The sequence below is a fragment of the Streptomyces sp. SD31 genome, assembly GCF_052068475.1.
In the GTDB taxonomy this organism is placed as follows: Bacteria; Actinomycetota; Actinomycetes; order Streptomycetales; family Streptomycetaceae; genus Streptomyces.
The window spans coordinates 169,461-224,693 of the sequence record NZ_JBQHCX010000017.1 but is presented as its reverse complement, the minus strand read 5'-3'; the positions used below and the strand labels follow the sequence as shown (position 1 = coordinate 224,693).

Below are 55,233 nucleotides of genomic sequence, written 5' to 3'. Positions count from 1 at the left end.
TGACGGCACGGAGGGGGCGTACAACGACACCGTCTTCGGTACGTACATGCACGGTCCGGTGCTGGCGCGGAATCCGCTGATCGCCGATCTGCTGCTGAAGCTGGCGCTCGATGTGAACGCGCTGCCGCCGACCGACGACCGCTGGTACGAGGCGCTGCGGGGCGAGCGCATCGCGGCCGCGCAGCAGCCGGCGTGACCTGCCGTCCAGCCCGCGGAGAGCAGCCCGTCTGACGGCCCGTCCGCACAGGTGAGCGGGGCCGTCCAGCAGGCGGACGCGTGCTTCGGCCCCGCCCCCTGATGCCGCTAGGGTGGCGGGGATTCGAGCCGGACAGCGTGGTCCGGTCCCGGCCCACGTGGAGAAGGTTTTTCGGGCTATGCGCATTGGTGTCCTCACGTCCGGCGGCGACTGCCCCGGCCTGAACGCCGTCATCCGGTCCGTCGTGCACCGCGCCGTCGTGGACCACGGCGACGAGGTCATCGGCTTCCGGGACGGCTGGAAGGGCCTCCTGGAGTGCGACTACCTCAAGCTCGACCTCGACGCGGTGGGTGGCATCCTCGCCCGCGGCGGCACGATCCTCGGTTCCTCCCGGGTCCAGCCCTCGCATCTGCGGGACGGTGTGGAGCGGGCCAAGGGCCATGTCCAGGAGCTCGGCCTCGACGCGATCATCCCGATCGGCGGCGAGGGCACGCTGAAGGCGGCCCGGCTGATGTCGGACAGCGGTCTGCCCGTGGTGGGTGTACCGAAGACCATCGACAACGACATCGCGGTCACGGACGTCACCTTCGGTTTCGACACGGCCGTCGGTGTGGCCACCGAGGCCCTGGACCGGCTCAAGACCACCGCCGAGTCCCACCAGCGGGTGCTGGTCGTAGAGGTCATGGGGCGGCACACCGGCTGGATCGCGCTGCACTCCGGCATGGCGGCCGGCGCGCACGCCATCGTCGTACCGGAACGCCCCTTCGACATCGAGGAGTTGGCGAAGCGGGTCGGCGAGCGGTTCGAGGCGGGCAAGCGCTTCGCGATCGTCGTGGCCGCCGAGGGGGCCAAGCCGCGGCCCGGCTCCATGGAGTTCGACGAGGGCGGCAAGGACATCTACGGGCATGAGCGGTTCGCCGGGATCGCCCGTCAGCTGTCGATCGAGCTGGAGGAACGGCTCGGCAAGGAGGCCCGTCCGGTGATCCTCGGGCATGTGCAGCGTGGCGGCACGCCCACCGCGTACGACCGGGTGCTGGCGACCCGGTTCGGGTGGCATGCGGTGGAGGCCGTGCACCGGGGCGAGTTCGGTCACATGACCGCGCTGCGGGGGACGGACATCGTGATGGTGCCGCTGGCGGAGGCCGTGGAGACGTTGAAGACGGTTCCCGTGGAGCGGTACGAAGAGGCCGAGTGCGTCCTCTAGATCACGCCGTACGGAACCGAGTCGTACAGGACTGAAGAGCCTGCCCCCGGCCGCAGCTGCGGCCGGGGGCAGTTCTAGTCTGTGTGCGGACAGACTTGCACAACCCCCACGAATCAGGAGCCGCCGGAATGGATCACAGCGGGCACGGCATGATGATGGATCTGCCGCCGTTCACGCTGGGGCGGGGTCTTCAGTGGTCGGCCGACCCGTTCTTCCTCGTCGCCTGCCTGGTGGGGCTCGCGCTGTATGCGTGGGGGGTCGTGCGGCTGCGGCGGCGTGGCGACTCGTGGTCCGTCGGGCGGACCGTCTCGTATGTCGCCGGGGTGCTGTCCGTGATGCTTGTCATGTGCACCGGGCTGAACGACTACGGCATGGTCATGTTCAGCGTGCACATGGTGCAGCACATGGTGATCAGCATGCTGTCGCCGATCCTGATCCTGCTCGGCGCCCCGATCACGCTCGCACTGCGGGCGCTGCCGCCGGCGGCGCGGGGGCGCAAGGGGCTGCGGGAATTGTTGCTGGCCCTTCTGCACAGCCGGTACATGCGGATCATCACGCATCCGGCGTTCACGATTCCGCTGTTCATCGCCAGCCTCTACGCGCTGTACTTCACCCCGCTCTTCGATTTCCTGATGGGCTCCAAGACGGGGCACATCGCGATGATGGTGCACTTCCTCGCCGTGGGTGTGGTGTTCTTCTGGCCGATCATCGGCGTGGACCCCGGCCCGCATCGGCCGGGGTATCTGATGCGGATGCTGGAGCTGTTCGCGGGGATGCCGTTCCACGCGTTCTTCGGTATCGCGTTGATGATGGCGTCGGAGCCGATGGTCGAGACGTTCAAGAACCCGCCCGCCTCGCTCGGCATCGAAGCGCTCTCCGACCAGAACGCGGCCGGTGGCATCGCCTGGGCGTTCAGTGAGATTCCGTCCGTGCTGGTGCTGATCGCGCTGCTGTTCCAGTGGTACGGCTCGGAGCAGCGGCAGGCCAAGCGCAAGGACCGGGCCGCCGACCGGGACGGCGACAAGGAACTCGAGGCGTACAACGCCTATTTGGCCTCATTGAACGCACGCGGAAACTGAGGAATCCGAAAGGCGTCGCCTTTCAGTAGCATGATGCGCGTCGGGGGAACCGCCGGGGGGAGCGGTAATGGCGCTTCGCGTTTTCGTGCACAGGGCCGGGAAATCGGCGATTCGGAAGATCACCGTCCTGTCAGTGTTCGTTCTGGTGCTCAGTCTGATGCTCAGTGGGTGCGATCGGGACGCACCGTTGGCAGCGGTGAGGGCGGTGGCCTCGGGCGTTCCGTCGCTCGCGCCGTTCTTCGACGAAAGCCAGGGGCTGGGGCGGGACCAGCAGGTCAGGGCCCGGACGGCGCACGGCGGTCTGCAGCAGGGCGACACTCCTGGTCTGTACGGGGGGTCGAAACAGCCGACGATCTGTGACGTCGTGCGGCTCAAGGAGTTCCTCACCGATCCCGCCAACGCGCGGAAGGCGCAGACGTGGGCAGCGGTGCTCTCGATCACCACGAACGAGATTCCGGATTATCTCGATCGCCTCACGCCCGTACTCCTGCGTCACGACACTCTCGTGAAGAACCACGACTACAAAAAGGGCCAAGCCGCCCCCTTCAACGCACTGCTTCAGACGGGAATCGCGATTCTCGTCGATGCCGAAGGGCTTCCCGCCGTGAAGTGTTCGTGCGGAAATCCGCTGCGGCCCTTCGAGGGTGACACGACCCGGATAAAGGTCGAATTCGACGACCGTAACGAGGAGTGGAAGGGGTACGAAAAGGCGTCCGTGGTGGCCGTGCGGCCGGCCGAGCGGGAAGTGGAGCGGCTCGCTCTCGTCGACGTCCATGAACCGGACCGGGGCATCAACCGTCCCGTCGGCACCACGGGCGAGGACGACACCGCCTTCGACACGCGCGAGCGGCGCTCGGTGCCCGACCTCGCCGGGAGGACCTTCGGGCAGGCCAGTCGGCAACTGGCCGGCAAGGGGCTCGCGGTCGCCTACGACGGCGGGGGGCTGCCGCCGGACGATGCCCGGGTCACGGCGTCGGATCCACCGGCCGGGACCGAGCTGCGGTTCGGGGAGTACGTGATGTTGAGCGTGGCCGGGGGCAGCGCTTCCGGTGGCTCGTCCGGTGGAGCGTCCACTCCCCCGGGCTCGGGGACGACGCCGCCGACGAAGGATCCGTCGACCTCGACGCCGGCCCCGTCCACGTCCTCGCCCTCCACGACCTCGCCGTCCACCTCGACGCCGCCGCCCTCGTCCGACCCTCCGCCCTCGTCCTCCCCTCCGCCCTCCTCGAACCCACCGCCCACCTCCACCCCGCCGCTGTCGACCAAGGACCCCGCGTCCAGCTCACCGCCCCCGCCCGAGACGCCCGTGACCAGCTCACCGCCCCAGACCACGATCTCGCCCCCGACCAGCGCCCCGGTCACCAGCAGCGCCCCGCCGCCCGAGACGAGCGTGCCCGCCACGAGCGATCCGGCGACCGGCGCCCCGTCCACCGGCGAGCCCGCTTCGCCCACGAACGCATAGCAACCGCACGCCACCACACAGCGCCCCGCAGATCGCAGAACCCGGGAGTCACCGGATGCCTTCAGGATCATCGACGTCGGGAGTGGGCCGGGTCATCGCCGGCCGTTATCTGCTGCTGAACCGGCTGGGCAGCGGCGGGATGGGCCATGTCTGGCTCGCCCACGACCAGAGACTCGCCTGCGAGGTCGCGCTCAAGGAGATCGTGTTCCGGGACCCGGCCGAGGCCGACGAGCGCGAGGCCCGGGTGGCCCGGGCCCGTGCCGAGGCCCGGCACGCGGCGGGGCTGCGCGGGCATCCGCATGTGGTGACCGTGCACGACGTGCTGGAGCACGAGGGGCTGCCGTGGATCGTCATGGAGTACGTGGCCGGCGCCGTCAACCTGCGCGACCTCATCGACCGGCACGGCCCGCTCGCGCCCGCGGAGTGCGCCCGCGTCGGGCTCGCCGTACTCGACGCGCTGACCGCGGGACATGAGCGGGGCGTGATGCACCGGGATGTGAAACCGGCGAACATCCTGCTGGCACCGGATCGCACCGGGGCGCCGTACGGCCGGGTGCTGCTCACCGACTACGGCATCTCCGTGCAGCCGGACACCGGGGAGACGCGGTACACGCTGGCGTCGGTGCTCGTGGGTACGTCGGGCTATCTGGCGCCGGAGCGGGTCACGGGCGGGGCGCCCACGCCGGCCGCCGATCTGTTCTCGCTGGGCTGCACGCTGTACTACGGCGCCGAGGGCCGGGCTCCCTTCGACCGCGAGTCGCATCTGGCGGAGATCACGGCAGTGGTCATGGAGGAGCCCCGGCCGGCGGCGCGGGCCGGCGCCCTGGGCCCCGTTCTCGTGGCGCTGCTGGAGAAGGATCCGGAACGGCGGATGTCCGCGGCTCAGGCCGAGGAGGCGCTGTCGCGGATCGTCACGCCGGAGGTCGACGCGTACGCGCGGACCCAGACCGACCTCGGTTCGCAGCCGCACTGGGGTGGCGCGACGCCGGGGCCCGCGTCGGATCGGCCCGGCGGCGGACAGGGTCTGCGTCCCCCCTCCGGGCACCCCGAGGGACCGCATGGCCCGGCCGCCGTGGCCGGGCAGCCCGGCGAGCCGCAGGGCCTCGGCTCCCTGACCCATCAGCCCGGCGAGCCGCAGGGCTTCGTCGCCAGGCCCGGTGCACGGCGTCGTACCCGCCCCCGCGTCCGCCACGCTGTCCTCGCCGGACTCCTCGGACTGGCGCTCGCGGGGGCCGGTGTCTGGTACGCCATGGCGCAGGAGTCCGGGACCGGCGGGGCGGAGCGGCCGTACGGCGCCGCCGTCGGGCTCGGCGATCCGCTGACCGGCGGTGACTGCGTGCTCGCCGACTGGCCCGGCACGGCCCCCTTTCAGGGCACGCCCCGGCTGAGTCTGGATCCCAGCTGCGGGGCGAAGGCACCGGACGGGCAGGTGATGGCGTTCGTGGCGGCCGCGTCCGCCGCCGAGGCGCGCGAGGAGGGGCCGGCGGCGTGCGAGGAGCGGACGGCGGAGATCCGCGGGCGGCTCGCGGACGTCCGCAGCTTCGCCGTCGTACCGACTCAGGCGGGGTTCGAGGCGGCCGGGCGGCGCACCGCCTGTCTGGTGCTGGGCGCGCACGGGCCGGTGTTCGGGCCGCTGGGCGAGCACCGGAAGGCGGGGTCGGCCTTCGCCGACACGGCGACCATGCAGCGGCGGGACTGTCTGGATGTCCGGTCCCACCGGGACGCCCGCCTCGTTTCCTGCGAGGGCCCGCACGACGAGCGGGTGCTCGGATTCACCCGACTGGGCGCCGACGTCACGCTGACCGAGGCGCGCACCGAGTCGGACACGGCGTGCGCCCGGGAGGTGCCGCCGCGCGAGTACGGCTTCGACCCTTCCATGTACACGGCGGGCTCCTGGACCAGCGAGGGGTCCTGGAAGAACGGCACTCATTTCGTCGTGTGCACCGTCCGGAGGCAGAACGGGGGCACCATGGAGGGGGACGAACCATGAGGAGGGTGTCGCGATGCCCGGTTCTAGCGGTTCCAGCGGTTCTACGGATGGTTCTACGAAAGCGATGGGGGTGCTCACCGTCGGCGGACTCGTCGTGGTGACGGCCTACACGGTGGCGCTCGGGAGCAATGGCTGGCTGTGGTTCGGGTGGGTGGTACTGGGGCTGATCACGCTGGGGATGGTCGCCAGCCGCAGCACCTGAGTCTCACTCCCGGGTGAGCCGTCCTGCGGAGTGCACGCCCGGCTGGTACTTCGGCAGCCGGGTGGTGATCTTCATGCCCGCTCCCAGGGCGGTCTCGATGACGAGGCCGTAGTCGTCGCCGTACACCTGCCGGAGCCGGTCGTCGACGTTGGACAGCCCGATGCCACCCGACGGGCTGACCTCGCCGGCGAGGATGCGGCGCAGCAGGGCGGGGTCCATTCCGGCGCCGTCGTCCTCGATCACGACGAGGGCTTCGGCGCCGGCGTCCTGCGCGGTGATCTGGATGCGGCACTTGTGGGCCTTGCCCTCCAGGCCGTGCTTGACGGCGTTCTCGACGAGCGGCTGGAGGCAGAGGAAGGGCAGGGCCACCGGCAGCACCTCCGGGGCGATCTGGAGGGTGACCGACAGGCGGTCGCCGAAGCGCGCCCGGACCAGCGCCAAGTAGTGGTCGATGGCGTGGAGTTCGTCGGCGAGGGTGGTGAAGTCGCCGTGCCTGCGGAAGGAGTAGCGGGTGAAGTCGGCGAACTCCAGGAGCAGTTCGCGGGCGCGCTCGGGGTCGGTGCGGACGAAGCTGGCGATCACCGCGAGCGAGTTGAAGATGAAGTGCGGGGAGATCTGCGCGCGCAGCGCCTTGATCTCGGCCTCGATCAGACGGGTGCGGGACTGGTCGAGGTCGGCCAGTTCCAGCTGGACGGAGACCCAGCGGGCCACCTCGCCGGCCGCCCGCACCAGCACCGCCGACTCACGGGGCGCGCAGGCGACGAGCGCGCCGTGGACCCGGTCGTCGACGGTGAGCGGGGCGACGACCGCCCAGCGCACCGGGCAGTCGGGGGTGTCGCAGGTGAGCGGAAAGGCCTCGCCGCGGCCCGACTCCAGGGGGCCGGCGAGGAGTTCCATGATCTGCGTACGGTGATGTCCGCCCGCCCCGTCCCAGACCAGCACGTCCTTCTGGTCGGTCAGGCACAGCGCGTCCGTGCCGAGCAGTGAGCGGAGCCTGCGGGCCGACTTGCGAGCGGTCTCCTCGGTGAGGCCGGCCCGCAGCGGGGGTGCGGCGAGGGAGGCGGTGTGCAGGGTCTCGAAGGTGGCGTGTTCGACGGGGGTGCCGAGGTCGCCGAGGTTCTCGGGGCGGGTGGTGCGCCGGCCGAGCCAGAAGCCGGCGGCGAGCAGCGGCAGGATCGCCACGCACAGGCCCGCGATGAATCCGCTCATGCCGCAACCGCCTCGCGTCGTCCGGCGATGAGATGCCTCATGCCTTCACCTCCGCCCGCAGCTCCTCCGGCAGATGGAACCGCGCCAGGATCGCCGCCGTACCGGCCGGCACCCGGCCCGGGGTGGCCAGGGACACCAGGATCATCGTGAGGAAGCCCAGCGGCACCGACCAGAGCGCGGGCCAGGCGAGCAGCGCGTGCAGCGCCCCGGAGCCGGGGAAGCCCGCCATCGTCGCCGCTACGGCGAGCAGCGCCGAGCCGCCGCCCACCAGCATCCCGGCCGCGGCGCCGGGCGGGGTGAGCCGCCGCCACCAGATGCCGAGGACGAGCAGCGGGCAGAAGGACGATGCGGAGACCGCGAAGGCCAGGCCCACCGCGTCGGCGACCGGCAGCCCGCCGACCAGGGCGCTCGCGGCGAGCGGGACGACCATGGCGAGGACCGTGCCGAGCCGGAAGTGCCGTACGCCCCGGGACGGGAGCACGTCCTGGGTGAGGACGCCCGCGACGGCCATGGTCAGGCCCGACGCCGTGGACAGGAACGCGGCGAAGGCGCCGCCCGCGACCAGTGCGCCGAGCAGGTCGCCGCCCAGGCCGCCGATCATGCGGTCGGGCAGGAGGAGGGCTGCGGCGTCCGCGTCGCCGGTGAGGGTGAGTTCGGGGGCGTAGAGGCGGCCGAGGGCGCCGTAGACCGGGGGCAGCAGGTAGAAGGCGCCGATCAGGCCGAGCACGGCGACGGTGGTGCGGCGGGCGGCGACGCCGTGCGGGCTGGTGTAGAAGCGGACGACGACGTGCGGCAGGCCCATGGTGCCGAGGAAGGTGGCGAGGATCAGGCCGTACGTGGCGTACAGCGGGCGTTCGCCGCGGCTCTCGGCCTGCGAGGGGGACAGGTCGCCGCTGGCCGAGCGGTCGGGTTCGGGGACCTCGGCGCCCTTGGCGAAGGTCAGGCGGGTGCCGCCCGCGATGTGGTGGGTGCCGGCGGGGAGCCGCAGCTGCTTCTCGTCGTGGCTGCGGCCGTCGATCGTGCCGCTCACGGTGACGGTCAGGGGTCGTTCGAGCTTGAGGTTGAGGGTGCCGTCGACGCGGACGACGCTCTGTTCGCGGAAGGTCGCCGGTTCGTCGAAGGCGTGGCGGGGGGCGCCGTCGCCCTGCCAGGCGAGGATCAGGAAGAGGGCGGGGACGAGCAGGGCCGTGAGTTTGAGCCAGTACTGAAAGGCTTGCACGAAGGTGATGCTGCGCATGCCGCCGGCGGCGACGATGGCGACCACGACGACGGCGACGATCACTCCGCCGAGCCAGTCGGGTGCGCCCGTCAGCACGGTCAACGTCAGTCCGGCGCCCTGGAGTTGGGGCAGCAGATACAGCCAGCCGGTGCCGACGACGAAGGCGCCCGCGAGCCGCCGTACCGCCGGGGAGGACAGGCGGGCCTCGGCGAAGTCGGGGAGGGTGTAGGCGCCCGAGCGGCGCAGCGGGGCCGCGACGAACAGCAGCAGGACCAGGTATCCGGCGGTGTAGCCGACCGGGTACCAGAGCATGTCCGGGCCCTGTACGAGGACCAGGCCCGCGATGCCGAGGAAGGAGGCGGCGGAGAGGTACTCGCCACTGATCGCGGCCGCGTTGAGGCGGGGGCCCACGGTGCGGGAGGCGACGTAGAAGTCGGAGGTGGTGCGGGAGATACGCAGGCCGAAGGCGCCGACGAGGACGGTCGCGAGGACGACGAGGGCGACGGCGGGGACGACGTAGCTGGAGTTCACGGCCCTGTTGGTTCCTTTGGCTCAGCGGTCTTCGACGAGCCGTATGAAGTCCCGCTCGTTGCGCTCGGCGCGGCGCACGAACCAGCGGGCCAGCAGGACCAGCGGTGCGTAGAGGCCGAAGCCGAGGACCGCCCATTCCAGGTGGCGGGAGGCCGGCATCGCGGCGAACAGCAGGGGCAGGGGGCCGACGAGCAGGCCGAGGACGGCGAACACGGCGAGGGCGGTGCGCAGCTGGGTGCGCATCAGGGAGCGGACGTAGGTGTGGCCGAGGGTGGTCTGCTCGTCGATCTCGGTGCGCGGGCGGTAGTAGCCGGAGACGCGGCGGGTCTGCCGGGGCGGGCCGGTGACGACGACACGACGGTCGGCGGGGTTGCTGGGCATCCTCACGGCCTCCTCATGAGCAGGTCCCGCAGCTCGCGCGCGTGCCGCCGGCTGACCTGGAGTTCCTCGGAGCCGACCATGACGCTGACGGTGCCGGCGTCCAGGCGGAGTTCGCCGATGTGGCGCAGGGCGACGAGATGACGGCGGTGGATGCGGACGAAGCCGCGGGAGCGCCAGCGCTCCTCCAGGGTCGACAGGGGGATGCGGACGAGGTGGCTGCCCTTGTCGGTGTGCAGTCGGGCGTAGTCGCCCTGGGCCTCGACGTGGGTGATGTCGTCGACGGAGACGAAGCGGGTCACACCGCCGAGCTCCACGGGTATGTGGTCGGGGTCGGGCTCGCTCACGGGTATGCGGGGGGCGGTGTCGCGGAGCTCGGCGGCGCGCAGTTCGACGGCGCGCCGGACCGCCTCCGCCAGGCGCTCCTTGCGGACGGGCTTGAGGACGTAGTCGACGGCCTTGAGGTCGAAGGCCTGCACGGCGAAGTCCTCGTGGGCGGTGACGAACACGACCAGCGGCGGCTTGGCGAACCCGGTCAGCAGCCGGGCCAGGTCCAGCCCGTCCAGGCCCGGCATGTTGATGTCGAGGAAGACGACGTCGATCGCCTCGGGCCCGCCCGGCCCCGACTCCAGGGCGCGGTTGATCCGGCGCAGCGCCTCGGTCGCGTCGCCCGCGCCCTCCGCGCTGCCGATGCGGGGGTCGGCGTTCAGGAGGTAGAGGAGTTCCTCCAGCGAGGGGCGTTCGTCGTCGACAGCGAGGGCGCGCAGCATGAACCCGGAGTGTAGGAGTAATTCGCACGCTTGGACATGTGCTCCCGGTGGACGTTCGCGCTGGGTATCGCGCCGCTTACAGTGCCCTCATGAACAGCGGCGCGGCATCCTTCGACGAACTCGATCGGAAGATCATCACCGCCCTCATGGCGAACGCCAGGACGAGCTTCGCCGAGATCGGCACGAGCGTCGGGCTGTCCGCGACGGCGGTGAAGCGGCGCGTGGACCGGCTGCGCGACACCGGCGTGATCACCGGGTTCACGGCGACGGTCAGGCCGTCGGCGCTCGGCTGGCGTACGGAGGCGTACGTCGAGGTGTACTGCGAGGGCGCGGCCCCGCCGCGGCGGCTCGCGGAGGTGGTCCGCAACCATCCGGAGATCACCGCGGCGATGACGGTGACGGGTGGCGCGGACGCGTTGCTGCATGTGCGGGCACGGGATGTGGGGCACTTCGAGGAGGTGCTGGAGCGGATCCGCGTCGAGCCGTTCATCCGGAAGACGATCAGCGTGATGGTGCTGTCCCATCTGCTCCCCGAGAGCCCCGAGGCGGGCGCGAGCCAGCCGGCACCCGAGCAGACGTCACGTTAAACATTTTCGGCGCGCAGCAAGCCTGCGTCTGCCGAAGAAACTACGCAGGATTCCTGCGTGGACACGCAATATTCCTTCCTTGTCGCTCACATCCGGCACTTCCTACCTTGGTGTCAACTCTCAGTCGACACTCGCAGGAAGCGGAGGAACCCCTCTGTGCCCGACTCCCGTGTGCCGCGCCGGCGGCGGTATCTCGTCTGCGAACCCAGACACTTCGCCGTGCAGTACGCGATCAACCCCTGGATGCGGCCCGACGCCCCCGTCGACGTCGATCTCGCCCAGGCTCAGTGGCAGGCGCTGATCAGCGCCTACCGCACCCACGGCCACACCGTCGACACGGTGGAGCCCGCCCCCGGCCTGCCGGACATGGTCTTCGCCGCGAACTCGGCGGTCGTCGTGGACGGCCGTGTCTTCGGCTCCCTCTTCCACGCGCCGGAGCGGCGCCCCGAGTCCACGCACTACGACACCTGGTTCAAGACGGCGGGCTACGACGTGTACCGCCCCGAGTCCGTGTGCGAGGGCGAGGGCGATCTGGTCTGGACGGGCCGGTATGTGCTGGCCGGCACCGGATTCCGTACCACCCGTGAGGCCCATCGCGAGGTGCAGGAGTTCTTCGGCCATCCGGTGATCAGCCTGACGCTGGTGGACCCGCGCTTCTACCACCTGGACACGGCGCTGTTCGTCCTCGACGACGACAACATCGCGTACTACCCGGAGGCGTTCTCGCCGGGCAGCCGTGAGGTGCTCGCTCGGCTGTACCCGAACGCGGTGCTCGCCACCCGCGATGACGCGATGGCGTTCGGTCTGAACTCCGTGTCCGACGGACGCAACGTCTTCATCGCGCCCCAGGCCGAGGCCCTCGCCTCAGCCCTCACCGACCGCGGCTACGTCCCCGTCCCCGTCGACCTGTCGGAGTTCCGCAAGGCCGGCGGCGGCATCAAGTGCTGCACACAGGAGATCCGCTGATGACCGCTCCCGTGACCACCCGCTCGTCCGCCGACCTGATCCGCGCCGAGGAGCCGGTCCTGGCGCACAACTACCACCCGCTGCCCGTGGTCGTCGCGCGCGCCGAGGGCACCTGGGTGGAGGACGTGGAGGGCCGCCGCTACCTCGACATGCTGGCGGGTTACTCGGCCCTGAACTTCGGCCACCGCCACCCGGCGCTGATCGAGGCGGCGCATCGCCAGCTCGACCGCCTGACCCTCACCTCGCGCGCCTTCCACAACGACAAGCTGGCCGAATTCGCCGAGCGGCTCGCGGAGTTGACCGGCCTGGACATGGTGCTGCCCATGAACACGGGCGCCGAGGCGGTCGAGTCCGGCATCAAGGTGGCCCGCAAGTGGGCGTACGAGGTGAAGGGCGTCCCGGCCGACCGGGCGACGATCGTGGTCGCCGCGGAGAACTTCCATGGCCGTACGACGACGATCGTGTCGTTCTCCACGGACGAGACGGCACGGCAGGGCTTCGGCCCCTTCACGCCGGGCTTCCGGATCGTGCCGTACAACGACCTGGCGGCGCTGGAGGCGGCGGTCGACGAGACGACGGCGGCGGTGCTGCTGGAGCCGATCCAGGGCGAGGCCGGTGTGCTCATCCCGGACGAGGGCTACCTGACCGGCGTACGCGAGCTGACCCGCCGCAAGGGCTGCCTCTTCATCGCGGACGAGATCCAGTCGGGCCTCGGCCGCACGGGCCGTACCCTCGCCGTCGAGCACGAGGCGGTCGTGCCGGACGTGCTCCTGCTGGGCAAGGCGCTGGGCGGCGGCATCGTGCCGGTGTCGGCGGTGGTGGCCCGCCGTGACGTACTCGGCGTGCTGCGCCCGGGCGAGCACGGCTCCACGTTCGGCGGCAACCCGCTGGCCGCCGCGGTCGGCACGGCGGTGGTCGAACTCCTCGAAACAGGCGAGTTCCAGCGCCGGGCCACCGAGCTCGGTGTGGTCCTGCGCGGCGGCCTGTCGGCCCTGCTCGGCAAGGGCGTCGTCGGCTTCCGCGCACGGGGCCTGTGGGCGGGCGTCGACATCGACCCGGCGGCCGGCACGGGCCGGGAGATCGGCGAACGGCTCCTGCGCGAGGGCGTCCTGGTCAAGGACACCCACGGCTCCACGATCCGCCTGGCCCCACCGCTGACGATCACGGCGGAGGAGCTGACGGGGGCGCTGGGGGCGCTGGAGAAGGTACTGGCGTAGACGCCCCGGTATACCGGCACGGCATGGCGGCCCGGCCCTGGACATGGGGGCCGGGCTGTTTGCCGGGGGGAGGAGGGCAGGCGCTTCGCACCGTGCCTTGTCGGCCTGCCGTCGGCGTCCGCGCCCTCCGCCCCTCATCGTCGTCCACCGTTCCGCCGCCTCCACTCCGCCGGCCGTCACCCGCAGTGCGCAGCCCCCGCGCCCCCTCCCATCCGCGCCCCCGTCTCCCGGCTCCACCCCGTGCTCTCCCCCATCCTCAATGCGCAACCTTCCGCACCCCACCCACCGCCACCGGCCCCGCTCCCGCCATCACATCCCCCCGCACACCGCCGCCCCTTCCTCAACTTCCTCAACTTCCTCAACGCCGTCAATCCCCCCACACATGGACCGCCCCTCCCCCCATTTCCTCGCCCCCGCCCTCCCCCTCCAGCCCCCCACTCCCGCACACGCCCGGCCCCCGCAAAGAGGCAGCGTTGACCGGAAGGGTGAAGATGGGGACAAGAGGTGGTAGACCGCTCTCAGCGACAGAGAGGTCGGCCGTGGGCACACACGAGGAGCGGGGCGTTGCCCGGCAGAGGTTCGACGTGGCGGACGCCGTGCCTGTGCTGCTTGACGCGCAGGGCCGGGTGACGGGGTGGACCAGGGACGCCCAGCGGCTGCTGGCGTACCCGGCCCCCGAGGCGGTGGGCAGGAGCGTCGCCGAGCTGCTGAGCGCCGAGGACGCGGACCGGGTGCCGGAGCTGATCGAGCGGTGCCGCGTGGAGGGCGGCTGGGCGGGGCTGCTGACGGCCCTGCGCAGGGACGGGCTGCCGGTCAGGCTGATGGTGCGGATCACCGCGGCCCTGGACAGCCAGGGGCCCTCGCGGTGGCTCGCGCTCCTGTCCGAGCTAGACGAGGCGCCCGGCTGGGACATGAGCCGGGCCGTGCTGGAGCAGATGGTCGCCCGCTCCCCCGTCGGCATAGCCATCGTCGACACGGACCTGCGGTACGTCTGGTCGAACAGCGCCCTCGCCCAGTACGGCGGCGGCCCGCCGACCCGTCGGCTCGGTCTGCGGCTCGCGGACATCCAGCCCGGCCTGGACGCCGAGTCCATCGAGGCACAGATGCGCCGCGTGCTGACGACCGGCGAACCGATCGTCGGCTACGAGCACGTGGGCCACGCCCGCTCCGCACCGCTGCGCGAGACCGCGCACATGATGTCGTTCACCCGGCTCGACGACGGCCAGGGCCACCCCATGGGCGTGTACTACACGGTCGAGGACATCACCGACCGGCACCGCGCCCGGCAGCGCCTGGCCCTGCTCGACCGGGCCGGCGAGCACATCGGCCGCTCCCTGGACATCACCCGCACCGCTCAGGAGCTGGCCGACGTGGCCGTACCGGGACTGGCCGACCTGGTCACCGTGGACCTGCTGGACTGGGTGCTGCGGGGCGGGGAGCCCAGCGCCGGGCCGCTGAGCGGCACGGGTCCGGTGCCGCTGCGCCGTGCGGGGCACCGTTCGGCCACCGCGCGGGTGCCGGAGGCCGTCGTCGACATCGGCGAGGTGGTCACCTATCCGGCGGACTCGCCTCCGATCCGCTGTCTGAGGACGGCCAGGTCCTGGCGCGAGGAGAGACTGGACCCCCTCGGCGAGGCATGGACCCAGCACGCGCGCGGCGGGCGGGCCGCCATCTTCCTGGAGCTGGGCCTGCACAGCGTGATGATCGTGCCGATCCGCGCGCGGGGCGTCACCCTGGGCGTCACGACCTTCTTCCGCCGCCACCGCCAGGAGTCCTTCGAGGAGGACGACCTGAACCTGGCGGAGGACCTCGTCTCCCGGGCGGCGGTCTGTGTGGACAACGCCCGGCGCTACACCCGCGAGCGCGACGCGGCGCTGGTCCTGCAGCGCAGCCTGCTGCCGCACCAGCTGCCCGAGCAGGACGCCCTGGAGGTGTCCGCCTGCTACCGGCCGGCCGACGAGCTCACCGGCCTCGGCGGCGACTGGTACGACGTCATCCCGCTGTCGGGCGCCCGCGTCGCCCTGGTGGTGGGCGAGGTGCCCGGGCACGGCATCGACGCCGCGGCGGCGATGGGCCGGCTGCGGACCGCAGTACGGACCCTCGCCCTGCTGGATCTGCCGCCGGAGGAGGTGCTGGCCCATCTCGACGACCTGGTCGCGCGGTCGGCTCGCGAGGAGGCCGTCCAGATGGGCGCGGAGGAGGCCGCCATCGCCCAGTCCGTGGGGTCCGGGTGCGTGTATGTGATCTACGACCCGGTCGATGGGCAGTGCACCATGGCGGCCGCGGGCCATCCGGCGCCGGCGGTCGTGCGGCCCGACGGGGGCGTCACCTTCGTCGATCTGCCGCAGGGAGCGCCGCTCGGGGTGGGCGGCCCCCCGTTCGAGTCGGTCGAGCTGGCCCTGCCGGCGAACAGCACGCTCGCCCTGCACACCGACGGACTGCTGGCGCGTGGGGACGACTGGGCCATCGACGCCGACCGGGACCGGCTGCGGGCGGCCCTGGAGCGGCGCACCGACTCGCTCGACCTGCGCTGCCGGACCGTGGTCGACGCGCTGGTCCCGGACCGCCCGCACGACGACGTGGCCCTGCTGATGGCCCGCACCCGCCTTCTCGGCACCGATCAGGTCGCCGACTGGGACCTGCCGACGGACCCCGCCGCCGTCGCCGACGCGCGCAAGACGGCCGCCCGGCAACTGTCGGAATGGGACCTGGAGGAGTTCGCCTTCACGACGGAACTGGTCGTCAGCGAGCTGGTCACCAACGCGATCCGGTACGCCACCGGCCCCATCCGGCTGCGCCTGATCAGGGAGCGCGCGCTGATCTGCGAGGTCTTCGACGGCGGCGCCACCGCCCCGCATCTGCGCCATCCGCGCACCACCGACGAGGGCGGGCGCGGGCTGCTGCTGGTCTCCCAGTTCACCCAGCGGTGGGGCACCCGCTTCGTCCCCGAGGGAAAGATCATCTGGGCCGAGCAGTCCCTGACGGATCCATCGCCCTGACCAGCCCCACGCGCATAGGTGCAGCAGATCGGAACATAAGTCGTACACCGTGGGAAACTGGTCTGATCCCGGTGGTGAGGCGGGAGCCATGAACGAAAAGGCGATCGACTACGAGGCCGTGTTCCAGGGCCTGCCCGGAATGGTGGCGCTGCTGACGCCGGAGCTGGTCTACGCCGACGCCAACGAGGACTTCCAGCGCCTGTCCGGGCGCACCCGCGCACAGCTGGTGGGCCGGTACATCTTCGACGTCTTCCCCGACAACCCCAACGACCCCGCCGCCACCGGCATGCGTGACGTCCAGGCGTCGATGCTGCGCGTGGTGGCCACCGGCGAGCGCGACACCATGGCCCTGCAGCGCTACGACGTCGAGGACCCCATGCGCCCCGGCCACTGGGAGGAGCGCTACTGGAGCCCGGTCAACGCGCCCGTCTTCGGCCCCGACGGGCGGGTGGCCCTCATCGTGCACCGGGTGGAGGAGGTCACCGAGCTCATCCACCTCCGCGGCAGGCAGGGTGGCGACACCCGGGCGCGGGTCCTGGAGGCCGAGCTGTACACACGCGCCCGCGAGCTGCAGGAACTCAACGAACGGCTGCGACAGGCCCACGCTCGCGAGCGCGAGGTGGCCCTCGCCCTGCAAGAGGCGATGCTGCCCGCCGGTCGGCAGGTGCGCGACCATCGGGCGGCCGTGCGCTACCGGCCCGCCGTCGGCGCGCTGAACGTGTGCGGCGACTGGTACGACGTGGTCGATCTGGTGGGCGGCAACCGTATCGGCGTATCCGTGGGCGACGTGGTCGGCCACGGCCTGGAGGCCGCCGGTGTCATGGGTCAGCTGCGCAGCGCGCTCAGCGCCACCTCCCGCGTCGCCGACGGCCCGGCGCAGGCGCTCGATGTGCTGGGGCGGTACGCCCATGTCGTCGACGGCGCCGAATCGGCCACCGCGGTCACCACGTTCGTCGACTTCGACGCCGACACGATCACCTACAGCAGCGCGGGCCATCCACCGCCGGTGCTGGTGCACGCCGACGGCCGCGTGGAGTTCCTCGACCTGGCCACCGACCCGCCGCTGGACGCCCGCCCCGATCCGACCCCGAGGCCACAGGCCGTCACCACGTTCACCAGCGGCGCCACGCTGGCGCTGTACACCGACGGCCTGATCGAACGCCGCCGCGAGGACATCGACAGGGGCCTGGCCCGCCTCGCCGACTCACTCGTTCGCCATCGCACGGCCGACGCCGAGACTCTCGCCGACGCCGTCCTGCGGGAGTTGCTGCCGCCGGGAGGCGCGACGGACGACACGGCGCTGATCATCGTGCGGCTGTGATGAACGAGCAGATGAGCGAGCAGACGCGCGAGCAGACGAGAAGGCTCCCCGCAAGTGGGAGCGCCCTGCCACCCGGTCACCGTGATCACGCCAAACCGCGCCGTCGGGTTGCCGCACCCCTGCCCGTGACACCAGGCTGGTCCGGCGGTCCTCCCCACCCGCAAGTGACGCCGTCGGCCGATCTCCTGACCTCCACTCAGGACATTCGGTGTCGGTCGGCATCCGCACGACCCGACCCGGTTCCGGCCTGTCACCCCTGCGCCTACACTGGCAGCCCCACGGCACGCCGGTTGACCTGCCAGAACTCGGCGGTAGGAACTGATCCGCCGGAGTGAGGAGCGACCCCTTTGTTCTACTACGTACTCAAATACGTGTTGTTGGGACCTCTGCTGAGACTGGTCTTCCGCCCCCGAATAGAGGGCCTCGAGCACGTGCCGACCACCGGCGCGGCCATCGTCGCCGGCAACCACCTGTCGTTCTCCGACCACTTCCTGATGCCGGCGATGCTCAAGCGCCGCATCACCTTCCTCGCGAAGAAGGAGTACTTCACGGGCCCCGGCATCAAGGGACGTCTGACCGCGGCCTTCTTCCGCAGCGCCGGGCAGATCCCGGTCGACCGCACCGGCAAGGAGGCGGGCCAGGCCGCGATCCGCGAGGGACTCGGCGTCCTGAGCAAGGACGAACTCCTCGGCATCTACCCGGAGGGCACCCGCTCGCACGACGGCCGCCTCTACAAGGGCAAGGTCGGCGTCGCCGTGATGGCCCTCAAGGCCGGGGTCCCGGTCATCCCCTGCGCGATGATCGGCACATTCGAGGCCCAGCCGCCGGGCAAGGTCATCCCGAACCTCCACCCGGTGACGATCCGCTTCGGCGAGCCCCTCGACTTCTCCCGGTACGCCGGAATGGAGAACGAGAAGGCGATCCTGCGTGCGGTGACCGACGAGATCATGTACGCGATCCTGTCGCTCTCCGAGCAGGAGTACGTCGACGAGTACGCGGCCGTCGCCAAGGCCGAGGAGGCCGCCGCCAAGGCGGAGACGGAGCGCAAGTTCCCCAGGCTGCCCATCAGTTGACGGGACTCTACTGTCGGCGGTCCGCTCGGGCATCCGACAGGCGGGCGGCACCGCGCCCGACACCGGGCGAAGTTCGGTTGCCGCCCGCCGAGGCCCCCCGCCGAGAGCCCGCGCCGACGACTGTCCGACGGGAGCGGCAGCCGCCCCGCCAGGCCTGGCGAAAGGCGCCGGGCGAGCGGGCAACGGCTCCAGCAGGACCGCCCGAAAGAGCCGAGTAACCCGACAGGCCCGGCGAGGATCCACCCGCCCGGGCAGAACCGACGGGAGGCGCACACGGTATCGACCAAGGCATGCCTGGGCCCGAGAGACCGGCACCCACCCGACCGTGCTCAGCCGAGAAACTCAACCACCCCATCAAGCACCCTGCACAGCCACAGCGCGCCCGCCGCAACGGCGCTCACCAACGCCGCGGGCCGACAGAAGACGTACTCGGAACCGGCGCAGGAACTCACGAAAGCGTGCCTCCGCCCGAGAGACCGACACCCACCCGACCGTGCTCAGCCGAGAGACTCAAGCACCCCGTCGAGCACCCTGCGCAGCCGTAGCGCGTCCGCCGCCACGGCGCTCACCAGCGCGGCGGGTCCGGCGAGCGGTAGGACGGCGGCGTTCTCCCCCAGGACCCGAGCCGTCACCGGAGACTCGGCGAACTCGGGTCGTACGACGACGAGTTGGCCGACGGCTCGATGGCCGCCGAGCCCGGCGGGCCCGTCCCAGCCACCCGGTGCGCCGGGACCGCAGGCAAGCTCCTGATCGAGTACGACCCGACCCGCGACGCTCACCCGGATCCGACTGCTGAGCCGCCCCGGCTCCTCCCCCACCCGCCCGAGCACCTGCTCCTCACGCAGTACGAGCCGCCCCGCCGCGCCGACCTCGACGCGCGTCGTGACGTACAGATCACTGCCCCGAGCGGAGATCAACTGCTCGGGCAGCCAGTGCAGTTCGCCTCCGTCGGCGACGGAGAGCCGTACGTCGTAACGGGCCTCGCCCTTGCTCTGTCCCGGCAGCGCGATGGTGGCGGCCGCCGATCCGACGCGCAGCCGGGCGCCGGCCTGAACGTCGGCCTCCACGGTGAAGTGGTCACCGCCGAGAGGCCCGCTCATCGCCCCGACGAGCATGACCCGCGCCTCGGCACCGCTCCCCCGGGTCCGCCGCAGCGCCAGTGGCCCGTCGCCCTCCAGCACGGGCAGTGAGGTGCCGCCCCGCCCGTCGTCCAGGGCGGCGATCCGCGCGACGGCTCGGACACCACCTGCCACGGTCACGCCGTCCACGCCGTGAGCCGCGTCCGTACCCAGTCGGCGACGTCGCGCACGCCGGGCTCGCTGCGCAGCGACTGGAAGACGACCGGCAGTTCGGCCCGCTGCGTCTTGGCGTCGGCCGCCATCCGCGCCAGGTCGGAGCCGACGTACGGCGCGAGGTCGGTCTTGTTGACGACGAGGAGATCGGCGGTGGTCACCCCCGGTCCGCCCTTGCGCGGAATGTCGTCCCCACCGGCGACGTCGATCACGAAGATCTGCGCATCGACGAGCCCCTTGGAGAAGGTCGCGGTGAGATTGTCCCCGCCGGACTCGACGAGGATGAGGTCGAGGGGGCCGACCTCGTCCTCCAGATCCTCGACGGCTTCGAGGTTCGCGGAGATGTCATCCCGGATCGCGGTGTGCGGACAGGCCCCGGTCTCCACGGCGGTGATCCGCTCGGGCGGCAACACGGCCTCCCGCAGCAGGAACTCGGCGTCCTCGCGCGTGTAGATGTCGTTCGTGACGACGGCGAGGGAGAGCTCGTCCCGCAGGGCACGGCAGAGCGCGGCAACGGTGGCCGTCTTACCGGACCCGACGGGCCCTCCGAGACCGATGCGCAGCGCACGCCGCGATCCGTCGGGACGGTGAGCGTCGGCACTGACGGCGGAGGGGCCGTCGTGGGAGTGGTCGAGATGCATGGTCGGCTCCTTTGATACGCAGGCCGGCTACTCCAGCCCGTCCGGCGTTTGAGGACAAGGCCCCTTGAGGGCCGAAGCGGGGTCTGGGGCGGCAGCCCCAGCGGGGTCCAGGGGCAGCGCCCCTGGCGGGGTCGAAGGGGCAGCGCCCCTGGGGATGGGAATGGGTAGGGGCGGCGGGGGCGAAAGAACCCCTAGGAGGCGAACAGCCGCACACCCCAAGCCGCATGCACCTCCGCCCCGATCTCCAGCAACGGAGCCGAAGCGGCGGGCAACTCGCCGACTCCCCCGTCGCCGACCAGTCGCCCCGCCTCGACCGCCCGATCCACCACCCGGTCCAACTCCGACGCCAACCGAGCCAGCACCGCCGTGGCGTCGAAGGGATCAAGACTCAGCAACCGCACCGTCGCGGACGCCGGCCCACTCACACTCTCGTACGCCGCACAGTAAGCCGCCTCGACGGCCCCCAACCCCGCCACCCGGGCCACGACCCCCAGCACGACCGGCTGATGGGCCCCCTTGGGAAACCGCCGCGCAAGGTCATCCAGCTCCGGGGACGGCCACGTCGCCCGAGCGGCCCGCATCAACTGCCGCCCCAGCTTCCGCGCGGCAACCCGCAACGCGGGCGACGGCGTACGGGCATCGGCGGCCTCGTCCAAGGCCACCGCATCGACCCCGAGCGCGGCCGCCGCGGCGAGCGAGGCCGCGACCAGCCCCGCCGTGTGCAACCGCCCCCGGCAGAAGTCCTCCAGGCTCGCGGCCCCGGTGATCCGCCCCGCCTTGACGGCCTCCTCCGCCCCGCCGGAGTGCGCATGCCCTCCGGCGGGAAATCGGCCGTCGGCGAGGACGAGTAGTGCTGCCCGTGACATCGAAACCCAGCTCTCAGAACAGGAAGTAGCGCTGCGCCATGGGCAGTTCGGCGGCGGGCGTGGCCTCCACCAGCTCGCCGTCGATGTGCACGGCGAAGCTGTCGGGATCGATCCGCACGTCGGGTCGCGCGTCGTTCTGCCGCATGTCCGCCTTGGTGACCCCACGCGTCGACTCGATGGCCACGAACCGCTTCCCGAGCTGGAGCCGCTCCGCGAGCCCGTCCTCGATCGCGAGCGGCGCCACGAAGTTGACCGAGTTCGAGGCGGGCGCCCGTCCGATCGCGCCGAACATCGGCCGGGGCAGGATCGGCTGCGGTGTAGGGATGGACGCGTTGGCGTCGCCCATCTGCGCGTACGCGATCTGCCCGCCCTTGATGACGAGGTGCGGTTTGACGCCGAAGAACGCCGGCTCCCACAGCACCAGGTCGGCGAGCTTGCCGCTCTCCACGGAGCCGACCTCCCGGGAAAGCCCCTGGGCGACCGCCGGGTTGATCGTGTACTTGGCCACGTACCGCCGCACCCGCTGGTTGTCGGCCCGCCCGTCCCCCGGCAGCGCACCCCGCCGCCGCTTCATGACGTGCGCCGTCTGCCAGGTCCGCATGATGACCTCGCCCACCCGCCCCATGGCCTGCGAGTCCGAGGAGATGATCGAGATCGCGCCGAGGTCGTGCAGGATGTCCTCCGCCCCGATGGTCGACGGCCGGATCCGCGATTCGGCGAAGGCGAGGTCCTCGGGCACCGCCGGGTTGAGGTGGTGGCACACCATCAGCATGTCGAGGTGTTCCTCGGCGGTGTTGACGGTGAACGGCCGTGTCGGGTTGGTCGAACTGGGCAGCACGTGCGGCTCGGAGACCACGGTCATGATGTCCGGCGCGTGCCCGCCGCCCGCGCCCTCGGTGTGGTACGCGTGGATGCCGCGTCCGGCGATCGCGGCGAGCGTGTCGCCCACGAAGCCGGCCTCGTTCAGCGTGTCCGTGTGGATCGCGATCTGGATGCCGGTCCGGTCGGCGACGGTCAGCGAGGCGTCGATGACGGCCGGGGTGGAGCCCCAGTCCTCGTGCAGCTTGAGGCCGAGCGCGCCACCGCGGATCTGGGACAGCATCGCCTCGTGGGAGACGGTGTTGCCCTTGCCCAACAGGCCGAAGTTGACGGGGTGTTCCTCCATCGCCTCCAGCATCCGGGCCAGATGCCAAGGACCCGGCGTGACCGTGGTCGCCTTCGAGCCCTCGGCGGGGCCGGTGCCGCCGCCGATCAGCGTGGTGATGCCGGAGGCGAGCGCCTCGTCGGCGATCTGGGGGCAGATGAAGTGCACGTGCGCGTCGATGGCGCCGGCCGTGAGGATCCGCCCGTTGCCGGCGATGATCTCCGTCTCGGGGCCGATGACGAGGTCGGGGTGCACCCCGTCCATCGTGTCGGGGTTGCCCGCCTTGCCGATGCCGGTGATCCGGCCGTCGCGGATGCCGACGTCGGCCTTGACGATGCCCCAGTGGTCGATGATCACGACGCCGGTGATGACGGTGTCCGGGGTGCCGTCTGCGCGCGTAGCACGGGACTGGCCCATGGATTCGCGGATGACCTTGCCGCCGCCGAACACGGCCTCGTCCCCGGCGAGTCCGGGACCGCCGCAGCGGTCCTCGTCGATCTCGATCAGCAGGTCGGTGTCGGCGAGCCGGATGCGGTCACCGGTCGTCGGGCCGAACAGGTCGGCGTACGCGGCACGGGAGATCTCAGGCATCGAGGGCACCTCCGGTCTCCCCGCGCAGTCCGGGCACCACACGGGCGCCGGTGAGCGGGACGAGTTCGACGTCGACGGGGATCCCGGGTTCGAAGCGCACGGCGGTGCCGGCGGCGATGTTGAGCCGCTTGCCGCGCGCCGCCGCACGGTCGAACTCCAGCCCGGGGTTGGCCTCGGCGAAGTGGTAGTGGGAGCCGACCTGGACGGGCCGGTCGGCGGCGTTGAGGACGGTCAGCGAGGTGACCTCACGGCCCGCGTTGTAGACGATCGGTCCGTCGCCGAACAGGATCTCTCCGGGAATCATGGCGGCCTCCCCGTCAGACGATCGGGTCGTGGACGGTGACGAGCTTGGTGCCGTCCGGGAAGGTCGCCTCGACCTGGACGTCGTGGATCATCTCGGGGATGCCCTCCATGACGTCGTCCCGGGTGAGCAGCTTGCGCCCGGACGCCATGAGCTCGGCGACCGTACGGCCGTCACGCGCGCCCTCGAGGATGTGCGACGTGATGAGGGCGACCGCCTCGGGGTGGTTCAGCTTGAGCCCGCGGGCCCGGCGCCTTTCGGCCACGTCGGCCGCCACATGGATGAGCAGCCTCTCTTGCTCGTGCGGGGTCAGTTGCACGTCCCACCTCACAGTCCTCGCTCCGGACCGTGCGGGGTCCGGTTGCCTCAGCCGCCGGGCAAAGTCCCTGGTGGCGCAGATCGGCAGGCTAGTTGGACCGGGTTTCAAGCAAGTTAACCGAGCTGTGATCCATCAGTTCGCGGCGGGTTCGTCCCGCATGCTCATCAACGCCCGCAGACCGTCCCGGAGGATCTCGACCGGGGCGGGCCCGAAGAGGGACTGCTGGGCGAGGAAGCCCAGCACGGCGGCGATCATCGTGCGGGCCACATGGTCCGGCGCCACGTCCGCCCGCATCATCCCGGCTTCCTGGTAGGCCTCGGCGATCCGCCCCCAGGCCGCGCGCACCGAGCCGTAGCCCTCCCGCAGGACGGCCGCGAGCTCTTCGTTGCGCAGCGTCTCGGTCCAGACCTGGATGACGAGCCGCGGGAAAGCGGGCTGCCCGTCGACGACGAGGGCCTCGCGGGCGGCGAGGGTCCGGCCGAGGACCGAGGCGACGAGTTCGTCCGGTGGCGGGGGCGGGCTCTGCCGCGCCGCCTCCTCGAAGGCCGCGCGGACCGACCCGAGCACCTCCCCGACGATCGCGCCGATCAGCTCCTCCTTGCCGCTGAAGTAGCGATACACCGCGCCCGCCGAGAGGTCGACCTCCTTCAGCACGTCCTGCATGGACGTGGCGTGGAAGCCGTTGCGGGCGAAGCAGATCGCGGCGCCGTCGAGGATCTGGCGACGGCGGGCGTCGAGGTGTGCCTGGGATACGCGAGCCATGGTCCTCAAAGTAAAACGAACATTCCTTCTTGACAAGGAGCCGCGTCCGCAGGACGGTGATGACACAAGCAAAACGAACGATCCTTCTTTTTACCCGAGCTCGCACCTCAGGGAGTCCCCATGTCCACCCGCCGCCTGATCGCGGTCGTCTTCCTCGTTCCCGCCTTGGCCGCCCTCGCCCTGTGGGCCTTCGCCTGGCCGGCCGCCCGCACGGCTCCTCGGGACCTGCCGCTCGGCGTGGTCGGACCGACGGCCGCCACCGCCCAGGTGGAGAAGCAGCTGGCCTCGCACGAGGGCGCCTTCGAGATCCACCGCTACGCCGACGGGGCCGCCGCCCGGGACGCCATCGAGGACCGGACCGTATACGGCGCGGTCGTCGTCACCCCGCAGGGCCCGGAGCTGCTGACCGCGTCTGCGGCGAGCCCGATGGTGGCCCAGTTGCTGCAGCAGGCGGTGGCCCAGCAGGCCGCCGCCCAGGGCACCGGAATCAGGACGGTCGACGTGGTGCCCGCACCCGAGACGGATCCGCGCGGGGCGGCCCTCAACGCGAGCGTCCTGCCCCTCGCCCTGGCCGGCATCGCGGCCGGCGCGGCGGTGACCCTGCTCGGGCTGCGCGGAGTGCGCGCCGTGAGCGCCCTGGTCGGCGCCGCGGCCCTGATCGGGGTGACCGCGGCCGCGCTCGCGCACAGCTGGCTCGAGGTCCTCACCGGCAACTGGTGGACGGAGGCCGGGGTCTTCGCCCTGTCGACGCTGGCCGTGAGCGCTGCCGTCGCGGGGCTCGCCGCCCTCATCGGCACTGCCGGCGTCGGGATCTCGGCGGGAGTCGTGATGCTGCTGGGCAACCCCTTCTCCGGGGCACCCTCGGCACCGCAGTTGCTGCCCGAGCCGGCCGGCGCGATCGGCCAGTGGCTGCCCCCGGGCGCGGGCACGACCCTGCTGCGCTCGGTGTCCTTCTTCGACGGCGCGGCAGCCACCGGCCCCGCCCTGACACTCACCTGGTGGGCGGCGCTGGGCCTGGGCGCCGTACTGCTCGGCAGTGCGCTGAAGTCCCGTACGAAGACCGCTGAGCCCGCAGCGGAGAGGGAACTCGCTCCCGTCGGCTGACCGAGCCCGCCGGTCACACGGAACCGACCGTGCACCCCCGCCGTAGCGGACGGGGGTGCACGGTCTCGTCGTTTCTTCGCGCGGCACCCGCGACGGGGCGTCTACGAGGGGGCGGTCCCCCGGTGCTCCGCCGCGATACCGAAGCGGTGCCGTTCGCGGGGGGCGGAACCCACCTCGCGGACGCCGGAGACCGCGCTGATCACCTGCTCCTCGACGGGGCCGTCGAGGGCGTCGAGGGCGTCGAGTCGCTCCAGGTCAGCAGCGGAGACAAGGGCGACGAGGGGCTTTCCGTGCCGCGTCACGACGACGCGTTCACCGCCGTACACCACGCGGTTGATGAGGTCGGCGAGCTCAGCCCTGGCTTGCGTCACCGGAATCTCGTAGGCCATGCTCCCCACATTACGTCATGTACGTCCTGTACATTTTTTACAGGCACCCCGCCAAGGGAGCGTGAGCCATGACCCGACCGACCGCCCGCTATGTCCTGCCCGAGTTCACCGAACGCACGAGTTCCGGCACCAAGACGCAGGACCCGTACTCGAAGCTGCTGGAGGAGCGGATCGTCTTCCTCGGCACACAGGTCGACGAGACCTCGGCGAACGACGTGATGGCGCAGTTCATGTATCTGGAGCACAAGGAACCCGACCGGGACATCTCGCTGTACATCAACTCGCCCGGCGGCTCGTTCAGCGCCATGACGGCGATCTACGACACGATGCAGTACGTCACCTGCGACGTGGAGACGATCTGCCTGGGCCAGGCCGGTTCCGCCGCCGCGGTGCTGCTGGCCGGGGGCACGCCGGGGAAGCGGTTCGCGCTGCCGGGTGCCCGCATGGTGATCCACCAGCCGGCGCTGCCCGAGCCGGTCGAGGGCCAGGCGAGCGATCTCGCCATCCAGGCCGACGAGCTGACGCGCATTCGGACCCGCCTCGAGGAACTGCTCGTCCGGCACACCGGGCGCAGCCACGAGCAGGTCAGCGCCGACATCGAGCGGGACAAGATCCTGGACGCGCAGGGCGCCGTGGAGTACGGCCTGGTGGACCGGATCATCCCCAGCCGCAAGGCCACCCTCGCCCCGCCCACGGGGCGGTGATCGACCGGTGCTTCCACCCGAGTTGCCGCCGCTGCCCGCACTGACGCGTGCGGAGGGGGAGTTGATCGACCGTTATCTCGATGTGGTGGACCTGCTCGGCCGGATCAACCCGACGCGGCACGGAGACACCTACCGCGGACTGCGCGCCGCCCAGGCGCTCGTCGGCAAGGCGACCGAGCTGCGGGACGCGCTGGCGCTGATGCACCAGCGGGGCGAGACCGAGCTGCACTCCCCCACGCTGGCGCGTGCGCTGCGCGTGCTGGACGGGGAACGCCGCACGGCCCGCGTCAGGGTGTTGCCGCGCTCCGACAGTTGACGACTCGTACAGAACGATTCCGGACGCCTCGGCCCACGAGCGAGGCGTCCGGATGGACGTCGAAACGAACCAAAAGGCTTACCCACTTTCGGCGTAGCAACCTGCCCTTTTACGCGCCCTTCAGGTTGCGCAACAGGCATGACCCCAAAGCGGAATGGGACGCTCCATCGCTGGTCCGGGGCTCGTCGAGTACCTGGACACCCGGTCGAACACGGGGGTGTCCACCCGAACGGGCGAGTGGTGAGTAACGCCACAAATCCCCGGTTCCGTTGGGTTTTTCGTTCATCCGTGCGTCAAGATCCCTGTCTGACGACAAGCCCCCGCCACAGCGGCGGGGCGGTCCGGGCGGACGCCGAGTCCTGCCGCCGCCCGGATGACCGGTCGACAGGAGTGGATCGGCAGGAGTGGAGGACCCGAGCAAGACGGGTCGCCGGAGCGGACGTTCGTTCGATCCGAGCAACCCTTGGGGTGAAGCCGCGGCAACGCGGCCGGGCAACTTCGCCAGCCCGAATCCGACAGGTCATCCTTCACAGGCGGCTGACGAAGGGTTGCGCATGACTGCGCTCAATCGTGTCCCGTCGCTCATGGCCCGAGCCGGTACGGCCTCGGCTCTCACCATCGCCGCAGTGGGCGGCTCGATCGTGGCGCCCGGCTTCGCCTCGGAGGCCGAAGCCGCCACGCCGGCGACCAAGGCACTTCAGATCGCGGCCTCCAAAAAGGGCTCCCCGTACAAGTGGGGCGCCACAGGTCCGCACAGGTTCGACTGCTCCGGGCTCACGCTGTACTCGTACAAGAAGGCCGGCAAGAAGCTGCCCCGTACGGCGGCCCAGCAGTACAACAAGACCCGCCACATCTCCGCCGGCAACCGCAAGGCCGGAGACCTGGTGTTCTTCCACTCGGGGTCGAACGTCTACCACGTCGGCATCTACGCCGGGAAGGGAAAGATCTGGCACTCCCCCAAGAGCGGGGACGTCGTGCGGCTGCAGAAGATCTGGACCAGGAGCGTTTGGTACGGCCGGGTCAAGTGACCTTCCCGGGGGCGGTGACGGCAGCCTGACGCGCTGTCACCGCCCCCGGGCACCGGATGGAGGGCCAGTCGCCGGAAAGGGCGTCAGACGGCCACCAGGGGCCCTGCGAGGAGTGCCACGCCGAAGGCCGTCAGCGCGGCGCCGGTGACGGTCGTGACCGCCCGGGCGACGCGAGGTCGGCGCAGCCACCTGCCGAGCCGGTCCACCAGCAGGGCGACGACCTGGAACCAGACGAGCGCGATCGCGAGCACGATCAGCGCGAGCAGCAGCGTCCGGGGCAGCGCCGGGGCGCCCGCCGGCACGAACTGCGGCAGCACGCTGAGGAACGTGAGCGACGCCTTCGGATTGAGGGCGTTGGTGACGAAGCCCTGCCGCAGCGGTCGCGCGGTGGAATCCTCCTGCGCGCCCTCCCCTTGCGGGTGCCGCTGCCGCAGCGCCTGGACGCCCAGATAGAGCACATAGACGCCGCCCACCACCTGGAGCGCGCGCAACAGCGCCGGTACGGCGGCCAGGACCGCGGCGACTCCCACCACCGCCAGCGTCACATGGACCAGCAGCCCGGCCCCGATCCCGAGCGCACAGGCGATGCCGGCCCGGCGGGAGACGAGGGCGTTGCGTACGACGACGGTGAAGTCGGCCCCGGGCATGGCGACCAGGCCGGCGGAGACCCCGGTGAAGGCGATGAGCTGAGCGTCCATGCGGCCAGCCTGCCGTGCGGGAGCCTTCAGCAGGTATTTCGAATATTCTGGGTATGCCTTAAGCAATGCTTTAGGCAGGCATCCTTAGGCAGACAGCCTTAGGCAGACATCCTCAGGCAGTCACCCGTCGGCACCGCGCTCGAAAGGGACCCAACCATGTACGACCCGACCCGCCTCGCCGCCTTGGTGGCGGTCGCCGAGGCGGGTTCGATCACCCGGGCCGCCGAGCGCCTGGGCTACACCACGCCCGCGCTCTCCCAGCAGCTGGCCAAGCTGGAGCGCGAGGCGGGTACCGCCCTTCTGGTGCGGCACCACCGCGGGGCGCGGCTGACCGGTGCGGGCGAGTTGCTGGTGGCCCGGGCGCGGCGGGTGCTCGACGAACTCGACCGGGCCCGGCACGAACTGGCCCGGCTGACCGGCCTGACGGGCGGCACCCTCCGGCTCGGCACCTTCCAGACCGCGGGCATCCATCTGCTGCCGCCGGCCCTCAGCGCGTTCCGCCGGGCGCATCCGGAGGTGGAGCTGACGGTCGCCGACTACGAGCCGTCGGCCGGTGTCGCCGCCGTCGCGGCCGGCGAGGTCGATCTGGCGCTGACGCACGCCTACGCACCCGGCGACCCGGTCCCGCTCCCGTCCTCCGTCGGCGCCGAGCCGATCCTCGTCGAGGAGCTGGTCCTGGTGTCCGCTCCGGGCCACGCCCTCACCAGCGGGGCCGCACGGCTGCCGCTGACCGAGCTCGCGGGGCAGCCGCTGATCAGCATGGCGCCGGACGCTCCGGCCCGGCGGGGCGTCGAGGCGGTGCTGGCCCGGGCCGGGGCCACGCCCTCGGTCCTGGTCCCGACGCCGGGGTACCTCCTGGTGTGCGCGCTGGCCAGCGCGGGGCTCGGGGTCGCGGTCGTACCGGAGATGGTGGCGCGCACGTCGGTCACGCCGGTCGGGGTGCGGGCGCTGGAGGGCGGCGAGCTGCGCCGTACGATCTCGGTCGCGTTCCGCAGTGACGAGGCGGCTCCCGCCGCGGACGCCTTCCGGGCGCTGCTGCGCGGCACGTTCGGACGGGCCGGGCAGTCGCAGCAGCCGTGAGGGTTACGGCTCTTGCTGTCCCACGACCGGCACCGGCTCCGCGGCCGCCGTCCACGGCAGTTCGATGGAGACGGTCTTGCCGCCCTCGCGGGTGGGCCGCACTCTCAGCTTGCCGCCGCACTCCGCGGTCAGCCAGCGGATGATGACCAGGCCACGGCCGTTGTCCTGCTGGACGGCGGCCGGCAGCCGCTTGGGGAAGCGCGGGTGGCTGTCGGTGACGCCGATGCGCAGGTGTTCGTCACGGTCGAGTTCGAGGTCCACCGTGAAGGTGGGTGACTGTCCGAGGGTGTGCTGTACGGCGTTGGTGGTGAGTTCGGAGACGATCAGCCGGATGGTGTCGGCCGTTTCCGTGTCCGGTGGCAGTCCCCACTCCGCGAGGGTGGTGACCACATAGGCCCGGGCCGCGGAGACCGAGGCTGGATCGCTCGGCAGAGTGACGGATGCTTCCAGGTGATCTGCCATGGCGACGTCGTCCCTTTCCCAACGGGACCGCAGTCCGACACGGAGCGGATGGTTCGAGTACGGTCCCGGACTGGTGCTTCGTCGCCAGACTGCCATTACCAGGGCCGTCAGGGTGCCGATCCACCAAGATATGCATATATCTGTCGCTCGAAGCGGTGAACTCTGCGACGGCAGAGCGTATTTGGGCGGCTCGGTTGGAGTAAGGAGTTGCCCATGCAGCACGGTCCCGCGGTGCGCCGCCGGAAACTGGGCGCGGAACTGCGTGCGTTGCGCACCGGGGCCGGGCTCACCAGTGGTGAGGCGGCCCGGCTGGTGGGCTGGCACCAGTCCAAGGTGAGCCGGATCGAGACCGGCGCCAGCGGGGTGAAACCGGCCGATGTGCGGTTACTGCTCGACGCCTACGGCGTACAGGACTCCCAACTGCGGGAGTTGCTGCTGGTGTTGGCGGGATCGGACGAGGGTGGCGGGCGGCATCACTGGTGGCACGCGTACCGCGGAGTGCTGCCGCCGACGTACCGGGACTTCATCAGCCTGGAGTCCCAGGCGAGCGCGATGCGCACGCTGGAGACGTCCGTGGTGCCCGGGCTGCTTCAGACGCCGGAGTACGCCCGGGCGGTGACGCGGGCCGCAGTGGGCGGGTTGGACGACGCCGACGACGAACGGCTCGACGCGCTGGTCGCGGTCCGTCTGGCCAGGCAGGACGTGTTGCACGGCGATCCGCCGTTGCAACTGAGCGCGGTGCTCGACGAGGCGGTGTTGCGCCGGGAGATCGGCGGGCCGGCGGTGATGGCGCGGCAGCTGAGGCGGCTGATGGAGGCGGCGCGACTGCCCCAAGTCCGGCTGCAGGTCCTGCCGTTCGCGGCCGGGGAGCACATCGGCATCACCGGGCCTTTCGTTATCTTCTCATTTTCGCGCACTTCTGATCTGGATGTGGTTGTTCTCGACCACTTGACGAGTAGCCTCTACCTCGAACGGAAAGAAGACCTCCAGGCCTACACGGAGGCCTTCAACGCCCTTCGGATCCACGCCCTTTCGCCCGAGGAATCGCTGGATTGCATCGCCGCGATAGGCGGCGGCGCGTAAGGAGGCACCATGACCGCACTGCCTCGGAACGTCCCTTCCACCACCGACCTGCAAGGCGTGCGATGGCTGCGCAGCAGCTACAGCACGGGAGCGAACAACTGTGTCGAGACGGCACGGCCGCACTCCGGTCCCTGGACCGGACTGCTCGCCGTGCGCGACTCCAAGGACCCGGCCGGACCCGCGCTGCTCTTCTCCCCCGAGAGCTGGGCGGGCTTCACGACCGCGTTCCAGTCCTGACCATTCACCCTTGACCATTCCGATCAGTTCTGACCAACTCTGATCAGTTACGCCAGGTGCGGCGGCAGGGCCGTGTCACGCCGACTCATGGTCGTGTCTCGCCGATGACCCGTACAGCGCGTTCGATCTGCCCCTCGGAGAGGTCCGCGCGGGCGGTCAGCCTCAGCCGTGAGATGCCGTCGGGGACGGAAGGAGGACGGAAGCAGCCCACGGCGAGGCCTGCCGCCCGGCACTCGGCCGCCCACCGCACGGCCTCTTCGGGGGACGGCGCGCGCACGGAGACCACGGCGGCGTCCGGACGTACGGCTTCCATGCCCGCGGCTGTCAGCCGGGTGTGCAGTTCGTTCGCGACCGTGCGGGCTCGCGCCGCACGCTCGGGCTCGCGGCGCAGCAGTCTCAGTGCCGCCAGGGCCGAGCCGGCCGCGGCGGGGGCGAGGCCCGTGTCGAAGATGAACGTCCGGGCCGCGTTGACCAGGTGGTCGATCACCCGGGCCGGGCCGAGGACGGCTCCGCCCTGGCTGCCGAGCGACTTGGACAGCGTGACCGTCACGACGACGTCATCGGCGCCCGCGAGTCCCGCCGCGTGCGGGGCGCCGCGGCCGCCGTCGCCGAGCACGCCGAGGCCGTGGGCGTCGTCGACGACCAGCCCGGCACCGTGTTCCCGGCTCACCTCGGCGAGCCCGCCCAGCGGGGCGGCGTCGCCGTCGACCGAGAAGACGGTGTCGGACACGACGACGGCGGGCCCGTCGTGCGTCTGCAGCGCCTTGCGCACGGCGTCCGGTTCGGCGTGCGCGACGACCTGTGTGGTCCCGCGCGCCAGTCGGCAGCCGTCGATCAGCGAGGCGTGGTTCCCCGCGTCGGAGACGATGAACGAGCCGTGTGGCGCCAACGCCGTGACCGCGGCGAGGTTGGCCGCGTAGCCGGACGAGAAGACCAGCGCCGCCTCGAAGCCGCAGAAGTCGGCCAGCTCGCGCTCCAGCTCGGTGTGCAGCTCCGTCGTGCCGGTGACGAGCCGGGATCCGGTCGCACCGCCGCCCCATGTCCGGGCGGCCCGCGCCGCGCCCTCGGTGACCTCGGGATGGTGGGCCAGGCCCAGGTAGTCGTTGCTCGCGAGGTCGAGGAGCGGCGAGTCGGCGGGGCGGGGGCGCAGGCTCCGTACGAGTCCGGCGCGGCGGCGCAGCTCCGCCTGCTCGTCGATCCAGCCGAACGCCATGGCTCCTCCGGGCTTTTGTAGGCAGTGCACAGACACTAGTCGCACGACCGACGGCGCACGGTGTGGCAATACCCACACATCGAAGTGACAGGGTTGTCCGAAGTCTCCTTGGCTCGGAGCCCCTCCGTACGTCAGGATCAGCTCCCATGGACCTGCTGAACACGCTGGTGGACAAGGGGCTTCGGCGCGAGCTGCCGACCCGCGAGGAAGCCTTGGCCGTCCTCGCCACTTCCGACGACGACCTGCTCGATGTGGTGGCCGCGGCCGGCAAGGTACGCCGGCAGTGGTTCGGCCGACGGGTGAAACTCAACTATCTCGTCAACCTCAAGTCGGGCCTGTGCCCGGAGGACTGCTCCTACTGTTCCCAGCGGCTCGGCTCCACCGCCGGCATCCTGAAGTACACCTGGCTCAAGCCGGACGAGGCCTCGCAGGCCGCTGCCGCCGGTTTGGCGGGTGGCGCCAAGCGGGTCTGTCTGGTGGCGTCCGGGCGCGGCCCGACCGACCGTGATGTGGACCGGGTCTCCGACACCATCAAGGCGATCAAGGACCAGAACGAGGGCGTCGAGGTGTGCGCCTGTCTCGGTCTGCTCTCCGACGGCCAGGCGGAGCGGCTGCGCGAGGCGGGCGCGGATGCGTACAACCACAACCTCAACACCTCGGAGTCCACGTACGGGGACATCACGACCACGCACACCTACGCCGACCGTGTCGACACCGTGCAGAAGGCGCACGCGGCCGGTCTGTCCGCCTGCTCCGGCCTCATCGCGGGCATGGGCGAGAGCGACGAGGACCTGGTCGACGTCGTCTACTCCCTGCGTGAGCTGGACCCGGACTCGGTGCCGGTCAACTTCCTGATCCCGTTCGAGGGCACCCCGCTGGCCAAGGAGTGGAACCTCACCCCGCAGCGCTGTCTGCGGATCCTGGCGATGGTGCGGTTCGTGTGCCCGGACGTCGAGGTGCGCATCGCGGGCGGCCGTGAGGTGCATCTGCGCTCCATGCAGCCGCTCGCCCTGCACCTGGCCAACTCCATCTTCCTCGGCGACTACCTCACCAGCGAGGGCCAGGCGGGCAAGGCCGACCTGGAGATGATCGCGGACGCCGGCTTCGAGGTGGAGGGCGCCGACGAGGTGACGCTGCCGGAGCACCGGGTGACGGCCGGGGGCGGCTGCGGCTCGCACGAGAGCGCGGGCTGCGGGTCCCAGGAGAGCGCCGGGTGCGGTGGGCACGACGGTGCCGGGTGCGGGTCGCACGAGGGTGGCGGTGTGTGCGGTACGGCCGCTGCCGCGCCGGTCTCCACCGAGCCGCGCACCGACCTGGTCGCCGTACGCCGTCGGGGCGCCGGAACGGACCTCGCGCCCAATGCCTGACCCGCACCCCATGCCCGACCTGACCGTGCCCGAGCTGCTGGAGCTCGACCGGCGGCACGTCTGGCACCCGTACGGCCCCATGCCCGGCCGCATCGAGCCGCTGGTCGTGGAGTCGGCCGGCGGGGTGCGGCTGAAGTTGGCGGACGGCTCGGGCGAGCTGGTCGACGGCATGTCGTCCTGGTGGTCGGCGATCCACGGCTACAACCACCCGGTGCTCAACGAGGCCGCGCGCGAGCAGCTGTCGCGCATGAGCCACGTCATGTTCGGCGGGCTCACGCACGAGCCCGCCGTACGCCTGGCGAAGCTCCTTGTCGACATGTCGCCCGACGGCCTGGAGCATGTCTTCCTCGCCGACTCCGGGTCGGTGTCGGTCGAGGTCGCGGTCAAGATGTGCCTGCAGTACTGGCGTTCGCTGGGCCGCCCCGGCAAGCAGCGGCTGCTGACCTGGCGCGGCGGCTACCACGGGGACACCTGGCAGCCGATGTCGGTGTGCGACCCCGAGGGCGGGATGCACGAGCTGTGGACCGGCGTGCTCCAGCGCCAGGTGTTCGCGGACCCGCCGCCGACAGAGTACGAGGAGTCGTACGCCGACCATCTGCGGTCGCTGATCGCGCGGCACGCCGACGAACTGGCCGCGGTGATCGTCGAGCCGGTGGTGCAGGGCGCGGGCGGGATGCGGTTCCACTCCCCCACGTATCTGCGGGTGCTGCGGGAGGCGTGCGACGCGCACGACGTACTGCTGGTGTTCGACGAGATCGCGACCGGGTTCGGGCGCACGGGCGCGCTGTTCGCGGCGGAGCACGCGGCGGTGACGCCGGATGTGATGTGCGTGGGCAAGGCGCTGACCGGCGGCTACATGACGATGGCCGCCACCTTGTGCACGGCGCGGGTGGCCGACGGGATCTCGCGGGGCGAGGTTCCGGTGCTGGCCCACGGCCCGACCTTCATGGGCAACCCGCTGGCGGCCGCGGTCGCCTGCGCCTCGATCGAGCTGCTGCTCGGCCAGGACTGGTTGGCCGAGGTCAAACGGATCGAGGCGGGGCTGCGGGAAGGGCTGGCCGACGCGTCGGACATTCCGGGCGTGAAGGATGTCCGAGTCCTCGGCGCCATCGGGGTCGTACAACTCGATCACGACGTGGACATGCAGGCGGCGACCGCCGCCGCCGTACGTGAGGGCGTGTGGCTGCGGCCGTTCCGCGACCTCGTCTACACGATGCCGCCGTACGTCACGGGTGACGCGGACGTGGCACTGATCGCCCGCGCGGTGTGCGCGGCGGCGCGGGAGGGCTGAGATGCCGGTACTGGTGATCACGGGAACGGGCACGGAGGTCGGCAAGACGGTCACGACGGCCGCGGTCGCCGCGGCCGCCGTGGCGGCGGGCCGGTCGGTGGCGGTACTGAAGGCCGCGCAGACGGGCGTACGGCCGGACGAGCGCGGCGACGCCGAGGAGGTCGCGCGACTCGCCGGTGCCGTGACGATCGCGGAAGTCGCCCGGTATCCCGAGCCGTTGGCGCCGGCGACGGCCGCGCGCCGCGCCGGCCGCCCGCCGGTCCGGCCGCACGAGATCGCCGAGGCCGCCGCCAAGCTGGCCGCCGAGCACGACCTGGTGCTGGTGGAGGGGGCGGGCGGGCTGCTCGTCCGTTTCGACGAGGCGGGCGGCACGCTGGCGGACGCGGCCGAGCTGATGGCGGCGCCGGTCCTGGTCGTCGCGTCGGCGGGCCTGGGCACGCTGAACACGACGGAGCTGACGGCGCGTGAACTGCGCGGTCGGCGGCTGGACCTGCTCGGCGTGGTGATCGGCAGCTGGCCCGAGGCACCGGATCTGGCGTCGCGTTGCAATGTCGCGGATCTGCCGGAAGTGGCGGGGGCGCCGCTGTTGGGTGCCGTGCCGGCAGGTGCGGGGGCGCTCGCGCCCGCCGACTTCCGTGGCGCGGCACCGGCTTGGCTGGCGCCGCGATTGTTCGGCACGTGGGACGCGGACGGATTCCGGGTACGGGAAGCGCCCTGAGGCATGCCCACGAGGACGCCGGCCACGATGTCAGACCCTCGTGCCATCCTCTGATCATGGTCAATGCAGACGCGGTCGCCGAGTGGGACGTCCTGATCGGCGAGTGGGACGAGATCCGGCACGGCTACTACCTGGGCGATGCGCCTGCGAGAGTAGTGGAGTGCGCGAGGAGCCTTGAGGCGAGCGTGGCGGCGGCCGGGCCGGACACGGCGCTGTGGACCCTCGGGCTGGTGCTCATAGGCCCCTACGTGATCTACGCCTACCCGGACGCGGAGGCCGAGGCGCATGTGCTGAAGGCGATGGGTGCAATCGAGCAGGCGCTCGGGCAGACTCCCTGCGCCCATGACGAGCATCCGTGTGACGACATCGAGGCCGATGACGAGCTGGACAACTTTCGGTACGTCCTGGAAATGCTGGCCCACCCGGAGCGGGAAGCCGCCGGTGAGGCGGCCCTGACCGATGACGAGCGCCGGCCCGACGACGAGCTCTGTCCCGACGACGAGTCGGACACCTGGTTCGAACGCCGGATGACACGGGAGATCTGGGCCTGCCCCAGGAACCTCGCAGGTTTCGCCCGCGCCTTCACCGAGGCCTAGCCGGCCTCGCTCTCGTCGCTCTCGTCCCTCTCCGCGACGATCCGTACCAGTTCGATGCGCGAGCGGATTCCCAGGCGGGTGAAGACGCCGCGCAGGTGGTGGTCGATCGTGCGCGGGCTCAGGGCCAGGCGAGCGGCGATCTCCCGGTTGGTGGCGCCCTCGGCGGCCATACGGGCGACCAGCAGCTGTTGGGCCGTCAGGCGGCCGGCCGGCGCGTTGGGGCCGGGCCGCGCGACGCCGGCCGGGGTGCCCAGGGCGCGGAGTTCGGTGCGGGCCTGGTCCGCGCAGTGCGGGGCGCCGAAGGAGTCGAACGCCTCCAGGGCGCTGTGCAGGCGGTCGCGCGCCTCCGTACGGTGGCGCAGTCGGCGCAGGGCACTGCCGAACAGCAGCTCCGTGCGGGCGCGTTCGAAGTCGCGGGTGCCGTGGGAGTGCAGGTCGAGTGCCGTGCGGTAGTGGTCCACCGCTTCCTCGCCGGGTGCGAGCAGGGCGCGGCAGCGGGCGCTGAGGGCCAGGTCGTCAGGGCTGCGCACGGTGCTCGCCCAGCGGTGGTAGTCGGCGTGCGCGACACGGGCGACACGGGTGTCGCCGGTGCGGACGGCGGCCTCGACGTAGTGCGGGGTGGCCAGGTGGCGGACGGCCCGGTGGCCGTGGCCCGGGCCGAATCCGGCGAGGGCACGCAGTCGGGCGGCCGCGGCCGCGAAGTCGCCGGTGCTCAGGTCGAGGAAGGCGAGCGCCCACTGGGCGAGGGCGGCGGGCAGGCCCAGGCCGCGGGCGAGGGCGTACGACCGTGCGGTCGCGGCCCGTTCGCGGCAGACGTCGGCGTCTCCGGTGAGCGCGGCGAACATGGCGAGGGCGGCCTGCAGATGGCAGGCGCCGTTGTCCTGCCCTGTGGCGTGGGCCTGCCACAGCGCGTCCGTCGCAGTGGCCGCGCCGGCTCTGGGGCGCCCGGTCCAGAAATCGGCGTACGCACGGAACTCCATCGCCTGCGGCACGGCCACCGGAGTGCCCCGCGTCCGGGCGGAGGCCGCCGCGCGGACGGTCGCGGTGGCCGCGCGGGTGTGGTCGCCGAGGAGCAGCTCGGCGATCCCGGCGTGGATGAGGACCGTGGGGTCACTTCCCGGCTCGCACTGCCCGGCGGCCCCCTTCAGCAGGTCACGCGCGTCCTCGTACCGCCCGTCGACGGCGGCCACGAGCCCGCTCAGCGTGCCGGGCGGCGCGACGCCGAGCCGATCGGCCACGCGGGCGGCCTCGCGCAGGCGGCGAATGTCTCCGGTGTAGATGGCGGCTTCGGTGGCTCGGGCGAGGAGGTGGGCGGCGGGGTGGTCGGGGGTGGGGGCGAGGGCTGTGGCTGACGCGGCGGAGACGGGGGCGGAGGCAGATGCGGAGGCGGAGGCGGAGGCGTCAACGGCCGGCGACCGCACAGAGCGCGGGGCAGCAGGGCCAGCAGCGGCGGCCGAAGATACGGGAGCCTTGCCGACGGAGGGCGTCGTGGGTCGAGGAGCGGTGCGCGCCGGGGGCGGGCAGGTCACCGCCGTCAGCAACGCGTCGAACGCCTCCGGCGCGTTCCCCGCCCGAAGGGCGAGGACCCCGGTCAGCGCGTCGTCGGCGCCGGCGGCAGCCAACCCGCGCGCCCGGTCCCCGTCGCCCGACTGCCAGGCGTAGGCGGCGGCCCGGGCGACCAGGCGGGCCCGCTCGGACGGGTCGGGGCACAGGTCGGCCGCCCGTTCCGCCAGAGCCCGTGCCAAGGACAGCCGGCCCGCGTCACCCGCCTTGCCCGCGGCGGCGCCGAGTTCCGCCGCCAGCCGCCCGCTGGGGCCGAGCGCCCCCGCACCCCGGTGCCAGGACCGCCACGGCGTCTCCCCTTCGCCGCTGAGCACCCGGGCCAGCAGACGGTGCACGTCGCGGCGGTCGGCCGGGGAACCCGTCTCGTACGCCGCGATCCGTGTCCACGCGTCGCGGAACACGACCCCGCCCGCTCCGGCGTGCGCGAGGCCGACCGCCTCGGCGGCGTCCAGGGGCCGGATGTCGAGGCGGGCGGCCATGACGGCGCGCAGGAAGGCGTCGGTGGGGACCGGGTACTGGTCGGCCGCGGCGAGCAGCAGCAGCAGGCGGGTGTCGTCCGGCAACGCCCTTGTCTCCGCCCGGCGTTCGCGCAGCAGGGTCGGGGCCAGCTCCGCAGGTTGCGTCGGAAGCGGGTCGATGCCCGCCGCCTGCCGGCCGGTCAGGCGCGGGACCAGTTCGGCGGCGGCGCGCACATCGCCGTACACGGCACGCAGCACCCGTACGCGGACGCCCTCGGGGAGGGCGGCGGCGGGCTGTCGCCACTGGTCCGTGAAGCGCGGTGGCGAAGTGCGGTCGAGGGGCGGGGGGTTCACCGGAGTCACCACACAAATGACGTTACTGGCGAGTTAATTGAACCGTAAAGACCGGCGATTTCGCCGATGCGGCGCGCGTAGACCCGGCTCGACACTCCTGACAACCCCACACGTTTCAGGAGGCATCATGCAGCGCCACAAGCGTCGCATCGCCACGGCTCTGACGGCCTTGGCCTCTTCGCTCCTTCTGTCACTGTCCCTCTCCCCCACACCCGCGCACGCCGCCACGCACGACCCCGTCGTCTTCGTGCACGGTCTGAGCAGCTCGGCGAGCAGCTGGGACGACTGGAACGGCTACTTCAAGGCCGACGGCTACACCTCGGCCGAGCTGCACGCCGTGTCGTACGACTGGGCCAAGTCGAACGCCACCACCGCCCAGCAGCTCGCGACCGAGATCAGAAACGTGCTCGCCCGGACCGGTGCCTCGAAGGTCGACCTCGTCGTCCACTCCATGGGCGCGCTCAGCTCCCGCTACTACCTCAAGAACCTCGGCGGGACGTCGTACGTCGACGACTTCGTCTCGACGGCCGGCACGAACCACGGCACCTCCACCGCCTCATGGTGTGCCTGGCTGTACACCTCCTGCGCGGAGATGAACACCGGCAGCTCGTTCCTGGCCGCCCTGAACTCCGGTGACGAGACCCCGGGCAGTGTGTCGTACGCCAGCTACTGGTCGAACTGCGACGACGCGCTCACCCCCGACACCACCGCGATCCTCAGCGGTGCGACGAACGTCGAGGTCGGGTGCGTTTCGCACACCGACATGAACAACGACCACGGCGTGTACGAGCAGGTCAGGGACTTCATCGGCTGAGGCCGGGCCTGCCCGGACGACAGCCGTACGACAAGCCACAGCGACAGCGGGGGTGCGCCGGTCCCGTACGGGGGAGAATCGGGAGTGAGTCCCGTCCCGCCCGCCCGGGAGGTCCCCATGGCCCTACGGTCCCTTCGGTCCGCCGGTTCCGGCAAGGTGTCACGGGATGCCGTGCACCACCCGCTGTTCGCCCGCTTCTACGCCCGGATCAGCGTCAACGCCGAGACACGGATGGGCATGGGCGATGTCCGCGACCGGCTGCTGACCGGGCTGTCCGGCCGGGTGATCGAGATCGGCGCGGGCAACGGTCTGAACTTCGCCCACTATCCGCGTGCGGTCTCGGAGGTCGTCGCCATCGAACCGGAGCGGCTGCTGCGGAAGTTGGCGGTGGAGTCCGCGCTGCGGGCCGGCGTGCCCGTGGACGTGGTGCCGGGCGCGGCGGAGGCGCTGCCGGTCAAGAGCGAGGCCTTCGACGCGGTGGTGCTCTCGCTGGTGCTGTGCAGCGTGCGGGACGTGCCGCGGGCGCTCGGTGAGGTACGGCGGGTGCTGCGGCCCGGCGGTGTGGTGCGGTTCTTCGAGCACGGCCGGGGCGGCGGGCGGGCCATGCTCCTCACGCAGCGCGCGCTGGACCGGACGGTGTGGCCGTTGGTGAGCGGTGGCTGCCATGTCTCGCGCGACCCGGTCGCGGCGCTGCGCGAGGCCGGGTTCGAACTCGGCCCCCACCGACGGGTGATGATGCCGGAGAAGGGGCCGGTGCTCCCCTCGTCGTACTGCGTGCTGGGTACGGCTTGGCGGCCGGCGGAGGAGCAGGCCGGCTGATCACGGGCTCCGCTTCACGGCCTCCGCTTCACAGACTCCATTGGCGCAGTTGGCGCGCGATGTCCTCGACCGAGGCCTCACCGCTCTTGACCAGGCGTGCCAGATCGCGCACCTGCTCGGGTGAGGTGACGACCTTGAGGCCGCTGGCCACCAGGTAGGCGTAGGCCACCGCGGAGGCGAACAGCGCGTTGGAGCGCTCCAAGGCCGGGACGTGGATGAGCAGTTGGAGCAGGGCCGCGGCACGTGCCTGCGGGCTGTCGTAGACGGGGACATCGAATATCTCCGCCTGGTGGCGGGCGACGGCGGCGACGAGTGCGCCCCAGTCGGTGATCTGCGGGTCCCCCGGTGTCCTCTTCTCGGCGAGCATCAGCAGCCAGGCAAGGTCGACGTTCAGATTGCTCAAGGGATCAGCGACGACCTTCGCGCTCCGCGCCGAACTCCTCGGCGAAGACGGACTCGTACTGCTTCATGAAGTCGGCGGCGGCGTCCACGAACGTATGACCGACCTCCCCGGTGTCCCTTCGGACCAGGTCCTCGATGTAGCGGTTGACACTCATCCCGCGGGCCAAGGCACGTTCGCGTGCCGCGCGGGCCGTGCCCTCGTCGACTCTCACGTTCAACTGGGTCTTCGCCATGCTTCGAAGCTAGCGCGCCAGTGCTAGCACCGGCAAGGGGCAACCCCAGGGACGGAAGGTGCCCCTTACATCGAAATCAGGGGCCCGACCTGGGGTGGAGAACGACCGGGACCTCGGGCGGATACCGGATGTGCGGTGGATCACATTAGGCTCGGCTGGGCGAGGAGTCCGTGACGTCCGCGAGGAGGCGGCCTTGTCCACAGCAGCTGCGGAGCACGCCCCGAGCCCTGCGCCGGCCGACGGGACCGCGGCCCGCGCCCGCGGTCTGACCAAGGCGTACGGCTCGGGCGAGACGACGGTACTGGCCCTCGACGCGGTGGACGTGGACATCGCGCGCGGCCGCTTCACGGCGGTCATGGGGCCCTCGGGTTCCGGGAAGTCCACGCTGATGCACTGTCTGGCGGGCCTCGACAACGTCTCGGCGGGGCAGGTGTGGCTGGGCGACACCGAGATCACCGGGCTGAAGGAGCGCGAGCTGACCCGGCTGCGGCGGGACCGGATCGGGTTCATGTTCCAGTCGTTCAACCTCATCCCGACCCTGAACGCGGCCGAGAACATCACCCTGCCCATGGACATCGCGGGCAAGAAGCCCGATGAGAAGTGGCTGGACCAGGTCATCGACACGCTGGGCCTGCGCGACCGCCTGGGGCACCGGCCCGCGCAGCTCTCCGGCGGTCAGCAGCAGCGCGTCGCCTGCGCCCGTGCCCTGGCCTCCCGGCCCGAGCTGATCTTCGCGGACGAGCCGACCGGCAACCTCGACTCGCGGGCCGGCCTGGAGGTGCTCGGCTTCCTGCGGGAGGCCGTCGACCAACTGGGGCAGACCGTCGTCATGGTCACCCACGACCCGGGCGCCGCCGCCCATTCCGACCTGGTGCTCTTCCTGGGGGACGGGCGGATCGTGGACGAGATGGAGCGACCGACGGCGGAGGCCGTCCTCGAGCGCATGAAGCGTTTTGACGTGATCCGCGGCCAGTTCGACGACGGCGGCCCCGCACCGGGGGCGATACCGGCCGACGGCCCCTCGTCGGCGTCGCCCGAGTCGCCCGCTTCCGAGGAGCGCTGACCCCGTGCTCAGTGCGACGCTCCGCAGCTTCCTCGCCCACAAGGGGCGGCTGCTGCTCTCCGCCCTGGCGGTGATCCTGTCCGTGGCGTTCGTCGCGGGCAGCCTGATCTTCTCGGACACCGTCAGCCGCACCTTCGACCGGCTCTTCGCCTCGACCGCCGCCGACGTCACCGTCACCCCGAAGGAGACCCTCGACGAGACCGTGCCCTCTGGGCAGACCCTCACCCTGCCTGCCTCGCTCGCCGACCGGCTCGCGCGGGTCCAGGGCGTGGCGGCGGCCCGCGCGGAAGTGGACGTGGACGGCCTCACCGTCGCCGACGAGGACCGCGAGTCGGTGGGCCCGACCACGGGCGCCCCGACGATCGGCACCGCCTGGAACCCGACCGAGCGCAGCCCCGTGGAGCTGACCTCCGGCCACGCCCCCGAGGGCGACTCGCAGGTGCTGATCGACGCGGACACCGCCGACAGCAAGGACGTGCGGATCGGCGACCGCCTGACGGTCATCGGGCAGGAGGGCTCCTTCCCTGTCGAGGTCGTCGGCATCGCCACCTTCACCACCACCAACCCCGGTGCCGCACTGGTCTTCTTCGACCCCGCGACCGCCCAGACGAAACTGCTGGGCGACCCGGAGGCGGCCACGAGCATCTCGCTCGACGCGGCCGAGGGCGTCAGCGACCCGGAGCTCAAGCGGCGCGTGGCCGCCGCACTCGGCACCGACGCCGGCACCTACGAGCTGCGCACCGCCGACGAGCAGGCCGAGTCGGACGTCGAGCAGCTGGGCGGATTCCTCGACATCATCAAGTACGTCATGCTCGGCTTCGCCGGGGTCGCCGTACTGGTGGGCGTGTTCCTGATCGTCAACACGTTCTCGATGCTGATCGCCCAGCGCACCCGTGAGCTGGGCCTGCTGCGGGCGCTCGGCGCGGACCGGCGCCAGGTGCGGCGCTCGGTCCTCACCGAGGCGCTGCTGCTCGGGCTGGTCGGCTCGACGCTGGGCCTCGCGGCCGGGATCGGACTGGCCGTAGGACTCATCGAGCTGATGGGCCTGATGGGCATGAACATCAGGACGACCGAGATGGTCATCGGCTGGGGAACGCCAGTGGTCGCGTTCGTCGTCGGGCTGGGCGTCACCTTCGTCGCGGCGTACCTCCCGGCCCGGCGTGCGGCGGGTGTCTCGCCGATGGCGGCGCTCGCGGACGCCGAGATCGCCGACATCGGGCGGCCGCTGCGGCTGCGCGCGGTGGTGGGCTCGGTGGTCGGCGCGGCCGGTGCGGCGGCACTCGCGGGGTGTGCCGTGTCGTCCGAGACGTCGTCGGCGGCGTCCCTGCTGGGTCTCGGTGTCCTGCTGACTCTCATCGCGACCGTGATCGCGGGACCGCTGCTCGTACGGCCCGTGATCAGGGTCCTCGGCGGGGCCTTCCCGGCGCTGTTCGGCCCGGTCGGCCGGATGAGCCAGCGCAACGCCCTGCGCAATCCGCGCCGCACCGGTGCCACGGCCGCCGCCCTGATGGTGGGCCTCGCGCTGGTCGGCGGGATGTCGGTGGCGAGCGCCTCGATGACCAAGTCCTTCGACCAGCAGATCGACAAGACGCTGGGCGCCGACTTCGTGGTGCAGAACAGCAACTTCGTGCCGTTCCCACGGGAGGTCACCGACAAGATCCGTGACACCGAGGGCGTGGGGCTCGTCGTACGTTCGCAGTTCACCACCATCGCCGTGCGCCTGCCGGACGGCGACCGCGTGAAGACGACCGCCGCGGGCTACGAACCCGAGCTCGACGAGGTCGCCAACATCACCTACGCGCAGGGCGATTCCGCGACCGCGCTCGCGGACGGGCGCCTCGCCATGGACAAGGACTTCGCCGAGGACCATGGCGTACGCGTCGGCAGCACCCTTCCCGTCGAGTTCCAGGGCGATCGCCGGGCCGAGCTGACGGTGGGTGCCCTGACCGACCAGGAGTCCGCCGAGGGGTTCGGCGCGCAGGGCGGGATCTACTTCGGCCTGGGCACGCTGGACGAGTACGCGCCGGGCGGGCAGGACGCGGCCGTGTACGTCAACGCCGCCTCCGGCACGAGCGCGGACGACCTGCGCGGCAACCTGGAGGAGGCGCTGGATCCGTATCCCCAGGTGCAGGTCCGGGACATCGCCGACTACAAGGAGCTGGTGCACGACCAGATCGCCGTGCTGCTCTACCTCGTCTACGCCCTGCTCGGGCTCGCGATCATCATCGCGGTGCTCGGCGTCGTCAACACCCTCGCGCTGTCGGTCGTCGAGCGCACCCGGGAGATCGGGCTGCTCAGGGCCATCGGGCTGGCACGGCGGCAGCTGCGCCGAATGATCCGGCTGGAGTCGGTGGTGATCGCCGTGTTCGGCGCGGTCCTGGGCCTCGCGCTGGGGCTGGTGTGGGGCGTGTGCACCCAGCAGGTGCTGGCCCTGCAGGGCACGACGGCGCTGGCGATTCCCTGGGGCACGATCGTGGCGGTGGTGATCGGCTCGGCGGTCGTGGGCATCGTGGCGGCGCTGCTGCCCGCGCTGCGTGCATCACGCATGAATGTGCTGGCCGCCATCGCGCACGAGTGATGGAATCGCGGCAAGTGCTCAAGTCCCTTGGGGCTCAAGCCCCTTGAGGATGAGGAGAGTTCATGTCGCGCCCGGTGAGCCCGCGTCCGTTCCGCTTCGGCGTCAACCTGCTGACCCCCGCACCGGCCGACGAGTGGCGGGCCAAGTGCCGCCGGGCCGAGGAGCTCGGCTACGACGTGATCCTGGTGCCCGACCACCTGGGCATGCCCGCGCCGTTCCCGGCCCTGGTCGCGGCGGCCGAGGCGACGGAGCGGCCGCGCCTGGGCACGCTCGTGCTCAACGCGGGCTTCTGGAACCCGGCCCTGCTCGCCCGGGAGGTGGCGACGACCGACGCCCTGACGGGCGGGCGGCTCGAACTGGGGCTCGGTGCGGGCTACGTACAGGCCGAGCACGACACCGCGGGGCTGCCCTTCGGCACTCCTCGCGAGCGCGTCGACCATCTGCGGCGCACGGTCGAGGAGCTGGAGCGGCTGCTCGGCGCGGAGGAACACCGACCGCAGCCGGCACAGAAGCCGCGCGTACCGCTGCTGATCGGCGGAAACGGCGACCGCGTCCTGCGGCTGACCGCCCAGCACGCCGACATCGCGGCGTTCGGAGGCGCGTACCCGGACCCGGAGAGCACGACCGGTCGGCTCCTCCCCGTCACGGCCGAGCAGCTCGACGAACGGGTGGCCCGTTACCGGAAGTTCGCGGAGGGCCGGGAGGACCCGGCGGAGCTGAACCTGCTGCTGCAGATGGTGGCCGTCACACAGGACCGTGCGGGCGTGGTCCAGCCCCTCCTCGACCGTGTTCCGGAACTGACCCTGGAGCAGGTCCTGGAGCTGCCGATCCTCCTGGTCGGGGCCTTGGAGCAGATCGTCGACCAGGTGCTGGCCCAGCGGGAGCGGTACGGGTTCTCGTATCTGACCGTCCTGGAGCCGTACATGGAGGCGTTCGCGCCGGTGATCGAGCGGCTGCGCGGCAAGTAGCCGTCCGGATAGTGGAATTCCGCGTCCCGCTCCGTCGCCCGTGATGGGATCACGGCATGACTGATCTGCGTATACGGGCCGCGACGGCCGACGACCTCGACACCGTGCTGGCCTTCTGGAAGACGGCCGCCGAGGGTACGAGCATCAGCGACGACCGGGACGGCGTGGAGCGACTGGTCGCCCGCGACCCGGAGGCGCTGATCCTGGCGGAACTCGACGGCGAGCTGGTCGGCACGGTGATCGCGGGCTTCGACGGCTGGCGCTGTCATCTGTACCGGCTGGCGGTGCACCCCGAGCGGCGCCGCCGGGGCATCGGCTCGGCACTGCTGGCCGCAGCGGACGAGAGGTTCGTACGGCTCGGCGGACGCCGCGGCGACGCGATGGTGTTGCAGCGCAACGAGACGGCGCACCATGCGTGGCGCGCGGCTGGGTACACGCCCCAGGAACAGTGGCGGCGGTGGGTGAAGCAGCTCACGGACTGATCGCCGGGTGATCACCCACTGATCACCGGCAGGAGCACTTTGCCCATCCTTTACTATTGGAGGGTCACTTCGGTCCTCCAATGAAAGGTGTGAGCGTCCGCCCATGGGCGAGCCTCCCAGTACCCGACATCGCGCAATCCTCGCCACCCTGTCCGACCATGGGACGGAGGTGACCCGATGACCGAAGTGATCCTCCTGCTGGTGGCGATCCTGCTGTCGCTCGCCTGCGGTGCCTTCGTCGCGGCCGAGTTCTCGCTGACCACGGTCGAGCGCAGCGAGCTGGAACAGGCCGCGGAGCGCGGCGAGCGGGGCGCTGTCGGCGCCCTGAGGGCCGTACGGAATCTGACGTTCCAGCTCTCCGGCGCCCAGCTCGGCATCACGGTCACCAACCTGGTCGTCGGCATGCTCGCCGAACCGTCGATCGCCGCGCTGCTCGCGGGCCCGCTGGAGTCGATCGGCATCTCCCGCTCGACGGCGAGTTCGATCGCGCTGGTGATCGGTACGGCCCTGTCGACCATCGTGCTGATGGTGGTCGGCGAGCTGGTGCCCAAGAACTGGGCGATCTCCTCGCCCCTGGCCGTGGCGAAGACGGTCGGGAACGCGCAGCGCTGGTTCAGCGCGATCTTCCGCCCCTTCATCACCCACCTCAACAACACGGCGAACCGCATAGTGCGCCGCTTCGGCGTGGAACCCACCGAGGAGCTGGCCGCCGCGCGCGGCCCCCAGGAGCTCGCCGCCCTCGCCCGGCACTCCGCCCGGGAGGGCGCCCTGGAGGCGGACACCGCCGAGCTCTTCGTACGGACCCTGAACCTGGCCGATCTGACCGCGGAGAACGTCATGACCCCCCGCGTCCAGGTCATCGCCCTGGAAGCCCAGGCGACCTGCGAGGACGTGGCGAACGCGACGCGCGCGACCGGGCTGTCCCGGTTCCCCGTCTACCGCGGCACCCTCGACGCGGTCGTGGGCACCGCGCACATCAAGGACATCCTGACGGTGCCCGCCGAGAGCCGGGCCCGCGTCTGTGTCGCCGAGCTGATGCGCGAGCCGCTCCTCGTCCCCGAGACGCTCACCGTCGACCGGCTCCTCGACCGGCTGTCCGGCAAGCGCACCATGGCCGTGGTCATCGACGAGTACGGCGGTACGGCGGGCGTGGCCACGCTGGAGGACATCGTCGAGGAGGTCGTCGGCGAGGTGCGCGACGAGCACGACCCGCACGAGACGCCCGACCTCGCCCACGCCGGAAGCGACGACGACGGCCGGGCCCTGTACTCGGCCGACGGGTCGGCGCGGCTGGACCAGCTCGCGCGCGTCGGGCTGAGGGCGCCCGAGGGGCCCTACGAGACGCTGGCCGGGCTGGTCGCGACCGAGCTCGGACGCATTCCCGAGGTCGGTGACCTTGTCGAGGTCGCCGGCTGGCGGCTCGACGTGGTGGACGCCGCGGGCCGCAGGGCCGCGCGGGTGCTGCTGCACGCGCCGCTCGACGACGAGGCGACCGACCACGAGAAGGAGGGCGGGCGATGACCGCCGTACAGCTGCTCATCGGTTTCGCAACGCTGGTCGTCAACGCCTTCTTCGTGGGCGCCGAGTTCGCGCTGATCTCGGTGCGCCGCTCGCAGATCGAGCCGTACGCCGACCAGGGCGACCGGCGCGCCAAGAGCGTGCTGTGGGGTCTGCAGCACGTGTCGGCCCTGATGGCGGCCGCGCAGCTCGGCATCACGCTGTGCACGCTGGTGCTCGGTGTGGTCGCGGAACCCGCGATCGAGCACCTGCTGGAGCCGGTGTTCCACGCCGTGGGCGTGCCGGAGAGTGCCGGGCACGCGGTGTCGTTCGTGATCGCGCTGGCGCTGGCCACGTATCTGCACATGCTGCTCGGTGAGATGGTGCCGAAGAACATCGCGCTGGCCGAGCCGGTGCGCAGCGCCCTGCTGCTCGGTCCGCCGCTGGTCGCGCTGTCCCGGGCGCTGCGGCCGGTGATCTTCACGATCAATGCCTTCGCCAACACACTGCTGAAGCTGCTGCGCGTCGAGACCAAGGACGAGGTCACCGCGACCTTCTCGGACGCCGAGCTGGCCCGCCTGGTGCGGGACTCCGGCGAGGCCGGCCTCATCGACGAGCGCGCGCGGGAGCGGCTGCACGACGCTCTGGAACTGGGCCGCCGGCCGGTGCGTGACGTGGTGCTTCCGCTGGAACGTGTCGTCTACGCGCGCGTGGGCGTCACGCCGGCGGAGCTGGAGCGACTGTCGGCCGAGTCGGGCTTCTCCCGGTTCCCGGTCGTCGACGAGGCCCGCCGCATCGTGGGCTATCTGCATGTGAAGGACGCGCTGGACGCCTCCCCGCGGGACCTGCCGTTCCAGGTGCGGGACATGCGGCCCATCGCGCGCGTGCGGGAGAGCACGCCGCTGGACGACGTGCTCACGGCGATGCGGGGCAGCCGTACACATCTGGCGGCCGCGCTCGGCGGCGACGGCCGACTGGCGGGGCTCGTGACCATGGAGGACGTGCTGCGGGAGCTGTTCGGACAGCGGGCCTGACGGCTGGGTTCCGCCTGGGTGCCGGGCTCCGCCCGAGTGCCGGTCCAGGCGGGTTCCGGGCCGACCGACCGATGGGTATGGAGCCGGGTTACCATCTCTGTCGCCATGCAGACGAACCCCACGCACACCAGCCTGGTCGCGGTCGGCGACTCCTTCACCGAGGGCATGTCGGACCTGCTCCCGGACGGCTCCTACCGGGGCTGGGCCGACCTCCTCGCCGGACGGATGGCCGCGCGCACGCCCGACTTCCGGTACGCCAACCTCGCGGTGCGCGGGAAGCTGATCCGGCAGATCGTCGAGGAGCAGGTCGACGTGGCGGCCGCGATGGGCGCCGATGTGATCACACTGGTCGGCGGGCTCAACGACACGCTGCGGCCCAAGTGCGACATGGGGCGGGTGCGCGGACTCCTGGAGGAGGCCGTGGAGAAGCTCGCCCCGTCGTGCCGGCAGCTGGTGCTGATGCGCAGCCCGGGGCGGCAGGGGCCGGTCCTGGAGCGGTTCCGGCCGCGCATGGAGGAGCTGTTCGCGTGCGTCGACGAGCTGGCCGAGCGGCACGGAGCGATCGTCGTCGACCTGTACGGGGCACCGTCGCTCGGCGACCCCCGCCTGTGGGACGTGGACCGGCTGCATCTGACGGCCGAGGGGCATCGCCGGGTCGCGGAGGCGGTGTGGCAGGCGCTCGGCTACGACCCCGAGGACACCGAGTGGCGCACGCCGATGCCGGCCACGCTGCCGCCGGGGTGGGTCGCCCGGCGGGTCGCGGACGCGCGGTTCGCCCGGCGGCATCTGCTGCCGTGGATCGGACGGCGGCTCACGGGACGCTCGTCCGGAGACGGACTGCCGCCGAAGCGGCCGGAACTGCAGCCCTACGAGGGCCTGGGGGCGTAGCCGCGGACAGGGGAAAGCGCCCGGTGGTCCCTGGTGGGGTACCGGGCGCTGTCACAGGTGTGCGCTACTGCTGACGCGCGGCCCGGCTTCGTCGGTACAGGAAGGCTCCGCCGACCAGCAGCGCCCCACTGCCGACAATGCCTCCGACGATGGCTCCGGTGTTGGTGCCGGTCTCGGGCATCTGGGGGTGATCCGGCTTCGCGGGCGGCGCCTTGGGCGGAGGCGTCGGCTCCGGCTTGTGGGGCGGCGGCGTCTTGCTGGGCGAGGGTTCGGGTGAGTCGCCGTAGCAGGAGCCGTAGCCGCATTCGTCCGGCTCCTCGGAGCCGTAGCCGCTCGGCTCTTCCTTGCCGTAGCCGTAGCCGCTCGGCTCCTCCTCGCCGTAGCCGTAGCCGCTCGACTCTTCCTTGCCGTAGCCGCTCGGCTCTTCCTTGCCGTAGCCGCTCGGCTCTTCCTTGCCGTAGCCGTGGCCCTTCGGCTCCTCCTTGCCGTAGCCGTGGCCCTTCGACTCCTCCTTGCCGTAGCCGTGGCCCTTCGGCTCCTCCTTGCCGTAGCCGTGATCCTTCGGCTCCTCCTTGCCGTAGCCGTAGCCGCTCGGCTTCTCGGCGCCGTAGCCAGAGTTGCCATATCCGGAGGTGTCGTGTTCGGAAGCGGGCTCCGGGTAATCCGGCGAGTTGAACTTGTCATTCAGCTCATAGAATTTGTCCCGCATCGCGCCGAACTTTTCCTGCATCTGGCCGAATTTCTCATCCAGCCCTTCCAGCCCGTCCGGGTCCCATGGATCCGTACGGCCCGGCAGTGCGGCCGCGGAGTTCACCACGGTCCCCTGCATGCGTGGGGCCGCGGACGCCCACGTACCGGATAGTGACAGGGCGCTCGTCGCGGCGGCAGCCACGATCAATCCCCTGGTCAGGGCCTGTCGCATTCTCGTTGTCTTTCTCTCAGGCGGAATGGGGAAGCCAACGTCGGTCATTGACGCGATCTTGTCGATTGCCGGGATTTGCGAGGTCATCGCAGGAGCCGTGATGCCGCACGTTCACACTCGCCACGACCTGCAGACTATGAACGAGACAGGCGGGCCCCAGAAACCAGGACGCGTCGATGGCCAGGGAATTCACCCGATCGCCCTGTATACGGCCGACGGCCTCACTCCGACGGCGACAGCCTGACCTGGGGCGCTCCGGACCGTATGCGCGATCCGGGGCCTCGGGGCGCCGGGTAAACTCCGTACACGTGACTTCTGCGCCCGCCAAGCCCCGCATCCCGAACGTCCTCGCCGGACGCTACGCCTCCACCGAGCTCGCCACGCTCTGGTCCCCCGAGCAGAAGGTGAAGCTCGAGCGGCAGCTCTGGCTCGCCGTGCTGCGGGCCCAGAAGGACCTCGGGATCGAGGTTCCGGACGAGGCGATCGCCGACTACGAGCGTGTCCTTGACACCGTCGATCTGGCCTCCATCGCCGAGCGCGAGAAGGTCACGCGGCACGACGTGAAGGCGCGGATCGAGGAGTTCAACGACCTCGCCGGGCACGAGCACGTGCACAAGGGCATGACGTCCCGCGACCTCACGGAGAACGTCGAGCAGCTGCAGATCCGGCTCTCGCTGGAGCTGATGCGCGACCGTACGGTGGCCGTCCTGGCCCGCCTCGGCAAGCTGGCCGGCGAGTACGGCGAGCTGGTCATGGCCGGCCGCTCGCACAACGTCGCCGCGCAGGCCACGACGCTGGGCAAGCGCTTCGCGACCGCCGCCGACGAGCTGCTCGTCGCGTACGGCCGGGTCGAGGAGCTGCTCGGCCGCTACCCCCTGCGCGGCATCAAGGGCCCGGTGGGCACGGCTCAGGACATGCTGGACCTGCTGGGTGGGGACGCGTCGAAGCTGGCGGACCTGGAGGGCCGGATCGCCGGACACCTGGGCTTCTCGCAGGCGTTCACCTCGGTCGGCCAGGTCTACCCGCGCTCGCTGGACTACGAGGTCGTGACCGCGCTGGTGCAGCTGGCGGCGGCGCCGTCGTCGCTGGCGAAGACGATCCGGCTGATGGCCGGGCACGAGCTGGTGACCGAGGGCTTCAAGCCGGGCCAGGTCGGCTCCTCCGCGATGCCGCACAAGATGAACACCCGCTCCTGTGAGCGCGTCAACGGCCTGATGGTGATCCTGCGCGGCTACGCCTCGATGACGGGCGAGCTGGCGGGCGACCAGTGGAACGAGGGCGACGTGTCCTGCTCGGTGGTGCGCCGGGTCGCGCTGCCGGACGCGTTCTTCGCGCTGGACGGGCTGCTGGAGACCTTCCTGACGGTGCTGGACGAGTTCGGTGCTTTCCCGGCGGTCGTGGCGCGTGAGCTGGACCGTTACCTGCCGTTCCTCGCCACCACCAAGGTGCTGATGGGCGCGGTGCGCGCGGGCGTGGGCCGTGAGCTGGCGCACGAGGCGATCAAGGAGAACGCCGTCGCCTCCGCGCTGGCCATGCGCGAGCAGGGCGCCGAGCGCAACGAGTTGCTCGACAAGCTCGCCGCCGACGAGCGCATCCCGCTCGACCGCGCTCAGCTGGACGCGCTGATGGCCGACAAGCTGTCCTTCACGGGGGCCGCGGCCGACCAGGTCGGCGTCGTCGTGGGCCGCGTCGAGGAGATCGTGAAGCAGCGCCCGGAGGCCGCCGGTTACACGCCCGGGGCCATCCTCTAGCGCGTCGCTCAGCATGGCGCGCTTCACCGCCGAGCAGCTGGAGGCCGCTCGCGACCGTCTGGTACCGGACGTCGTCGCGGACGGTCTCCATGTGCTGTTCTGTGGCATCAACCCCGGTCTGATGACGGCTGCGACGGGCCATCACTTCGCCCGCCCCGGCAACCGCTTCTGGCCGGTGCTGCACCTGTCCGGCTTCACGCCGAAACTCATGAAACCGTCGCAACAGCAGGAGTTGCTGTCCTACGGACTCGGCATCACGAACGTCGTGGCACGGGCGACGGCACGGGCCGACGAGCTGAGCGCGGAGGAGTACCGCGAGGGCGGGCGGCTGCTGGCGACGAAGGTGGCGCGGTTGCGGCCACGTTGGCTGGCCGTGGTGGGCGTCACCGCGTACCGGGCCGCCTTCGACGACCGCAAGGCTCAGGTGGGCCCGCAGGAGCGGGTGATCGGGGGCACGCGCGTGTGGGTGCTGCCGAATCCGAGCGGGCTGAACGCGCACTGGACGGCGGCGACGATGGCGGAGGAGTTCGGGCGGTTGCGGGTGGCGGCGGAAGAGTCCTGACGCCGCTAGGGTCACGGCGGGTCGACTTCCGTGACCACGGCGAGGAGCTGCACGTCGTCGGTCTCGTCTCGGTCGGCCACGGCCACCGCGACCCAACGGCCCGTCCCTTCCGCTTCCCAGAGGTAGGCCAGGCGGGCGCGGGCGCTGAGGGAGACCCAGGGCTGGGGTATCTCCTCCTGCGCGGTGCGCAGCACTACGGTCTGCAGGTTGTACGGATCCGTCTCTCCCCAGCGGGACGCGAACTGCTCGTACAGGGCGTCGCGGCACTTCTCGTGCTGCTCCACCGTCGCCGCACGCGTCCCGCAGTCGCCGCGGCTGCTCTCTAACACCACGGCGTGGTAACCGGGTCCGCTGTCGCCTCCGTCCCACGAGGTGTGCTCCGCCACGAACGGGCGGAAGCACAGCTCGTCGATGAGAGCGAGGTGCCGTGCGATGTTCATGTCGTCCAGTAAACCCGGCCCCACTGACAATTGGCGTCCTGTCAGGCGTCCCGTCGCCGCACGCTCCACGCCCCCGCCACCAGCGCGGCAGCCGTCCACAGTGCGGTCACCGTCAGGCCCGACCATGGCCCGAGCGTGCCGTCGTAGGTCTGGTGGATCACGATCTGCCCCGCCTTGTCCGGCAGGAAGTCCGCGATGGTGCCCGCGGCATCGCCGATCACGAACGACACCACGAGGATGAACGGGATCAGGATGGACAGCGTGGCGACACCGCTGCGCAGCAGGACGGTGAGACCGGCCGCGAACAAGGCCATCAGCATGAGGTAGATCCCGCAGCCCACGACCCCGCGCACCTGCTCGGCCACGGTGAGCCCACTCGCCGCGGAGCCGAGTCCCGCGCGTCCCGCGACGAGCGCGGTGAAGGCGGTGACCAGCCCGACGAGGAGAGTCGGCACGGCGATCGCCGTCACCTTGGCGGCGAACCATCGTCCACGCTGGGGGACCGCGGCGAGCGACAGTCGAAGCGCACCCCCGTGATACTCCGACGACACAGCCATCGCGCCGAACGAGATGGCTGCGATCTGGCCCGGCAGCACACCGGACAGCGCGGTGAAGAGCGGGTCGAAATCCGGCTCGGAGGCCCCGGATGCGCCGGCCAGCGCGGAGAACGCCGTGGTCGCGGCGAACAGTGCGAGCAGCGCTCCCGGCAGCGAGCGGAGCGTACGGATCTTGAGCCACTCCGAGTGGAGTACGGGCACGAATGCCATGGTTCAGGCCTCCTGGGGCTGTGCGGTGAACTCGGCCTCGGTCGCGGTCAGATCGAGATAGGCCTGCTCCAACGTGCCTTCCTCGGCGGCGAGTTCGAGTACGGGGACACCTGCCTGGGAAATCAGGCGGCCGATGTCGTCCACGCGCGCGTGATGCACGATCCAGTGCCCGTCCTCGTGCTGGACGGCATCGTGGCCGTGTCGGGCGAGGGCGGTCTTGAGGGCGGTGGTGTCCGTGGTGCGGATGCGGACGCGGGGTTCCACGCGTGCGTGGATGAACTCCCGCATCGGGGTGTCGGCCAGCAGGCGCCCTCGGCCGAGGACCACGAGGTGGTCGGCGAAGGACGCGGTCTCGTTCATGAGGTGGCTGGAGACCAGGACCGTGCGCCCCTCCCCCGCGAGGCGACGCAGCAACTGGCGTATCCAGATGATGCCTTCGGGGTCGAGGCCGTTGGACGGCTCGTCGAGCATGACCACCTCCGGGTCGCCGAGGAGGGCGGCGGCGATACCGAGCCGCTGGCGCATGCCCAGGGAGTACGTCTTCACCCGGCGGCGTGCGACCGACGCGATTCCTGTCTCCTCCAGCACCTCGTCGACCCTGCGGTTCGGGATGCGGTTGCTCGCGGCCAGGCCACGCAGATGGTCGCGAGCGGTCCGGGAGCCGTGCGCGGCCTGGGCGTCGAGCAACGCGCCCACCTGGCGCAGAGGTTCGTGGAGCGTCGCGTAGGCGCGGCCGCCGATCGTCGCGGTTCCGGAGGTCGGCCGGCCGAGGCCGAGCACCAGTCGCATGGTGGTGGACTTTCCGGCGCCGTTGGGGCCGAGGAAGCCGGTGACGCGGCCGGGCTCGATGCGGAAGGTGAGGTGGTCCACGGCCCGGCGGGTGCCGTACTCCTTGGTGAGGTCTTGGACGTCGATGCTGGTCATGGCAGCAGCCTGGCCGTCCGGGACGGGTCGGGGCCTCCCCCGCCCGAGGAGTTCGTCTCCCCCGTGCGGGGGAGGCTCGTTGTCAGTGGCGGCTGGCACGATGACGAAA

At 71.4% G+C, this 55,233-nt stretch carries 57 protein-coding genes and 1 riboswitch (2 of these 58 running past the window's edge); of the genes, 35 read left to right on the top strand and 22 right to left on the bottom strand.

Annotated features, from left to right (window positions below; all coding sequences use genetic code 11):
* The 6 genes from ACTMVF_RS32405 to ACTMVF_RS32380 all read left to right on the top strand — a co-directional run.
* A protein-coding gene (locus ACTMVF_RS32405) for a type 1 glutamine amidotransferase (protein ID WP_441274643.1) crosses the window boundary here: on the top strand, positions 1–196 show its final stretch. Its footprint begins 533 nt before the window's first position; the window shows 196 of its 729 coding nt (coding positions 534–729); its start codon lies off the left edge, out of view; its stop codon occupies positions 194–196.
* A gap of 178 nt (positions 197–374) precedes the next feature.
* Complete coding sequence (locus tag ACTMVF_RS32400; protein ID WP_441274642.1) at positions 375–1,400, top strand: 6-phosphofructokinase; 1,026 nt, start codon at positions 375–377, stop codon at positions 1,398–1,400.
* Between the two features lie 128 nt (positions 1,401–1,528).
* Positions 1,529–2,479, top strand: a complete 951-nt coding sequence (locus ACTMVF_RS32395; protein WP_441274641.1) for a cytochrome c oxidase assembly protein — start codon at positions 1,529–1,531, stop codon at positions 2,477–2,479.
* Positions 2,480–2,675: 196 nt separating this feature from the next.
* Positions 2,676–3,941 carry a DUF6777 domain-containing protein gene (locus ACTMVF_RS32390; RefSeq protein ID WP_441274640.1) on the top strand — a complete coding sequence of 422 codons (1,266 nt, stop codon included), beginning with the start codon at positions 2,676–2,678 and terminating at the stop codon, positions 3,939–3,941.
* Between the two features lie 55 nt (positions 3,942–3,996).
* Positions 3,997–5,931 carry a protein kinase domain-containing protein gene (locus ACTMVF_RS32385; protein WP_441274639.1) on the top strand — a complete coding sequence of 645 codons (1,935 nt, stop codon included), beginning with the start codon at positions 3,997–3,999 and terminating at the stop codon, positions 5,929–5,931.
* A 13-nt stretch (positions 5,932–5,944) separates the two neighbouring features.
* Entirely contained in the window at positions 5,945–6,133 is a 189-nt protein-coding gene (locus ACTMVF_RS32380) for a hypothetical protein (protein WP_128430451.1), read from the top strand.
* Between the two features lie 3 nt (positions 6,134–6,136).
* On the opposite strand, the gene ACTMVF_RS32375 is transcribed toward ACTMVF_RS32380, so the two are convergent.
* The 4 genes from ACTMVF_RS32375 to ACTMVF_RS32360 are packed head-to-tail and all read right to left on the bottom strand — an operon-like array spanning position 6,137 to position 10,240.
* A complete protein-coding gene (locus ACTMVF_RS32375) occupies positions 6,137–7,342 on the bottom strand; it encodes a sensor histidine kinase (RefSeq protein WP_441274638.1) in 1,206 nt (401 codons plus the stop codon).
* Between the two features lie 37 nt (positions 7,343–7,379).
* On the bottom strand, positions 7,380–9,092 hold the full coding sequence (locus tag ACTMVF_RS32370; RefSeq protein WP_441274637.1) for a sodium/solute symporter: 1,713 nt from the start codon (positions 9,090–9,092) through the stop codon (positions 7,380–7,382).
* Positions 9,093–9,113: 21 nt separating this feature from the next.
* Positions 9,114–9,473, bottom strand: coding sequence for a hypothetical protein (locus ACTMVF_RS32365; RefSeq protein ID WP_441274636.1), 360 nt, complete (start codon positions 9,471–9,473; stop codon positions 9,114–9,116).
* Between the two features lie 2 nt (positions 9,474–9,475).
* Positions 9,476–10,240 carry a LytR/AlgR family response regulator transcription factor gene (locus ACTMVF_RS32360; protein WP_441274635.1) on the bottom strand — a complete coding sequence of 255 codons (765 nt, stop codon included), beginning with the start codon at positions 10,238–10,240 and terminating at the stop codon, positions 9,476–9,478.
* Between the two features lie 89 nt (positions 10,241–10,329).
* Here ACTMVF_RS32360 and ACTMVF_RS32355 point away from each other — a divergent pair, with 89 nt between their 5' ends.
* The 6 genes from ACTMVF_RS32355 (at position 10,330) to ACTMVF_RS32330 (ending at position 18,403) form a co-directional block, all read left to right on the top strand.
* Positions 10,330–10,827 carry an Lrp/AsnC family transcriptional regulator gene (locus ACTMVF_RS32355; RefSeq protein WP_441274634.1) on the top strand — a complete coding sequence of 166 codons (498 nt, stop codon included), beginning with the start codon at positions 10,330–10,332 and terminating at the stop codon, positions 10,825–10,827.
* A gap of 156 nt (positions 10,828–10,983) precedes the next feature.
* The gene (gene ddaH / locus ACTMVF_RS32350) at positions 10,984–11,793 is read left to right on the top strand and encodes a dimethylargininase (RefSeq protein ID WP_441274633.1); all 810 of its coding nucleotides are present in this window, start codon (positions 10,984–10,986) and stop codon (positions 11,791–11,793) included.
* Complete coding sequence (rocD, locus tag ACTMVF_RS32345; RefSeq protein WP_441274632.1) at positions 11,793–13,010, top strand: ornithine--oxo-acid transaminase; 1,218 nt, start codon at positions 11,793–11,795, stop codon at positions 13,008–13,010. Before ddaH ends, rocD begins: the two co-directional genes overlap by 1 nt.
* A 539-nt stretch (positions 13,011–13,549) precedes the next feature.
* Positions 13,550–16,009, top strand: a complete 2,460-nt coding sequence (locus tag ACTMVF_RS32340) for a SpoIIE family protein phosphatase (protein WP_441274631.1) — start codon at positions 13,550–13,552, stop codon at positions 16,007–16,009.
* A gap of 88 nt (positions 16,010–16,097) precedes the next feature.
* Positions 16,098–17,330, top strand: a complete 1,233-nt coding sequence (locus ACTMVF_RS32335) for a PP2C family protein-serine/threonine phosphatase (RefSeq protein WP_441274630.1) — start codon at positions 16,098–16,100, stop codon at positions 17,328–17,330.
* A 347-nt stretch (positions 17,331–17,677) separates the two neighbouring features.
* Positions 17,678–18,403 (top strand): lysophospholipid acyltransferase family protein, encoded by a 726-nt coding sequence (locus ACTMVF_RS32330; RefSeq protein WP_441274629.1) that lies wholly within the window; start codon positions 17,678–17,680, stop codon positions 18,401–18,403.
* 497 nt (positions 18,404–18,900) lie between these two features.
* Here ACTMVF_RS32330 and ACTMVF_RS32325 read toward each other — a convergent pair whose 3' ends face one another.
* From ACTMVF_RS32325 to ACTMVF_RS32295, 7 genes are all read right to left on the bottom strand, one after another.
* Positions 18,901–19,671 carry an urease accessory protein UreD gene (locus tag ACTMVF_RS32325; RefSeq protein WP_441274628.1) on the bottom strand — a complete coding sequence of 257 codons (771 nt, stop codon included), beginning with the start codon at positions 19,669–19,671 and terminating at the stop codon, positions 18,901–18,903.
* Positions 19,659–20,336 (bottom strand): urease accessory protein UreG, encoded by a 678-nt coding sequence (gene ureG / locus ACTMVF_RS32320; protein WP_441274627.1) that lies wholly within the window; start codon positions 20,334–20,336, stop codon positions 19,659–19,661. Before ureG ends, ACTMVF_RS32325 begins: the two co-directional genes overlap by 13 nt.
* Before the next feature lie 191 nt (positions 20,337–20,527).
* Positions 20,528–21,202: an urease accessory protein UreF gene (locus tag ACTMVF_RS32315; RefSeq protein ID WP_441274626.1), complete on the bottom strand. Its 675-nt coding sequence runs from the start codon at positions 21,200–21,202 to the stop codon at positions 20,528–20,530.
* A gap of 13 nt (positions 21,203–21,215) precedes the next feature.
* On the bottom strand, positions 21,216–22,937 hold the full coding sequence (locus ACTMVF_RS32310) for an urease subunit alpha (protein WP_441274625.1): 1,722 nt from the start codon (positions 22,935–22,937) through the stop codon (positions 21,216–21,218).
* Positions 22,930–23,241: an urease subunit beta gene (locus ACTMVF_RS32305; protein ID WP_441274624.1), complete on the bottom strand. Its 312-nt coding sequence runs from the start codon at positions 23,239–23,241 to the stop codon at positions 22,930–22,932. Before ACTMVF_RS32305 ends, ACTMVF_RS32310 begins: the two co-directional genes overlap by 8 nt.
* A gap of 13 nt (positions 23,242–23,254) precedes the next feature.
* The gene (locus ACTMVF_RS32300; RefSeq protein ID WP_398637648.1) at positions 23,255–23,557 is read right to left on the bottom strand and encodes an urease subunit gamma; all 303 of its coding nucleotides are present in this window, start codon (positions 23,555–23,557) and stop codon (positions 23,255–23,257) included.
* 132 nt (positions 23,558–23,689) lie between these two features.
* The gene (locus ACTMVF_RS32295) at positions 23,690–24,319 is read right to left on the bottom strand and encodes a TetR/AcrR family transcriptional regulator (protein ID WP_441274623.1); all 630 of its coding nucleotides are present in this window, start codon (positions 24,317–24,319) and stop codon (positions 23,690–23,692) included.
* Between the two features lie 120 nt (positions 24,320–24,439).
* Between ACTMVF_RS32295 and ACTMVF_RS32290 the strand changes: the two genes are divergently transcribed.
* Complete coding sequence (locus tag ACTMVF_RS32290; RefSeq protein WP_441274622.1) at positions 24,440–25,423, top strand: ABC transporter permease; 984 nt, start codon at positions 24,440–24,442, stop codon at positions 25,421–25,423.
* A gap of 101 nt (positions 25,424–25,524) precedes the next feature.
* Here ACTMVF_RS32290 and ACTMVF_RS32285 read toward each other — a convergent pair whose 3' ends face one another.
* Complete coding sequence (locus ACTMVF_RS32285; RefSeq protein ID WP_441274621.1) at positions 25,525–25,812, bottom strand: type II toxin-antitoxin system Phd/YefM family antitoxin; 288 nt, start codon at positions 25,810–25,812, stop codon at positions 25,525–25,527.
* Between the two features lie 68 nt (positions 25,813–25,880).
* Between ACTMVF_RS32285 and ACTMVF_RS32280 the strand changes: the two genes are divergently transcribed.
* The 3 genes from ACTMVF_RS32280 (at position 25,881) to ACTMVF_RS32270 (ending at position 27,860) form a co-directional block, all read left to right on the top strand.
* Positions 25,881–26,516: an ATP-dependent Clp protease proteolytic subunit gene (locus tag ACTMVF_RS32280; protein WP_441274620.1), complete on the top strand. Its 636-nt coding sequence runs from the start codon at positions 25,881–25,883 to the stop codon at positions 26,514–26,516.
* A gap of 7 nt (positions 26,517–26,523) precedes the next feature.
* A complete protein-coding gene (locus tag ACTMVF_RS32275) occupies positions 26,524–26,832 on the top strand; it encodes a hypothetical protein (protein ID WP_441274619.1) in 309 nt (102 codons plus the stop codon).
* A 418-nt stretch (positions 26,833–27,250) separates the two neighbouring features.
* Positions 27,251–27,383: riboswitch (cyclic di-AMP (ydaO/yuaA leader) on the top strand.
* A 3-nt stretch (positions 27,384–27,386) separates the two neighbouring features.
* Positions 27,387–27,860 carry a C40 family peptidase gene (locus ACTMVF_RS32270; protein ID WP_302002591.1) on the top strand — a complete coding sequence of 158 codons (474 nt, stop codon included), beginning with the start codon at positions 27,387–27,389 and terminating at the stop codon, positions 27,858–27,860.
* An 83-nt stretch (positions 27,861–27,943) separates the two neighbouring features.
* Here ACTMVF_RS32270 and ACTMVF_RS32265 read toward each other — a convergent pair whose 3' ends face one another.
* Positions 27,944–28,558 (bottom strand): LysE family translocator, encoded by a 615-nt coding sequence (locus ACTMVF_RS32265; protein WP_441274618.1) that lies wholly within the window; start codon positions 28,556–28,558, stop codon positions 27,944–27,946.
* Between the two features lie 156 nt (positions 28,559–28,714).
* Between ACTMVF_RS32265 and ACTMVF_RS32260 the strand changes: the two genes are divergently transcribed.
* On the top strand, positions 28,715–29,638 hold the full coding sequence (locus ACTMVF_RS32260) for a LysR family transcriptional regulator (protein WP_441274617.1): 924 nt from the start codon (positions 28,715–28,717) through the stop codon (positions 29,636–29,638).
* A 3-nt stretch (positions 29,639–29,641) separates the two neighbouring features.
* Here ACTMVF_RS32260 and ACTMVF_RS32255 read toward each other — a convergent pair whose 3' ends face one another.
* Positions 29,642–30,100 carry an ATP-binding protein gene (locus ACTMVF_RS32255; protein ID WP_441274616.1) on the bottom strand — a complete coding sequence of 153 codons (459 nt, stop codon included), beginning with the start codon at positions 30,098–30,100 and terminating at the stop codon, positions 29,642–29,644.
* 213 nt (positions 30,101–30,313) lie between these two features.
* Here ACTMVF_RS32255 and ACTMVF_RS32250 point away from each other — a divergent pair, with 213 nt between their 5' ends.
* Positions 30,314–31,183 (top strand): helix-turn-helix domain-containing protein, encoded by an 870-nt coding sequence (locus tag ACTMVF_RS32250; protein ID WP_441274615.1) that lies wholly within the window; start codon positions 30,314–30,316, stop codon positions 31,181–31,183.
* A 9-nt stretch (positions 31,184–31,192) separates the two neighbouring features.
* Complete coding sequence (locus ACTMVF_RS32245; protein WP_441274614.1) at positions 31,193–31,420, top strand: DUF397 domain-containing protein; 228 nt, start codon at positions 31,193–31,195, stop codon at positions 31,418–31,420.
* An 85-nt stretch (positions 31,421–31,505) separates the two neighbouring features.
* Here the strand turns inward: ACTMVF_RS32245 and ACTMVF_RS32240 are convergent, their stop codons facing one another.
* Positions 31,506–32,633 carry an 8-amino-7-oxononanoate synthase gene (locus ACTMVF_RS32240; RefSeq protein WP_441274613.1) on the bottom strand — a complete coding sequence of 376 codons (1,128 nt, stop codon included), beginning with the start codon at positions 32,631–32,633 and terminating at the stop codon, positions 31,506–31,508.
* 146 nt (positions 32,634–32,779) lie between these two features.
* Here ACTMVF_RS32240 and bioB point away from each other — a divergent pair, with 146 nt between their 5' ends.
* The 4 genes from bioB to ACTMVF_RS32220 are packed head-to-tail and all read left to right on the top strand — an operon-like array spanning position 32,780 to position 36,605.
* Entirely contained in the window at positions 32,780–34,000 is a 1,221-nt protein-coding gene (bioB, locus tag ACTMVF_RS32235; protein ID WP_441274612.1) for a biotin synthase BioB, read from the top strand.
* 10 nt (positions 34,001–34,010) lie between these two features.
* Positions 34,011–35,291 carry an adenosylmethionine--8-amino-7-oxononanoate transaminase gene (locus tag ACTMVF_RS32230; protein ID WP_441274611.1) on the top strand — a complete coding sequence of 427 codons (1,281 nt, stop codon included), beginning with the start codon at positions 34,011–34,013 and terminating at the stop codon, positions 35,289–35,291.
* Position 35,292: 1 nt separating this feature from the next.
* On the top strand, positions 35,293–36,009 hold the full coding sequence (gene bioD, locus ACTMVF_RS32225; protein WP_441274610.1) for a dethiobiotin synthase: 717 nt from the start codon (positions 35,293–35,295) through the stop codon (positions 36,007–36,009).
* Positions 36,010–36,065: 56 nt separating this feature from the next.
* Positions 36,066–36,605, top strand: coding sequence for a hypothetical protein (locus tag ACTMVF_RS32220; RefSeq protein ID WP_441274609.1), 540 nt, complete (start codon positions 36,066–36,068; stop codon positions 36,603–36,605).
* Here the strand turns inward: ACTMVF_RS32220 and ACTMVF_RS32215 are convergent.
* Positions 36,602–38,989 carry a LuxR C-terminal-related transcriptional regulator gene (locus tag ACTMVF_RS32215; protein WP_441274671.1) on the bottom strand — a complete coding sequence of 796 codons (2,388 nt, stop codon included), beginning with the start codon at positions 38,987–38,989 and terminating at the stop codon, positions 36,602–36,604. The two genes, ACTMVF_RS32220 and ACTMVF_RS32215, sit on opposite strands and share 4 nt — an antisense overlap.
* A gap of 118 nt (positions 38,990–39,107) precedes the next feature.
* Between ACTMVF_RS32215 and ACTMVF_RS32210 the strand changes: the two genes are divergently transcribed.
* Entirely contained in the window at positions 39,108–39,794 is a 687-nt protein-coding gene (locus ACTMVF_RS32210; protein WP_441274608.1) for an esterase/lipase family protein, read from the top strand.
* A gap of 117 nt (positions 39,795–39,911) precedes the next feature.
* Entirely contained in the window at positions 39,912–40,613 is a 702-nt protein-coding gene (locus tag ACTMVF_RS32205; RefSeq protein ID WP_441274607.1) for a class I SAM-dependent methyltransferase, read from the top strand.
* 28 nt (positions 40,614–40,641) lie between these two features.
* Here the strand turns inward: ACTMVF_RS32205 and ACTMVF_RS32200 are convergent, their stop codons facing one another.
* On the bottom strand, positions 40,642–41,016 hold the full coding sequence (locus tag ACTMVF_RS32200) for a fic family toxin-antitoxin system, toxin component (protein WP_441274606.1): 375 nt from the start codon (positions 41,014–41,016) through the stop codon (positions 40,642–40,644).
* A 4-nt stretch (positions 41,017–41,020) separates the two neighbouring features.
* The gene (locus ACTMVF_RS32195) at positions 41,021–41,248 is read right to left on the bottom strand and encodes an antitoxin (protein WP_441274605.1); all 228 of its coding nucleotides are present in this window, start codon (positions 41,246–41,248) and stop codon (positions 41,021–41,023) included.
* A 193-nt stretch (positions 41,249–41,441) separates the two neighbouring features.
* On the opposite strand from ACTMVF_RS32195, the gene ACTMVF_RS32190 reads away from it, so the two are divergent.
* From ACTMVF_RS32190 to ACTMVF_RS32160, 7 genes are all read left to right on the top strand, one after another.
* Positions 41,442–42,311 carry an ABC transporter ATP-binding protein gene (locus tag ACTMVF_RS32190; RefSeq protein WP_441274604.1) on the top strand — a complete coding sequence of 290 codons (870 nt, stop codon included), beginning with the start codon at positions 41,442–41,444 and terminating at the stop codon, positions 42,309–42,311.
* Between the two features lie 4 nt (positions 42,312–42,315).
* On the top strand, positions 42,316–44,889 hold the full coding sequence (locus tag ACTMVF_RS32185) for an ABC transporter permease (RefSeq protein ID WP_441274603.1): 2,574 nt from the start codon (positions 42,316–42,318) through the stop codon (positions 44,887–44,889).
* A gap of 62 nt (positions 44,890–44,951) precedes the next feature.
* Positions 44,952–45,857 carry an LLM class F420-dependent oxidoreductase gene (locus ACTMVF_RS32180; RefSeq protein WP_441274602.1) on the top strand — a complete coding sequence of 302 codons (906 nt, stop codon included), beginning with the start codon at positions 44,952–44,954 and terminating at the stop codon, positions 45,855–45,857.
* Between the two features lie 56 nt (positions 45,858–45,913).
* Positions 45,914–46,339: a GNAT family N-acetyltransferase gene (locus ACTMVF_RS32175; RefSeq protein WP_441274601.1), complete on the top strand. Its 426-nt coding sequence runs from the start codon at positions 45,914–45,916 to the stop codon at positions 46,337–46,339.
* 177 nt (positions 46,340–46,516) lie between these two features.
* A complete protein-coding gene (locus tag ACTMVF_RS32170) occupies positions 46,517–47,860 on the top strand; it encodes a hemolysin family protein (RefSeq protein ID WP_441274600.1) in 1,344 nt (447 codons plus the stop codon).
* A complete protein-coding gene (locus ACTMVF_RS32165; RefSeq protein WP_441274599.1) occupies positions 47,857–48,870 on the top strand; it encodes a hemolysin family protein in 1,014 nt (337 codons plus the stop codon). Before ACTMVF_RS32170 ends, ACTMVF_RS32165 begins: the two co-directional genes overlap by 4 nt.
* 105 nt (positions 48,871–48,975) lie before the next feature.
* Positions 48,976–49,758, top strand: coding sequence for an SGNH/GDSL hydrolase family protein (locus ACTMVF_RS32160; RefSeq protein ID WP_441274598.1), 783 nt, complete (start codon positions 48,976–48,978; stop codon positions 49,756–49,758).
* A 64-nt stretch (positions 49,759–49,822) separates the two neighbouring features.
* Here ACTMVF_RS32160 and ACTMVF_RS32155 read toward each other — a convergent pair whose 3' ends face one another.
* A complete protein-coding gene (locus ACTMVF_RS32155; RefSeq protein WP_441274597.1) occupies positions 49,823–50,572 on the bottom strand; it encodes an LPXTG cell wall anchor domain-containing protein in 750 nt (249 codons plus the stop codon).
* Between the two features lie 416 nt (positions 50,573–50,988).
* On the opposite strand from ACTMVF_RS32155, the gene purB reads away from it, so the two are divergent.
* Both purB and mug read left to right on the top strand, forming a co-directional pair.
* Positions 50,989–52,431, top strand: coding sequence for an adenylosuccinate lyase (purB, locus tag ACTMVF_RS32150; protein WP_441274596.1), 1,443 nt, complete (start codon positions 50,989–50,991; stop codon positions 52,429–52,431).
* A 13-nt stretch (positions 52,432–52,444) separates the two neighbouring features.
* Positions 52,445–52,993 (top strand): G/U mismatch-specific DNA glycosylase, encoded by a 549-nt coding sequence (mug, locus tag ACTMVF_RS32145; RefSeq protein ID WP_441274595.1) that lies wholly within the window; start codon positions 52,445–52,447, stop codon positions 52,991–52,993.
* 11 nt (positions 52,994–53,004) lie between these two features.
* Here mug and ACTMVF_RS32140 read toward each other — a convergent pair whose 3' ends face one another.
* The 3 genes from ACTMVF_RS32140 to ACTMVF_RS32130 are packed head-to-tail and all read right to left on the bottom strand — an operon-like array spanning position 53,005 to position 55,124.
* Complete coding sequence (locus ACTMVF_RS32140) at positions 53,005–53,433, bottom strand: hypothetical protein (RefSeq protein WP_441274594.1); 429 nt, start codon at positions 53,431–53,433, stop codon at positions 53,005–53,007.
* A 41-nt stretch (positions 53,434–53,474) separates the two neighbouring features.
* The gene (locus ACTMVF_RS32135) at positions 53,475–54,200 is read right to left on the bottom strand and encodes an ABC transporter permease (protein ID WP_441274593.1); all 726 of its coding nucleotides are present in this window, start codon (positions 54,198–54,200) and stop codon (positions 53,475–53,477) included.
* Positions 54,201–54,203: 3 nt separating this feature from the next.
* Positions 54,204–55,124 (bottom strand): ABC transporter ATP-binding protein, encoded by a 921-nt coding sequence (locus ACTMVF_RS32130; protein ID WP_441274592.1) that lies wholly within the window; start codon positions 55,122–55,124, stop codon positions 54,204–54,206.
* A gap of 108 nt (positions 55,125–55,232) precedes the next feature.
* Here ACTMVF_RS32130 and ACTMVF_RS32125 point away from each other — a divergent pair, with 108 nt between their 5' ends.
* Position 55,233, top strand: a 1-nt sliver of a protein-coding gene (locus ACTMVF_RS32125) for a sensor histidine kinase (protein ID WP_441274591.1). Its footprint extends 1,169 nt past the window's final position; just 1 of its 1,170 coding nucleotides falls inside the window; its start codon straddles the right edge of the window (only 1 of its three bases is visible, at position 55,233); its stop codon lies beyond the right edge, outside the window.

Coding starts and splice junctions, on each gene's coding strand:
- ACTMVF_RS32400 (WP_441274642.1), top strand. CDS start 375: ATGCGCATTGGTGTCCTCACGTCCGGCGGCGACTGCCCCGGCCTGAAC.
- ACTMVF_RS32395 (WP_441274641.1), top strand. CDS start 1,529: ATGGATCACAGCGGGCACGGCATGATGATGGATCTGCCGCCGTTCACG.
- ACTMVF_RS32385 (WP_441274639.1), top strand. CDS start 3,997: ATGCCTTCAGGATCATCGACGTCGGGAGTGGGCCGGGTCATCGCCGGC.
- ACTMVF_RS32380 (WP_128430451.1), top strand. CDS start 5,945: ATGCCCGGTTCTAGCGGTTCCAGCGGTTCTACGGATGGTTCTACGAAA.
- ACTMVF_RS32375 (WP_441274638.1), bottom strand. CDS start 7,342: ATGAGCGGATTCATCGCGGGCCTGTGCGTGGCGATCCTGCCGCTGCTC.
- ACTMVF_RS32365 (WP_441274636.1), bottom strand. CDS start 9,473: ATGCCCAGCAACCCCGCCGACCGTCGTGTCGTCGTCACCGGCCCGCCC.
- ACTMVF_RS32360 (WP_441274635.1), bottom strand. CDS start 10,240: ATGCTGCGCGCCCTCGCTGTCGACGACGAACGCCCCTCGCTGGAGGAA.
- ACTMVF_RS32355 (WP_441274634.1), top strand. CDS start 10,330: ATGAACAGCGGCGCGGCATCCTTCGACGAACTCGATCGGAAGATCATC.
- rocD (WP_441274632.1), top strand. CDS start 11,793: ATGACCGCTCCCGTGACCACCCGCTCGTCCGCCGACCTGATCCGCGCC.
- ACTMVF_RS32335 (WP_441274630.1), top strand. CDS start 16,098: ATGAACGAAAAGGCGATCGACTACGAGGCCGTGTTCCAGGGCCTGCCC.
- ureG (WP_441274627.1), bottom strand. CDS start 20,336: ATGCATCTCGACCACTCCCACGACGGCCCCTCCGCCGTCAGTGCCGAC.
- ACTMVF_RS32315 (WP_441274626.1), bottom strand. CDS start 21,202: ATGTCACGGGCAGCACTACTCGTCCTCGCCGACGGCCGATTTCCCGCC.
- ACTMVF_RS32310 (WP_441274625.1), bottom strand. CDS start 22,937: ATGCCTGAGATCTCCCGTGCCGCGTACGCCGACCTGTTCGGCCCGACG.
- ACTMVF_RS32305 (WP_441274624.1), bottom strand. CDS start 23,241: ATGATTCCCGGAGAGATCCTGTTCGGCGACGGACCGATCGTCTACAAC.
- ACTMVF_RS32295 (WP_441274623.1), bottom strand. CDS start 24,319: ATGGCTCGCGTATCCCAGGCACACCTCGACGCCCGCCGTCGCCAGATC.
- ACTMVF_RS32290 (WP_441274622.1), top strand. CDS start 24,440: ATGTCCACCCGCCGCCTGATCGCGGTCGTCTTCCTCGTTCCCGCCTTG.
- ACTMVF_RS32285 (WP_441274621.1), bottom strand. CDS start 25,812: ATGGCCTACGAGATTCCGGTGACGCAAGCCAGGGCTGAGCTCGCCGAC.
- ACTMVF_RS32280 (WP_441274620.1), top strand. CDS start 25,881: ATGACCCGACCGACCGCCCGCTATGTCCTGCCCGAGTTCACCGAACGC.
- ACTMVF_RS32270 (WP_302002591.1), top strand. CDS start 27,387: ATGACTGCGCTCAATCGTGTCCCGTCGCTCATGGCCCGAGCCGGTACG.
- ACTMVF_RS32265 (WP_441274618.1), bottom strand. CDS start 28,558: ATGGACGCTCAGCTCATCGCCTTCACCGGGGTCTCCGCCGGCCTGGTC.
- ACTMVF_RS32260 (WP_441274617.1), top strand. CDS start 28,715: ATGTACGACCCGACCCGCCTCGCCGCCTTGGTGGCGGTCGCCGAGGCG.
- ACTMVF_RS32255 (WP_441274616.1), bottom strand. CDS start 30,100: ATGGCAGATCACCTGGAAGCATCCGTCACTCTGCCGAGCGATCCAGCC.
- ACTMVF_RS32250 (WP_441274615.1), top strand. CDS start 30,314: ATGCAGCACGGTCCCGCGGTGCGCCGCCGGAAACTGGGCGCGGAACTG.
- ACTMVF_RS32245 (WP_441274614.1), top strand. CDS start 31,193: ATGACCGCACTGCCTCGGAACGTCCCTTCCACCACCGACCTGCAAGGC.
- ACTMVF_RS32240 (WP_441274613.1), bottom strand. CDS start 32,633: ATGGCGTTCGGCTGGATCGACGAGCAGGCGGAGCTGCGCCGCCGCGCC.
- bioB (WP_441274612.1), top strand. CDS start 32,780: ATGGACCTGCTGAACACGCTGGTGGACAAGGGGCTTCGGCGCGAGCTG.
- ACTMVF_RS32230 (WP_441274611.1), top strand. CDS start 34,011: ATGCCCGACCTGACCGTGCCCGAGCTGCTGGAGCTCGACCGGCGGCAC.
- bioD (WP_441274610.1), top strand. CDS start 35,293: ATGCCGGTACTGGTGATCACGGGAACGGGCACGGAGGTCGGCAAGACG.
- ACTMVF_RS32220 (WP_441274609.1), top strand. CDS start 36,066: ATGGTCAATGCAGACGCGGTCGCCGAGTGGGACGTCCTGATCGGCGAG.
- ACTMVF_RS32210 (WP_441274608.1), top strand. CDS start 39,108: ATGCAGCGCCACAAGCGTCGCATCGCCACGGCTCTGACGGCCTTGGCC.
- ACTMVF_RS32205 (WP_441274607.1), top strand. CDS start 39,912: ATGGCCCTACGGTCCCTTCGGTCCGCCGGTTCCGGCAAGGTGTCACGG.
- ACTMVF_RS32195 (WP_441274605.1), bottom strand. CDS start 41,248: ATGGCGAAGACCCAGTTGAACGTGAGAGTCGACGAGGGCACGGCCCGC.
- ACTMVF_RS32180 (WP_441274602.1), top strand. CDS start 44,952: ATGTCGCGCCCGGTGAGCCCGCGTCCGTTCCGCTTCGGCGTCAACCTG.
- ACTMVF_RS32175 (WP_441274601.1), top strand. CDS start 45,914: ATGACTGATCTGCGTATACGGGCCGCGACGGCCGACGACCTCGACACC.
- ACTMVF_RS32170 (WP_441274600.1), top strand. CDS start 46,517: ATGACCGAAGTGATCCTCCTGCTGGTGGCGATCCTGCTGTCGCTCGCC.
- ACTMVF_RS32165 (WP_441274599.1), top strand. CDS start 47,857: ATGACCGCCGTACAGCTGCTCATCGGTTTCGCAACGCTGGTCGTCAAC.
- ACTMVF_RS32160 (WP_441274598.1), top strand. CDS start 48,976: ATGCAGACGAACCCCACGCACACCAGCCTGGTCGCGGTCGGCGACTCC.
- mug (WP_441274595.1), top strand. CDS start 52,445: ATGGCGCGCTTCACCGCCGAGCAGCTGGAGGCCGCTCGCGACCGTCTG.
- ACTMVF_RS32140 (WP_441274594.1), bottom strand. CDS start 53,433: ATGAACATCGCACGGCACCTCGCTCTCATCGACGAGCTGTGCTTCCGC.
- ACTMVF_RS32135 (WP_441274593.1), bottom strand. CDS start 54,200: ATGGCATTCGTGCCCGTACTCCACTCGGAGTGGCTCAAGATCCGTACG.
- ACTMVF_RS32130 (WP_441274592.1), bottom strand. CDS start 55,124: ATGACCAGCATCGACGTCCAAGACCTCACCAAGGAGTACGGCACCCGC.